General features: G+C 43.6%; 58 protein-coding genes (1 of these 58 running past the window's edge). 26 read left to right on the top strand and 32 right to left on the bottom strand.

The window, feature by feature from the left end; genetic code table 11:
- Window positions 1-811, top strand: the 3' portion of a protein-coding gene (locus DV872_RS09585) for a hypothetical protein (RefSeq protein WP_114629707.1). It extends 353 nt beyond the left edge of the window; 811 of the gene's 1164 nt are visible here — the last part of the coding sequence; the start codon falls outside the window, past its left edge; the stop codon is at window positions 809-811.
- A gap of 327 nt (window positions 812-1138) precedes the next feature.
- On the top strand, window positions 1139-3148 hold the full coding sequence (locus tag DV872_RS09575; protein WP_114629705.1) for a methyl-accepting chemotaxis protein: 2010 nt from the start codon (window positions 1139-1141) through the stop codon (window positions 3146-3148).
- Window positions 3149-3228: 80 nt separating this feature from the next.
- Here DV872_RS09575 and DV872_RS09570 read toward each other — a convergent pair whose 3' ends face one another.
- Window positions 3229-3972 (bottom strand): DNA/RNA non-specific endonuclease, encoded by a 744-nt coding sequence (locus DV872_RS09570; protein WP_114629704.1) that lies wholly within the window; start codon window positions 3970-3972, stop codon window positions 3229-3231.
- A gap of 247 nt (window positions 3973-4219) precedes the next feature.
- Here DV872_RS09570 and DV872_RS09565 point away from each other — a divergent pair, with 247 nt between their 5' ends.
- A complete protein-coding gene (locus DV872_RS09565; protein WP_114629703.1) occupies window positions 4220-4990 on the top strand; it encodes a hypothetical protein in 771 nt (256 codons plus the stop codon).
- Here DV872_RS09565 and DV872_RS09560 read toward each other — a convergent pair.
- On the bottom strand, window positions 4980-5711 hold the full coding sequence (locus tag DV872_RS09560) for a GNAT family N-acetyltransferase (RefSeq protein ID WP_114629702.1): 732 nt from the start codon (window positions 5709-5711) through the stop codon (window positions 4980-4982). The two genes, DV872_RS09565 and DV872_RS09560, sit on opposite strands and share 11 nt — an antisense overlap.
- Window positions 5712-5840: 129 nt before the next feature.
- On the opposite strand from DV872_RS09560, the gene DV872_RS09555 reads away from it, so the two are divergent.
- From DV872_RS09555 to DV872_RS09505, 11 genes are read left to right on the top strand one after another with little or no spacing between them, the layout of a single operon-like run.
- Window positions 5841-6167, top strand: coding sequence for a hypothetical protein (locus DV872_RS09555; protein ID WP_147283139.1), 327 nt, complete (start codon window positions 5841-5843; stop codon window positions 6165-6167).
- Window positions 6168-6178: 11 nt separating this feature from the next.
- The gene (locus DV872_RS09550; protein ID WP_114629700.1) at window positions 6179-7231 is read left to right on the top strand and encodes a V-type ATPase subunit; all 1053 of its coding nucleotides are present in this window, start codon (window positions 6179-6181) and stop codon (window positions 7229-7231) included.
- Complete coding sequence (locus DV872_RS09545) at window positions 7228-9282, top strand: V-type ATP synthase subunit I (protein ID WP_114629699.1); 2055 nt, start codon at window positions 7228-7230, stop codon at window positions 9280-9282. The genes DV872_RS09550 and DV872_RS09545 overlap by 4 nt, the downstream gene beginning before the upstream one ends.
- Entirely contained in the window at window positions 9272-9631 is a 360-nt protein-coding gene (locus DV872_RS09540; protein WP_233516420.1) for an ATP synthase subunit C, read from the top strand. The genes DV872_RS09545 and DV872_RS09540 overlap by 11 nt, the downstream gene beginning before the upstream one ends.
- 9 nt (window positions 9632-9640) lie before the next feature.
- A complete protein-coding gene (locus DV872_RS09535; protein ID WP_114629698.1) occupies window positions 9641-9946 on the top strand; it encodes a V-type ATP synthase subunit F in 306 nt (101 codons plus the stop codon).
- The gene (locus DV872_RS09530; RefSeq protein ID WP_114629697.1) at window positions 9921-10574 is read left to right on the top strand and encodes a V-type ATP synthase subunit E family protein; all 654 of its coding nucleotides are present in this window, start codon (window positions 9921-9923) and stop codon (window positions 10572-10574) included. The genes DV872_RS09535 and DV872_RS09530 overlap by 26 nt, the downstream gene beginning before the upstream one ends.
- Window positions 10571-12349: a V-type ATP synthase subunit A gene (locus DV872_RS09525; protein ID WP_114629696.1), complete on the top strand. Its 1779-nt coding sequence runs from the start codon at window positions 10571-10573 to the stop codon at window positions 12347-12349. The genes DV872_RS09530 and DV872_RS09525 overlap by 4 nt, the downstream gene beginning before the upstream one ends.
- Window positions 12342-13775 (top strand): V-type ATP synthase subunit B, encoded by a 1434-nt coding sequence (locus tag DV872_RS09520; protein ID WP_114629695.1) that lies wholly within the window; start codon window positions 12342-12344, stop codon window positions 13773-13775. Before DV872_RS09525 ends, DV872_RS09520 begins: the two co-directional genes overlap by 8 nt.
- Window positions 13772-14404 carry a V-type ATP synthase subunit D gene (locus DV872_RS09515; RefSeq protein ID WP_114629694.1) on the top strand — a complete coding sequence of 211 codons (633 nt, stop codon included), beginning with the start codon at window positions 13772-13774 and terminating at the stop codon, window positions 14402-14404. The genes DV872_RS09520 and DV872_RS09515 overlap by 4 nt, the downstream gene beginning before the upstream one ends.
- Before the next feature lie 21 nt (window positions 14405-14425).
- Entirely contained in the window at window positions 14426-14914 is a 489-nt protein-coding gene (locus tag DV872_RS09510) for a universal stress protein (RefSeq protein ID WP_114629693.1), read from the top strand.
- A 20-nt stretch (window positions 14915-14934) separates the two neighbouring features.
- On the top strand, window positions 14935-15381 hold the full coding sequence (locus DV872_RS09505) for a PTS sugar transporter subunit IIA (protein WP_114629692.1): 447 nt from the start codon (window positions 14935-14937) through the stop codon (window positions 15379-15381).
- 34 nt (window positions 15382-15415) lie between these two features.
- Here the strand turns inward: DV872_RS09505 and DV872_RS09500 are convergent, their stop codons facing one another.
- The 3 genes from DV872_RS09500 to DV872_RS09490 all read right to left on the bottom strand — a co-directional run bounded on the left by DV872_RS09500 (window position 15416) and on the right by DV872_RS09490 (window position 17557).
- Window positions 15416-15604, bottom strand: coding sequence for a hypothetical protein (locus DV872_RS09500; protein ID WP_114629691.1), 189 nt, complete (start codon window positions 15602-15604; stop codon window positions 15416-15418).
- Between the two features lie 495 nt (window positions 15605-16099).
- Entirely contained in the window at window positions 16100-16753 is a 654-nt protein-coding gene (locus DV872_RS09495) for a site-2 protease family protein (protein ID WP_114629690.1), read from the bottom strand.
- Window positions 16754-17056: 303 nt separating this feature from the next.
- Window positions 17057-17557 carry a hypothetical protein gene (locus DV872_RS09490; protein WP_114629689.1) on the bottom strand — a complete coding sequence of 167 codons (501 nt, stop codon included), beginning with the start codon at window positions 17555-17557 and terminating at the stop codon, window positions 17057-17059.
- Window positions 17558-17922: 365 nt separating this feature from the next.
- On the opposite strand from DV872_RS09490, the gene DV872_RS09485 reads away from it, so the two are divergent.
- Window positions 17923-19467: an SDR family NAD(P)-dependent oxidoreductase gene (locus tag DV872_RS09485; protein ID WP_114629688.1), complete on the top strand. Its 1545-nt coding sequence runs from the start codon at window positions 17923-17925 to the stop codon at window positions 19465-19467.
- 4 nt (window positions 19468-19471) lie between these two features.
- On the opposite strand, the gene DV872_RS09480 is transcribed toward DV872_RS09485, so the two are convergent.
- The 17 genes from DV872_RS09480 to DV872_RS09400 form a co-directional block, all read right to left on the bottom strand.
- Complete coding sequence (locus tag DV872_RS09480; RefSeq protein WP_114629687.1) at window positions 19472-20398, bottom strand: DUF1848 domain-containing protein; 927 nt, start codon at window positions 20396-20398, stop codon at window positions 19472-19474.
- A gap of 202 nt (window positions 20399-20600) precedes the next feature.
- Complete coding sequence (locus DV872_RS09475; RefSeq protein WP_114629686.1) at window positions 20601-21782, bottom strand: Xaa-Pro peptidase family protein; 1182 nt, start codon at window positions 21780-21782, stop codon at window positions 20601-20603.
- A 427-nt stretch (window positions 21783-22209) separates the two neighbouring features.
- Window positions 22210-22470: a hypothetical protein gene (locus DV872_RS09465; protein ID WP_147283138.1), complete on the bottom strand. Its 261-nt coding sequence runs from the start codon at window positions 22468-22470 to the stop codon at window positions 22210-22212.
- A gap of 262 nt (window positions 22471-22732) precedes the next feature.
- Entirely contained in the window at window positions 22733-23680 is a 948-nt protein-coding gene (locus tag DV872_RS09460) for a hypothetical protein (protein ID WP_147283137.1), read from the bottom strand.
- 313 nt (window positions 23681-23993) lie between these two features.
- Window positions 23994-24125 (bottom strand): hypothetical protein, encoded by a 132-nt coding sequence (locus tag DV872_RS27110; protein ID WP_255525881.1) that lies wholly within the window; start codon window positions 24123-24125, stop codon window positions 23994-23996.
- Between the two features lie 29 nt (window positions 24126-24154).
- Complete coding sequence (locus DV872_RS26380; protein WP_147283136.1) at window positions 24155-24352, bottom strand: hypothetical protein; 198 nt, start codon at window positions 24350-24352, stop codon at window positions 24155-24157.
- Window positions 24353-24563: 211 nt separating this feature from the next.
- Entirely contained in the window at window positions 24564-25526 is a 963-nt protein-coding gene (locus DV872_RS09450; RefSeq protein WP_114629681.1) for a carbohydrate ABC transporter permease, read from the bottom strand.
- Window positions 25520-26407, bottom strand: coding sequence for a carbohydrate ABC transporter permease (locus DV872_RS09445; RefSeq protein ID WP_114629680.1), 888 nt, complete (start codon window positions 26405-26407; stop codon window positions 25520-25522). The genes DV872_RS09450 and DV872_RS09445 overlap by 7 nt, the downstream gene beginning before the upstream one ends.
- A 97-nt stretch (window positions 26408-26504) precedes the next feature.
- The gene (locus DV872_RS09440; RefSeq protein ID WP_114629679.1) at window positions 26505-27887 is read right to left on the bottom strand and encodes an ABC transporter substrate-binding protein; all 1383 of its coding nucleotides are present in this window, start codon (window positions 27885-27887) and stop codon (window positions 26505-26507) included.
- A 99-nt stretch (window positions 27888-27986) separates the two neighbouring features.
- Complete coding sequence (locus tag DV872_RS09435; RefSeq protein WP_114629678.1) at window positions 27987-28685, bottom strand: response regulator transcription factor; 699 nt, start codon at window positions 28683-28685, stop codon at window positions 27987-27989.
- A complete protein-coding gene (locus tag DV872_RS09430) occupies window positions 28682-29929 on the bottom strand; it encodes a sensor histidine kinase (RefSeq protein ID WP_114629677.1) in 1248 nt (415 codons plus the stop codon). The genes DV872_RS09435 and DV872_RS09430 overlap by 4 nt, the downstream gene beginning before the upstream one ends.
- Window positions 29930-30111: 182 nt before the next feature.
- Window positions 30112-33207, bottom strand: a complete 3096-nt coding sequence (locus DV872_RS09425; protein ID WP_114629676.1) for a glycoside hydrolase family 38 C-terminal domain-containing protein — start codon at window positions 33205-33207, stop codon at window positions 30112-30114.
- An 83-nt stretch (window positions 33208-33290) separates the two neighbouring features.
- Window positions 33291-34157, bottom strand: a complete 867-nt coding sequence (locus DV872_RS09420) for a carbohydrate ABC transporter permease (RefSeq protein ID WP_114629675.1) — start codon at window positions 34155-34157, stop codon at window positions 33291-33293.
- 83 nt (window positions 34158-34240) lie between these two features.
- Window positions 34241-35116: a carbohydrate ABC transporter permease gene (locus DV872_RS09415; RefSeq protein ID WP_199563457.1), complete on the bottom strand. Its 876-nt coding sequence runs from the start codon at window positions 35114-35116 to the stop codon at window positions 34241-34243.
- A 60-nt stretch (window positions 35117-35176) separates the two neighbouring features.
- The gene (locus DV872_RS09410) at window positions 35177-36484 is read right to left on the bottom strand and encodes an extracellular solute-binding protein (RefSeq protein ID WP_114629674.1); all 1308 of its coding nucleotides are present in this window, start codon (window positions 36482-36484) and stop codon (window positions 35177-35179) included.
- A 108-nt stretch (window positions 36485-36592) separates the two neighbouring features.
- Entirely contained in the window at window positions 36593-37741 is a 1149-nt protein-coding gene (locus tag DV872_RS09405; RefSeq protein WP_114629673.1) for a substrate-binding domain-containing protein, read from the bottom strand.
- Window positions 37742-37878: 137 nt separating this feature from the next.
- On the bottom strand, window positions 37879-39306 hold the full coding sequence (locus DV872_RS09400) for a sensor domain-containing diguanylate cyclase (RefSeq protein ID WP_114629672.1): 1428 nt from the start codon (window positions 39304-39306) through the stop codon (window positions 37879-37881).
- A gap of 253 nt (window positions 39307-39559) precedes the next feature.
- On the opposite strand from DV872_RS09400, the gene DV872_RS09395 reads away from it, so the two are divergent.
- The 5 genes from DV872_RS09395 to DV872_RS09375 all read left to right on the top strand — a co-directional run bounded on the left by DV872_RS09395 (window position 39560) and on the right by DV872_RS09375 (window position 45249).
- Entirely contained in the window at window positions 39560-40525 is a 966-nt protein-coding gene (locus DV872_RS09395; RefSeq protein WP_147283135.1) for a tripartite tricarboxylate transporter substrate binding protein, read from the top strand.
- Window positions 40526-40604: 79 nt separating this feature from the next.
- Window positions 40605-41153 carry a tripartite tricarboxylate transporter TctB family protein gene (locus DV872_RS09390; protein ID WP_114629670.1) on the top strand — a complete coding sequence of 183 codons (549 nt, stop codon included), beginning with the start codon at window positions 40605-40607 and terminating at the stop codon, window positions 41151-41153.
- A 10-nt stretch (window positions 41154-41163) separates the two neighbouring features.
- Window positions 41164-42669, top strand: coding sequence for a tripartite tricarboxylate transporter permease (locus DV872_RS09385; protein ID WP_114629669.1), 1506 nt, complete (start codon window positions 41164-41166; stop codon window positions 42667-42669).
- The gene (locus DV872_RS09380; RefSeq protein WP_114629668.1) at window positions 42656-44017 is read left to right on the top strand and encodes a sulfatase-like hydrolase/transferase; all 1362 of its coding nucleotides are present in this window, start codon (window positions 42656-42658) and stop codon (window positions 44015-44017) included. The genes DV872_RS09385 and DV872_RS09380 overlap by 14 nt, the downstream gene beginning before the upstream one ends.
- A gap of 98 nt (window positions 44018-44115) precedes the next feature.
- Entirely contained in the window at window positions 44116-45249 is a 1134-nt protein-coding gene (locus DV872_RS09375) for a GntR family transcriptional regulator (protein WP_233516419.1), read from the top strand.
- Between the two features lie 33 nt (window positions 45250-45282).
- Here the strand turns inward: DV872_RS09375 and DV872_RS27265 are convergent, their stop codons facing one another.
- Window positions 45283-45501 (bottom strand): zinc-ribbon domain-containing protein, encoded by a 219-nt coding sequence (locus DV872_RS27265; protein WP_114629667.1) that lies wholly within the window; start codon window positions 45499-45501, stop codon window positions 45283-45285.
- A gap of 35 nt (window positions 45502-45536) precedes the next feature.
- Window positions 45537-46067, bottom strand: coding sequence for a hypothetical protein (locus DV872_RS09365; protein WP_114629666.1), 531 nt, complete (start codon window positions 46065-46067; stop codon window positions 45537-45539).
- A 244-nt stretch (window positions 46068-46311) separates the two neighbouring features.
- Here DV872_RS09365 and DV872_RS09360 point away from each other — a divergent pair, with 244 nt between their 5' ends.
- Both DV872_RS09360 and DV872_RS09355 read left to right on the top strand, forming a co-directional pair.
- A complete protein-coding gene (locus DV872_RS09360) occupies window positions 46312-48189 on the top strand; it encodes a methyl-accepting chemotaxis protein (protein ID WP_114629665.1) in 1878 nt (625 codons plus the stop codon).
- Window positions 48190-48241: 52 nt separating this feature from the next.
- Window positions 48242-48700 carry a hypothetical protein gene (locus DV872_RS09355; RefSeq protein ID WP_114629664.1) on the top strand — a complete coding sequence of 153 codons (459 nt, stop codon included), beginning with the start codon at window positions 48242-48244 and terminating at the stop codon, window positions 48698-48700.
- A gap of 2 nt (window positions 48701-48702) precedes the next feature.
- On the opposite strand, the gene DV872_RS09350 is transcribed toward DV872_RS09355, so the two are convergent.
- The 4 genes from DV872_RS09350 to DV872_RS09340 form a co-directional block, all read right to left on the bottom strand.
- Complete coding sequence (locus DV872_RS09350; RefSeq protein WP_114629663.1) at window positions 48703-50733, bottom strand: hypothetical protein; 2031 nt, start codon at window positions 50731-50733, stop codon at window positions 48703-48705.
- Window positions 50730-50951, bottom strand: coding sequence for a hypothetical protein (locus tag DV872_RS09345; RefSeq protein WP_147283134.1), 222 nt, complete (start codon window positions 50949-50951; stop codon window positions 50730-50732). The genes DV872_RS09350 and DV872_RS09345 overlap by 4 nt, the downstream gene beginning before the upstream one ends.
- 81 nt (window positions 50952-51032) lie before the next feature.
- Complete coding sequence (locus DV872_RS26540) at window positions 51033-51203, bottom strand: hypothetical protein (protein WP_158546905.1); 171 nt, start codon at window positions 51201-51203, stop codon at window positions 51033-51035.
- Window positions 51204-51346: 143 nt separating this feature from the next.
- Complete coding sequence (locus DV872_RS09340) at window positions 51347-52351, bottom strand: YeiH family protein (RefSeq protein WP_114629661.1); 1005 nt, start codon at window positions 52349-52351, stop codon at window positions 51347-51349.
- Window positions 52352-52465: 114 nt separating this feature from the next.
- On the opposite strand from DV872_RS09340, the gene DV872_RS09335 reads away from it, so the two are divergent.
- Complete coding sequence (locus tag DV872_RS09335) at window positions 52466-53350, top strand: LysR family transcriptional regulator (protein ID WP_114629660.1); 885 nt, start codon at window positions 52466-52468, stop codon at window positions 53348-53350.
- A gap of 59 nt (window positions 53351-53409) precedes the next feature.
- On the opposite strand, the gene DV872_RS09330 is transcribed toward DV872_RS09335, so the two are convergent.
- The 3 genes from DV872_RS09330 to DV872_RS09325 all read right to left on the bottom strand — a co-directional run bounded on the left by DV872_RS09330 (window position 53410) and on the right by DV872_RS09325 (window position 55378).
- Window positions 53410-54285, bottom strand: coding sequence for a metallophosphoesterase (locus tag DV872_RS09330; protein ID WP_114629659.1), 876 nt, complete (start codon window positions 54283-54285; stop codon window positions 53410-53412).
- Between the two features lie 62 nt (window positions 54286-54347).
- Window positions 54348-54506, bottom strand: a complete 159-nt coding sequence (locus DV872_RS26535) for a hypothetical protein (protein ID WP_158546904.1) — start codon at window positions 54504-54506, stop codon at window positions 54348-54350.
- Window positions 54507-54727: 221 nt separating this feature from the next.
- Window positions 54728-55378, bottom strand: coding sequence for a hypothetical protein (locus DV872_RS09325; RefSeq protein ID WP_114629658.1), 651 nt, complete (start codon window positions 55376-55378; stop codon window positions 54728-54730).
- A gap of 323 nt (window positions 55379-55701) precedes the next feature.
- Here DV872_RS09325 and DV872_RS09320 point away from each other — a divergent pair, with 323 nt between their 5' ends.
- The 3 genes from DV872_RS09320 to DV872_RS09310 all read left to right on the top strand — a co-directional run bounded on the left by DV872_RS09320 (window position 55702) and on the right by DV872_RS09310 (window position 56777).
- Window positions 55702-55950, top strand: a complete 249-nt coding sequence (locus DV872_RS09320) for a 3'-5' exonuclease (protein ID WP_114629657.1) — start codon at window positions 55702-55704, stop codon at window positions 55948-55950.
- Between the two features lie 118 nt (window positions 55951-56068).
- Window positions 56069-56362 carry a type II toxin-antitoxin system HigB family toxin gene (locus DV872_RS09315; RefSeq protein WP_158546903.1) on the top strand — a complete coding sequence of 98 codons (294 nt, stop codon included), beginning with the start codon at window positions 56069-56071 and terminating at the stop codon, window positions 56360-56362.
- A gap of 10 nt (window positions 56363-56372) precedes the next feature.
- Window positions 56373-56777 (top strand): type II toxin-antitoxin system HigA family antitoxin, encoded by a 405-nt coding sequence (locus tag DV872_RS09310; protein ID WP_114629655.1) that lies wholly within the window; start codon window positions 56373-56375, stop codon window positions 56775-56777.
- Between the two features lie 606 nt (window positions 56778-57383).
- Here the strand turns inward: DV872_RS09310 and DV872_RS26960 are convergent.
- Window positions 57384-57671 (bottom strand): hypothetical protein (locus tag DV872_RS26960; RefSeq protein WP_216664378.1); only part of this gene is annotated, 288 nt, incomplete at its 5' end.

Genomic DNA, 57671 nt, shown 5'->3' with positions numbered 1-57671 from the left:
AATTGGAATTGAAGGAGCCCCGGACCTGTCAATTCTGGGAGGATATAATGCAGGGGGAGTCCTCCATGAGGAGTGGACGGCATTTGATTTTGAAAACTACCGGCTGGCCGGGATCAGAGGAGTCGTATTCCAGAGTGATTTGGCTGTATGGAAAGATCTTTATCTTACTGCTGCCTTCAACCCCGCCCTGGGGAGCAGCAATACCGTATGGAAAGGAATAAACGGAGCTCTCTCGGAAAAGGCTGATATACTGACGGCTCTCTCATGGCGCAGCGATTCCTGGTGGACTGAAGTCTACTGGGACAGCTACAGCAACAGCGATGCCTCTCTGCAGGGTTCTGTGCTTTCAGTTTTCGGCCTGAGTTCCTATTGGAGTTCCAAGCCCTCTGACAATATAAAACTGAAGCTCAGTGAAAGAATAGAGTACGGATTAAACGAAAGCAATTCGGGTAAAGATCATTTGCGCTATGCCCTGGCGGCTGGATTTGATTTCAAGCTTCTCCACGGTCTGAACAGCAATCTTTCTTTCAATGGATTCTTTCTGGACAGAAAGGAGATGAATCTGGGATGGGATACGGAGCTGATGATAACAGAATACATTGGTTCAATACTGGCACTCGGGGGAATAAGGCTTGCGAACAGTCCTGATTTTATCTATGAAGCCGGTATCTCCGGACATTTTAATTACCTGAATCTGTACTTCGGCTACTCAGATCACAAGGAAGGAAATGAAGGTTGGTTTTCAGGAGCTTTTGATACGGTTCGAAACTCCGGTGGAGCTGCCTTTATCAGGCTCGATGTAGAGTACTGAGAGACAAATACAGCCTGAAGGTCATAACAGTTCGCCAATCATCTTGAGAATCTCATTCTCAGTAAAAGGTTTGTTCAGAATTCTATCGACTGAATCATTATTCAATTTTTTCTGCAGTTCCTCAGCAGAAAGATATAACGCATATGTTGAAAACCCATTCGGCCAGAACTCCCAATAAAAATGATAACCTATTCCCAAGCTGATTTCCCGGGGATCAGAAATTAAAGCAAATGTAACGGTTACATCAGATATGATACTGCAAAAACAATTATTCATTTAATAAGATAGGAAGATCCAGAATATTGCTCTTTAATCACTGGGGGAAAAATGGCAGAACAAATGAAAGTACGAACAAAATTACTGGGTAGTTTCATATTACTGATTCTTTTTACCATAATTATCGGTTATATGGGTATCCGTGGAATAAAGCAGATCAACTACCAGAATGAAATCAGTGCTCTGGCAAACAGATGTCTTGTAGATGCACAGGATGCACAGACAGCATCATTGCGCTATATCATTGACAAAGATGAATCATATATGGTTACAGCATCTGAGGAATCATCCAATGTTATCAGCCAGGCTCTGGAAGCTGAGAACCTGATGTTGAGTGAAGAGAATAAAAAACTTACTCAAGATCTTATTGCTGCTATGAAATCATATGAAAGCCATAATGTTGATTTTTTAACAAAGCAAAAACAAATCAATGAAGCAGGTGTTCGAAGAGCTGATGCAGCCTTCAAAATCCTTGAATATATTAAACTTATTATCAATTATGAAGAAACAAGACTTTTTGAAAATAATCGCTCAGGTACAATTACTGTTGTGGATGCCAAAAGACTCATTGGTCTTCAAGAAATAAGGAATGCAACAAATAGATTTCGCATCAACGCCTATCGGTATCAACGTTCCATAACCCAGGATGATAAAGACCTCTATTCCAGTGGATGGGATAAAGAGATTGAAATTGTTAGAACTTTACTGACTCAGGCGCAATCAATTTTTAATGATATAACGATGCTTCAATACCTGGACGACAGCCTGAAACTAATTGATGAATACCAGAAGGATGTTTTCTTTTACAGAGATCTTCAAGCAGAACAGATCCTGATTCAAAAAAGCCAAAGAGAAGAAGCAACCCTTGTTATGTCCGATGCAAGAGAAGTTCGAGATGGAGTTAGTGAGGTTATTAAAAAAGTAACAACTCAAGATACTACACTTGCAATAATTCTCTCCATAATCTCTGCAGCAATTGGAATCTTTATTGCTGTCATTTTGACCAGGTCCATAACATTTCAGCTGGGTGGAGAACCTCATGAAATAGTAGACGTCTGTACAAGGATTTCCGAAGGTGATCTGACCATGGATTTCCCCGAAAGAAAACTGACGGGAGTCTATCAGACCATGAAGGATATGACCGATCATCTGACAGTCATTGTCACCGATATTGTATCAGCAGCAGATCAGGTGGCATCCGGAAGTGAACAGGTCTCTCTCTCTTCACAGGAAATATCTTCAGGAACCAATAAACAGGCTTCCAATATGGAAGAAGTATCTGCATCCATCGAAGAGCTTAACTCCAATATTCAGCAGAATATGGATAATGCACAGCAGTCCAACATAATGGCAAAACAGGTATCTGCAGAATCACAGGAAGGCAGTGATGCCGTAGCTGAAACTGTAACAGCCATGAAAAATATTGCCGAAAAGATCTTTGTTATCGAAGATATTGCCCGCAGCACAAACATGCTGGCACTAAATGCCGCCATTGAAGCCGCAAGGGCCGGGGAAGCAGGTAGGGGATTTGCCGTTGTAGCCTCTGAAGTCCGCAAACTTGCCGAATCAAGCGGTACTGCTGCCAAAGAAATTACCGAGATATCTAATAACAGTGTTCACAGAGCAATAGCCGCACAAAAGAAGATTCAGGAAATTGTCCCCTCAATGCAGAAAACAGCAGACCTGGTAGAAGAGATTTCCATGTCCAGTAAAGAACAGAACCAGGGTGCCGGCCAGATAAATGGAGCAATAGTCCAGCTGGATACAGTAATTCAGCAGAATGCATCTGCCAGTGAGGAACTTGCTTCAATGTCGGAAGAACTCCTGTCACAGGCCACCTCAATGAAATCAACCATCGGATTTTTTAAGCTTAAAGGCATGAAATCTGAAACTCATAAGAAACAGAATGTTATTGAATATTTACCTGAAACAAAGCCTGCCGTCGTCTCCGGGACTTCCTCCTATCCCGAGACCCCCAGGCAGAGAATAACTCCAACCGCTACTTTGAGCGCGGGAATCGAAGAGTCAGAAATGGCTGAGGCCGACTTTGAAGAATTTTAATTTTCAAATTATTTTTCGGTCTTGAAATCTTTTGCCCCGGATCAGTGTGATGGTCCGGGGCCTTTTATTTATAACAATTTCTAAAATCCCCACAATGAGAGATTCAAAGTGCTTTCAATTTCAGCTTCGGCATCATCAGGGAGCAGAGGAAAAAAATCCAGTCCCGTCGCCTCTTCAGCCTCATCTATGGTCAGGGCAAACTCTTCAAGATCCCCCTCCCGTCTTCTATTGGGAAGAATAAAGGCAATGCCCTTTAATTCTGGTTCTCTATAATCAAGAATCACCTTGTAGTAATAATCGGGTACAGCGACCCTATTGGGCCCTATCACAGGATAGGAATCTTCGGTAAGAACCGGCCCTGTCACAATATAGACAGCCTTATTCTCCACAGCCCATTTACGAACCTTCCCCTCAAGCTCCTTCCAGATACCCCGGTTCAAACTGGGACTCTGGGGGCTCATATTACTCATATAAAAGGAGTCCGCCATGGACTGGGCCGTCATCTTCATATCCGCCGCAGGAGCCAGATGCCCCCTGTCATAACCCGAGCCCTTGTAATCCTTCAAACTCGCCGAAGCTGTGCTCACTTCCGGATCAGAGCGAAAAGCATCCTTACGGTCTACCTGACCCTCGACCTCTTCCAGGGTCAGCTCATAGGCAACCCAGTCGGCCTGCTCAAAAGCCTCATTATATTGAAGAGTATAAAATTCCCTCTCCACCACAGCATCAGGATTCGTTACAAAAGGAATCTCGAGAGACTGGGACTGGGCAGACAAAAATCCACCAGTGATCAAAAGCAAAAATGTACTGATTTTCCAATTCATAAAAACAAAATACCCCGAATCTGAGTTTTATCAAAGTTCTTCTTAGTGAATTACTCGGCAGCACCCTGATGCCGGAATACCGGCTCCAGGGCCGGGCTCTCCACTCTAGCTCCTGTCCCTGCGGGTATTCTCCGGCTTGTTCCACGCCGCCGGACCCGCCGGGGAGCTGCCGATTCGATCCCTTGCTGAGAAATACAGCTGATTTAAGAACTGTTTTTTTTTAAGAATAAACAGGATAATAGAGAGAATGAGATCAGTTTATTCCCACGGGAAGCGACGACGCAGTAGAAAAACGAAGCTCAGCCTGAACCGGCTTTTAAACCGTCAGCCTAAAACAATAAGAAAACACCCTCATTATGAACTGATGATCAATCACTATCTGGCATCTGAAAAACTGCAGAAACTGAAGATAAACAGACAGTGTTACCGCCTCCTGGATAAAGCGATTATCACAGTGGAAAACCTGCCCAATCTCTACCGAACATACAAAGTACCACAGGACCCGTTCTTCCCTCTCTTTATCACAATAAAAAAGGATTACCTCGCTGAGAGACTGAAGAAAATAGAAGAGCGGGAAAAATACATACTGGTCCAGATGAAAAAACTTCCAAGAGAAAAACGAAAAGTACTGCGCTTCCTGGCCGAATTGGAGGAGAGTATAAGCCCCGGTGGAACACGGCAGATATGGGGAAAAAAAATCTATCCCGGCAGTATGAAAAGATCTCGTGAGATACTTAAGATTTCTGAAAGCGAGTGGACAGAGATACTGGATGGATATTTTGAATCTCTCAGTCTGAAGTATCCCGTATTTTCAAAGAGCCGGGAAAAGGTTTCAGCCTCTCTGTTTCTCCGGATAAGACCCTCTTTGAATCCCCTGGGCTTCCCGTCAAAAGAGACTGTTAATAAATCTTATAGAAAGCTGAGCCGCAGCTATCATCCCGATTCCGGGGGTGATGCATCCCTCTTTATCCGGCTGCAGAACAGCAGAGACTTATTGATAAAAAATATTAAAGAATAAAAGAATCAGGACTGGCGTCCCTATACTGCTTCCAACGCTCGAGGAATTCCGGGCGTCTAAGATTCTCCGCACCGATCCTGGTTTTGTACTCCATATTGGGATGTCCCAGGTTCCAGAATGCAAAGCCCTTCTCCTCCAGAAGACGGGCCAGTAGAAACAATTGAAGTGTACCGCTGCCCCTGGGCCCCTTATCTCTTTCAGAGAATCCGCTGAGACTTGTGTAGATGCTTCCGATCCGATATCCCAGTTCCCCGGCCAGAAGAGATCCATCAAAATCATAAAGCTCCACAGAAATAGCTTTACATGCCAGGGGACACTCCCTTTTATTCAGAGTCCGTAGAATATCCGCATACTTATCAGTCAGCCAGCAGGGATTATGATAAGACATAATCTTTCCCAGAACCTGCTCAAAATCACTATTGATTGACAGTTTAAAGACTCCGGACTCAACCTGGGGAAGAAGTTTTTTCACCTGTCTGGACATATGCAGATTCTTCCAGTCCAACACGGCATAGGACCTCTGCATTTCCGGCAGGAGGACAGAGCGTCCATCCTCCAGAGGATAGGTGATAGAGATCATTCCTTCATAGGCCAGGCGGCTGTAAAAGGAGGGAGACCAGTCATCACTCCAGTATAAATGAGACTCATCATGATTATGGATAAAATCAAGGACTCCCCTTTTACCCAGATCCTTTTCATCAAGTTTAAAAATTTCAGACATAAGAGATATTCAGCTTATACCATAGAATCAGAGGCTTACAACTATTTTCAAAAATAAAATCCTGAAGAGGGAATCAACAAAGTAATTTTGCTTTCTTTTGAAACAGACACGCTGTACAATATAGCTACCATGAGCAATGTAATAGATCTACTTCTTGAAACCGAACAGAAAGCCAAAGACATCGTTGAAGCTGCCCGTGATAAAGTGCGGGATGTACAGCAGGAAGCCGACAAAAAATCAGAAGAAATAGTAAAGAATGCCCGGCAGGAAGCACTTGTTCTTCAAAGAGAATCTGCCGAAAAAACCAGACAGGAACTTGAAGATAAGAAAAAATCTGTGGTTGTGGAACTGGAAGAGAAACAGAACAATCTGCTCAGTGAAAAAACAGAACTTCTGGACCTTGCTGCTGAAGATGTATTCAAACTGCTGATCACTCCCGAATATGAGAAGGTGTAGGTTCTGATCCCATGTCTAAATACTTAAACCGCTACAGCTTCATCAATGCCAAACTCAAGACAAGAATGGACTTCCTTCTGAAAGAAAGTTTTTTACAGAAACTTGAAGACAGACCCAACCTGAATGAAGCTATGCTGATGCTCAAACCGACCCCCTACGGAATGATGGAAACCATATATGAACAGACGGGTGATTTAAAAATGGCGGAGAAGGAACTGAGAAAAAAAGAGATAAGTTTCTACATGGAACTGAAAAAAAATACGGATGAACTCCTTTCTGGATTTCTGGATATCTTATTGATCAGGTTTGATATAGAAATATTAAAAGACTGGATCAGACTCTGGTTTGACAGCAGGATACGCAAGAGAGATATCTCCGCACTGACCCCTTATATGATCCGCATCAAGGTCCTCTCAAATATTGACCCTGAGACCCTTCTTGCCTGCAGAAATGAAGAGGAACTTTATGCCTATCTCTGCACTTTGGATTTATATAAAGCAGTTTTTGAGCGCTATCTGGAACGCCGTGAAGCTCTGAACAGACTCTATGATCTGGAACGGGATCTCGACAGGCTCCGTTTCAGAAAAATTCTTGCATACAGTGAACTTTTTCCTGAACCAGACAAAAGCATCATCCGGAATATGACCAGTATGGAAATTGACTTTGAGAATATGCTTCATCTGGTCAGAATGGCTGAAACCCTTCCCCTGGATAAGATTCTCAATGATATGATTGAAGGTGGAAGATCGTTAGTTTCAGCCAAAGCCACCATGAAGACCTCTGAAGAAAAGATACTTGAAAGGACTCTCTCTTCCTATGGGAGCATGGGTACGCTCCTGCTAAGTGAAGGAAGTAATCCCTCTCAGAAGATGGAGATGATGGAAGCCATATTTACAGAAATTGAAAAAAAAGAATCTGAGAAGCTTCTCCGGGGATCTCCCTTTAATATTGGAATAATGCTGATCTACTTTATCCGCAAAGGAAGAGAGTGCCAGCGCCTGGTAAGTCTGCTTAACGCCATACAGTACAAATCACAAAGCATGGGAAGGGGAGAAAAATCATGATTCTGAGCTCAAAGATGAATCACCTTACAGCTGTGGTGACCCGTGCTCATATGGACAGTGTAACCACTGTACTGCTGCAGATGGGTGTGATGGATTTTATTAAAACAGAAGAAATCCCTTTTTTGCGTGATCAGAGACTTCAGAGTCTTGAAGTCAACGAATCAGCCGCACGCATGGCCGAAAGCCGACTCAGGATTGAAACTTTACTGAGGTCCGCCGACCTCCTTCCTGTGATGGGAGATGAAATTGAGGCGAGTAGTAATGACTCCCTGGATAAAATAGAAAAAATGCTGGATGCCCTTTCAAATGAACAGCAGGGATTCAGGGATAAACAGCAGGAGATACAATCAGAAATCAACAGACTTCTGGATATGAAAAGACAGGTAGACCTCTTTGGAGATGAAAAGGCCCTTATTGAAAGAGCCGAAAAAGGTGTTTCAGGGTACTCCTTTCTCTTTCTGGAGACAGGGAGTGTTGAGAGTAAAATGCTTCAGGGTCTGCAGGATTCCCTCTCTTCCCTGACAACTGTGGTAATTGAAACTGTTTCTCAGAATAAAAGAAGCCACTGCATCATCATGGGGATGAAGAAGGACCAGAGTGAGATACAGAAGCGTCTTGAATCCGCCTCCTGGATCAAAGGCCCCCTGCCTCCCGAAGCTGCCGCCAGTCTGAACAGTGACAAAGCCAATAACAGAGCCTCCGGTGATGTTGATATCAGAGTAGGCGCACTGAAAAAGTCACAGGATGAAATCAAGGAGAAATCCAGGGAATATATAAGAGGTAAAATCGAGTGGCTTCAGTCCACCTGGTCCGACCTGCACATCAGAGAACTTTATCTTAAGATTCAGTCATACTTCTCCTCCTCGGAAAGCTGTATTCTTTTTAACGGCTGGGTACCCGAAGAACACAGAGAAGAACTGGATAAAAGAGTCAAGGAGGCTGCAGAAGGTCACTGTCTTCTGGACTGGCATGATACGGTCTGGGTAGATAAGACAACAGAGGGGCGTCTGACTCCCCCCGTGGAGATGAAGAATCCCAGAGCCTTCAGGCCCTTTGAAATGCTTGTCAAAAATTTCGGGACCCCTGCCTACGGGACAATTGATCCCACTCCTCTGGTTGCAGTCAGCTATCTGGCGATGTTCGGTCTGATGTTCGGAGATGCAGGACACGGACTGATACTTATCCTGGCCGGTCTGGGGATGATTATCAAGGATAGAAAGCAGGGAAAAGAACCTAAGAACCTGTATACCCTCATTATCTACTGCGGCGGAGCTGCGGTTGCTGCGGGAGTACTCTTCGGTTCCTACTTCGGATACTCCTGGTTTCCCCCTCTCTGGTTTAACTATCATGCGGTTGTTGCAGGACATTCCAGCGGCCATGAAGCAATAAACAATATCTATGACATTCTGCTCATCACAATCTGGTTTGGAATTGCCGTTCTGGGTCTGGGAATTGTCCTAAATATCATCAACTGCATCCGGAAAAAAGACTGGGTCAGGCTTATTTTCAATAAGGCCGGAATTCTGGGGGCCTGGATGTATGCCGCCGGTGTCTATACTGCTTTTGTCTTTGTAGAAAACGCTTACAAAACCTTACCCTCTTCCACTGTACTGACATTAGGTCTGGGACTGCCGGCGCTTCTCCTCCTTTTCAAGGAACCTGTAGAACATATTCTGGAGGGTCATCACTTCTCACTCAAGCCCTCATCATTGATGAACCTTTTTATGGAATGGATGGTGGAGCTGCTGGAGATATTCTCGGGCTACCTTGCCAATACACTCTCCTTTATGAGAGTTGCGGGTCTCGGGATTGCACATGTCAGCCTGATGACCGCCTTTTTTCAGATGGCCGATATGGCCCCACCGGCAGGGGGAGTATTAATCCTTCTTCTGGGCAATGCACTGGTAATAGCACTTGAAGGACTGTCTGCAGGAATTCAGTCCCTCAGGTTGAATTATTATGAATTTTTTTCCAAATATTTCAACGGAACGGGACGGGCCTATGAGCCTATATCTTTAAAATCCCGTTTAGGAGGTAGTAGTGAATCTTAAGCAGAAATTATCCCTGCATCTGTCAGCCCGGGTGGTCGTAATAACGGCTATGTTCCTGATTCTCGGCCTTGTAGGACTCCAGAACCTGAGTGCCGAAGAGGCCCAGCCTCAGGAAGCAGCCGCAGCATCATACCAGGTTCAGTCCTTTGGACTCATGGCTGCCGCTCTGGCCTTTGCGGCAGCAGCCATCGGTGCGGGAATTGCCATCAGCCATGTAGGTTCTGCCGCCATGGGTGCCATAGGTGAAAAACCCGAGATTGCAGGGCAGGCCCTGATATTCGTTGCTCTGGCCGAAGGTATCGTTGTCTTCGGGTTTATTACGGCCCTGATGATTCTCGGTAAAATCTGAAGGATTTTTATGAAATATTTCGTTATCGGTGATGAAGATACTGTTCTCGGATTCGGCATGGTCGGAGTAAGAGGACGGCAGGTGACAACCGCAGAGGAAGCTGAACAGGCCCTCAGTGAAGCCATGGAAAATGCCGACATAGGCATAATCCTCATCAACGAAAGACTGGCGGAATTAGTTAGACCCCTGGTTGACAGTTTTGTGTTCACCAGACAGTTTCCCCTTATCCTGGAGATTCCTGACCGTATGGGCCGGGTGGAAGGGAAACCATCTTTAAAAGAACTTGTAAATGAAGCAATCGGAATCAAGCTCTGAACTCCTGAGGAGCATTCTGCAGTCCGCAGAATCCGAAGCCCGAACCATACTGGAAACAGCGGACAGCCGGGCGGAAGAAACAGTAGACAGCGCCCGTGAAAAGGCAGCAAAAATCCTCAATGAAGCCGACAAAAAGGCCCTTGCCCATAGTAAGGAAGTAAAGAAGAACAGCGGCTCCAGTCTCAGTCTTCTGCAGAGCAGACAGGAACTCAAGAACTCATCGAAACTCTATAGTGAAGTACAGAACAGGGTTAAAATAAGGCTGAAAGGCCTTAATGAGTCCGATTCCTACAGAACCCTCCTTAAAGGGTTTGTCCTGGAAGCGGCTCTTGGGCTGATCGAGAGCTCTGAAGAGGGTGATTTTATTATCAACGGCGGCTCATTGGAGAGAAATCTGATGGACGACCGCTTTCTGAAAGAGGTAAAAGAGGAACTGAAGAAACGCTTCGGCATAGATCACGGTTTTGTCTTCTCCTCTGCAGCAGTACTCCCTGAACGGGGTGTAGAAATTACGGACAGCAGTGGACGCTGGGCTTTCCGAAACAGCTTCAGCGCCCGAATGCTCCGCTATGAAGATGAAATCAGAGAACTCATCGATGCCCGGCTTCATGATGAGGAGAACTTATGAGCGAACGTATAGCCGGCAGGGTCAAAAGAGTAAACGGCCCCGTTATAGAAGCCTCAAATATTTCCGATGCCCTGATGATGGAGATGATCTTTGTGGGCGAACAGAGACTAGTAGGTGAAGTAATCAAACTTCACGGAGATAAAGCCGTAATACAGGTATATGAAGATACAACCGGTGTAGCACCGGGAGACAATATTTATGGATCGGGAGAATCCCTGAGCGTAAGCCTGGGCCCCGGACTCATGGGAACAATCTATGATGGAATCCAGCGTCCCCTGGAGTCCCTCTTCGCCCAGTCAGGTGTGTTTATTGAAAAAGGACTGAGCTACTCTTCCCTGGATATAGAAAAGGTCTGGGACTTTACCCCTCTGGTACATGAAGGTGATTTTGTAAGTCAGGGACAGATTATAGGAACTGTGCAGGAGACCCAGAGGATTGAACACCGCATATTGATTCCTCCCGGAATCAATGGGAAGATCCGCAGCATTGCGGCGGCAGGCTCCTATAAAGTCACTCATAAGATCGTGACGATTGAAGGCGATACAGCTGATCAGAAAGCGACAGACCTTACAATGGTGCAGAACTGGCCTATCAGAAAACCCCGCCCCACTGCGGAACGCAAGCCCCTTAACATCCCCCTTATTACCGGACAGAGAGTCATAGACACCCTCTTTCCCCTTGCCAAGGGCGGAACTGTGGCCATCCCCGGAGGATTCGGCACGGGTAAAACCATGACCCAGCATGCCATCGCCAAGTGGTGCGATGCGGATATTATTGTCTACATAGGATGCGGGGAGCGGGGCAACGAGATGACCGATGTTCTCAACGAGTTTCCCGAGCTTATAGATCCCTCAACCGGACGAAGTCTGATGGAGAGAACCATTCTGATTGCCAACACCTCCAATATGCCGGTTTCCGCAAGAGAAGCCAGCATCTATACGGGGATCAGCATCGCAGAATACTACAGAGACCAGGGTTACCATGTGGCTATTATGGCCGACTCCACATCCCGCTGGGCCGAGGCCCTCAGGGAACTCTCAGGAAGAATGGAAGAGATGCCTGCAGAAGAGGGATTCCCCGCCTATCTGCCTACTCGAATCGCCGAATTCTACGAAAGAGCCGGTTATATGGAGACCCTGTCGGGCAGAGAGGGCTCCGTATCCATCATCGGTGCTGTGTCTCCTCCGGGAGGCGACTTTTCTGAGCCCGTTACCCAGCATACAAGACGTTTTGTCCGCTGTTTCTGGGGACTGGACCGGCAGCTGGCCAATGCCCGTCACTATCCCGCAATCGGCTGGCTGGACAGTTACAGTGAATACCTGAATGATATCAGCCCCTGGTGGGAAGAGAGGGTCGGTCCCGCCTGGGCCGAGGATCGCAGAGAGATCCTCGAACTTCTGCATAAAGAGGTACGTCTGCAGCAGATCGTAAAACTGGTTGGCCCCGATGCCCTCCCCGACAGCCAGAGGTTTATCATCGAAGTCTGTACAGTTTTTAAGAATGCCTTTCTGCAGCAGAATGCCTTTGACGACATTGACCGTTATTCCACAGCCGAGAAACAGATGCGCATGCTGGCAATAATTCTCTGCTACTGGAGAAGAGGAAACGAAGCTATCCGCCGGGGTGTAACCATTGTAAAACTCAGAAGAATGAAGGTACTCCAGGAGATCATCAAGATGAAACTGACAATTGCCAATGACAAGGTTGAGAAATTCGACCGTCTGGAAGCAAAACTGGAACGCTCACTGGATCGTCTGGGGGCTATCTATGGATAAGGATCTGAAGAAAAAGCTCTTAAGCGCCAGAGAATATGTAGGAGTGGATCAGATAGAAGGCCCCCTGGTCTTTGTGAAAAACACCCATCCTGTGGGTTACAGAGAACTGGTGGAGATCCGGGACCGTCAGGGAAATATCCGTCTGGGAACCGTATTGGATACCTCTGATGAAGTAACCGTAGTCCAGGTATTTGCAGGAACCTCGGGTCTGAATATGCCCGATACCCGGGTCAGCTTCAAGGGAGAACCCCAGACTCTGGGTGTCAGTAAGAAGATGCTGGGCCGTGTATTTAACGGACTTGGCCAGCCCATAGATGGGGGTGCCGCTCCCCGGGCCGTCAGACAGACAGATGTAAACGGCAGGCCTATTAATCCTGTAGCCAGAGAGTATCCCAGAAATTTCATACAGACTGGAATCTCTGTCATTGATGGGATGAACACACTGATCCGCGGTCAGAAACTCCCCATATTTTCGGGCAACGGACTCCCCCATAATGAGCTGGCAGCCCAGATCACAAGACAGGCCAAGGTTAAGGGTCAGGATACGGACTTTGCGGTGGTCTTTGCCGCCATGGGTGTCAAGCACGATGTGGCACGTTATTTTATCGACTCCTTTGAAAAATCGGGTGTACTGGAAAAAGTTGCCCTCTTCCTCTCCCTGGCTGATGACCCTTCAATTGAAAGAATCATCACACCCCGAAGTGCCCTCACACTGGCAGAACACCTCGCCTTTGACGAAGGGATGCATGTGCTTGTGGTGATGACGGATATGTCAAACTACTGCGAATCACTGAGAGAGATCTCAACACTGCGCGGTGAAATACCCTCAAGAAAAGGATATCCCGGATATCTCTATTCAGACCTGGCAGAACTCTATGAAAGATCTGGAATGCTCAAGGGATTCAAGGGCTCCATCACACAGCTCCCCATCCTGACCATGCCCAATGACGATATATCCCATCCCATTCCCGACCTCTCGGGATATATAACCGAGGGACAGATTGTATTTGAACGGGACATGCATGCCAGAGGACTCTACCCCCCTGTGGCCGGACTTCCCTCCCTCTCCCGTCTGATGAAGGACGGAATTGGAGTTGGAATGACCCGGGAAGACCATCCTCATCTGGCCAGCCAGCTCTTTGCCGCCTACAGCTATGTAAAGGATGTACGGAACCTGGCCTCGGTTATCGGAGAAGAGGAACTCACTCCCCTGGATCACCAGTATATGGACTTTGGAGAACACTTTGAGAAGAAATTCATCAACCAGAGATCCGATGAAGACAGAAGCATAGAAGAGACCCTGGACAGAGGATGGGAAGCCCTGAGCCTTCTGCCTGCAGAAGAGCTGCACAGAGTCACCGAAGAAGAGATAGACGAATATTACGGTACGATTGCCGCCAAAACACCCGAGGCCGGAATCAAATGAGAAAGAACACGGCCCCCACCAAGACAAACCTCATGGCTCTTAAAAACGAACTGAAGTTTGCCAGTCTGGGACATGAGCTGCTGGATCAAAAGAGGAACATCCTTGTGATGGAGCTTCTCAATCTGGTGGATCAGGCAGTGGATTTCCAGGAGAAAGCCGATAAAACACTGACCACGGCCTTCAGCTCTCTTGAGGATGCTGCCCTGGATATGGGTAAACGTCGTCTTTTGACACTATCCAGTGCCATAAGAGTGGAATCAGAAGTGAAGCTGAGCCAGAGAAAGGTGATGGGCGTATCCCTCCCGGTCGTTCAAACCGAATACAGTGGAGAGGCCCCCTGGTACTCCCCCACCGGAAACAGCTATCACGTTGATATGGCGGTAGATGATTTCCGGAAAGCCCTGGAGATGACGGGGAAACTGGCTGAACTCAAGATATCCATCATGCGTCTGGCGAGGGAGGTCAAAAAGACAATCCGCAAGGTTAATGCTCTGGAGAAAATTGCCATCCCCGATCTTGAGGAGACAGTGGCTCATATTCAGAATAGACTGGAAGAAAATGAACGGGACATGCTCATTCTTATGAAGCGTGTTAAAAGTAGACTTGAAAGTAAAAGGATGAACCCTTAACCTAGGGAAAGGACAGAAAAAATGGCAGGACCAATACAAAACATTCTGGTTTATGTAGACGGAAGCGAAGAATCGGTCACGGCGGCGGAATATGCTGTCTGCCTTGCAAAAAAAACGGGTGCAAAATTAAGTGCCGTCTATGTTGTTAATACAAGAGCTCTGAACGACCTGGTCAAATCCCGGATCTTTATTGCCTCGGAAGAACAGGAATACCAGGAAGACCTTGAAAATGATGCCCAGAAATATCTGGACCATGTAAAGGAACTGTCCCATAAAAAAGGTCAGGCAGTGGAACTGTACCAGAAAAACGGAGCCATCCATTCGGAGATAAAACATCTTGTGGAAGACCTGGATGCAGACCTTCTGATTATCGGTGAACTGTCCAAGATTCAGAGCCGTAGAGATGAGTTCTACAACGAAGTGGAAAGGGCCATGCGCTCTGTATCCTGCTCTGTACTGATAGCAAAAGACGAGGACCTTATTTGGTCCCAGTACGAATCTCTCGTATAATATATTTAAAGGAAAATGACATGAGTATACTTGAACTGATATCCGAAGACTGCATAAAGGTTCCTCTTGAAAGCAGGAGGAAAAACGATCTGCTCCATGAAATGATAGACATGCTCAAAGACGCAGGAAAGATAGAAGATGCCGACACTATCTACCAGGCTGTCAGCAGCCGGGAAGATCAGGGCAGTACCGGACTGGGAGAAGGCATCGCCATTCCCCATGCTAAAACAGATGCAGTTTCAGAGATGACCCTGGCCATCGGCATCTCCCCGGACGGGATAGATTTCGAATCTCTGGACGGAGAGGATGCTAAGGTTTTCTTTATGATTCTTGCCCCCTCAAATAAAGCCGGACAACACATTGAAGCCCTCTCCGAAGTGGCAAGACTCACCCGCTCAGCCGCCTTTATGAGGACTCTGATCCACTCGGAAAATGCCGCAGAAGTCCTGGAGCTCTTTCAGGAATAGTCCGGCATTCCCAGTGCAATAAGTTCAGCAGTAATCATTCAGTCTCAGTGATTATCTCTTCATCATTTTTATCAGATTCTGAAGGATCGGGAGGATAAACCAGAGAGGCGCTGAGAGCTCCCGAAAAAAGAGATGCCAAACCCAGGGCAGCTATACCTCTCACAAGTCTCTCATTATCTTCCATGTCTATAGTTTGTTTTTCTGAAACATCTGATTCATTCATCACTTTATTTTCCTTACAAATATAAAATCATTCAGAAAGTAATTATGCAAAGACTGTGCCAATAGTGAATAAACCTTGATTTTAAGACTATTGATCCTAAAGAACTGGGATTTACCCCGATTACTGGTAAAATCGACCTATGGAGCTGAGAAGCGGATTTAATATAGAGACAGTGCATTGTATGCAGCCAAGGATACAGGGCGTAATAAATGTGTTGTATACACAGCTTCCAAATCCCTGTGAAAGATGCTGATAGGAAAATTATTAAACCGGGATAAAACAGTCTCAGTTATCCATCGTTCCTGTCTATATATAATTATTGTCAATAGAACTGCCGCTGAAACCATCATAAAAGAATAAACACCAAGAGTTAATATCAGATTATACAAAGCTTTTTTTTCTCCTTACTTTGTATAGGATACAGACCTTATATGTCATAGTACGGCATGCATATTGAGATATTTGATATTTATTTTATTTGAAGAATCTGAATGACTAAGCCGACATCTCCGGGATAATCAGAGCAAACATAACCCTTAATACTCCGCCCATCATCCTGCTGATAGGGAGAATCTCCACATCCAGAGTTCTGTTGATCAGGAGAATTGCAAGAAGGATATAAACTCCCCAGCGATTGTAAGATGTAACAAACCCAGTCTTTTTATTGAATATTGCCGTTACAACTCTGGAGCCGTCCAATGGAGGAATAGGAATCAAATTGAAGAGAAAAAGGAGAATATTGATAATCAGAACATACTGGATAACTGTCACTACGGCTTGGGTTCTCATAAAATCTAAAGCATCATTGAGATAAACAAACCTGAGAAGGAGTGTAAAGAGGATGGCTATCAGCAGATTTGAAAAAGGTCCTGCCAGTGAGGTCAGTACCAGACCCGGATATTTCTTTTTATAGCTCTCAATATCAATATGCACCGGCTTTGCCCAACCGAAACCTACTGTGAGGAGCATCAGGGTTCCCCAGAGATCAAGATGCTTAAAGGGATTGAGGGTCAGCCTCCCTTCCAGACGGGGAACAGGATCTCCCTGTAGAGAAGAGACCCAACCGTGAAAAAACTCATGAACCGCCAGGCTCATCAACAGGATGGGAACCAGAAAAATCAATTCCGTAATAGACAGACTGAACAGCATTTATGACCTCACTTGATCCTGATTATAGCAGGATTTCTACAGAGTGAAACCAATTCATGCTGCTCTTCAAATAAAAAGAAATAGACTCAATCCTTCAATCAGCAAATCAATCTGCCTTTTTTAGCCAACTGCATGAATGTATTAGAGAACAGACCATCGTCGGTCTCCCGGATAACTCAGACACAAAGATCCTTCCAATGAGTGACTCCATCAATCACCTGGGTAGGCTCCAACCCTTTATCCTCCCATTTTTTCACAACATATTCCACATCCTGAGGACTCAATAAAATGATGGTGATCATATCAAAACGTACATACATTATGAAGCAGACAAAGAAGATGAAGCCTCGCTTCCAGTGGAGTATTCCCTTTTAAAAGGCTCAGACAACCATCCCGGATAATCATCTTTCTGAGAAGTGCAACTCCCCTGGTTCTGGCTTTCTGAATCTTAAAGTTTAAAAGTCTCTCCAGGGAAGAAGCCCTGAATCCATCCAGTGTAAGATTCAATGCATGTTTTAGAAAGATATCCGGAATATCATCGGGTTCATACTCATCATATATACCAGGAAGACCTATACGGGCCGTTGTTTCATGGAGCTTAAGGATAAAGTCTATAAGGGGTCTGAGACTATCCTTCTCCTCTTCTGAGCAGATGCAATTATCCTGAAGTATCTGAGGAAAGGGGGGAATCTCATAAGAACTGTCAGGGTTATCCCGATTTCTTTTGTAGGGGGAGCTCTTTTCCAGCCAGGAATCAAGAGTTTGATCTGCCCGGCGTTCCTTAAAGTTGAAAATTTGAGTCATATTATTTTACTGACCTCCTTGGATGATATAAATACAGCATAGGAGGTGAATATGTCATTCTATGGCACACATGCAGATAAAAAAGATCGCTCCAATAAAAAAGCCCGCTCCAATAAAAACCGCCCCCTTTACCTGTCTGGGCACGGCAAATGAAGGTCCTTAAAACTGATATCATATGTGATATCACAATCCCAGGCATGCTGGACTTCCTAAAAGCGATATCATATGTGATATCACAATCAGCCCCTTTTAAAGAAAAAACTTAACTTAATATGTTGAAATAACCCCTTTTGATGACTGAGCAAAGACTGTATTCCTGATATAATCCTCAAACGATTCCCCCTGCATCAGAATAAGGATTAAAAATGGCTCCAGAGACAGACAGTAACATTACTAAAGAAGATATCGACAAATGCATTGAGGTTCTCTCTTCTCTGGCCCAAAACAATGATCAGTTTGCTCTTCTACCTGATGAGCAGAGAATTGAACTTATGAAGGCTGCGGGAATCGTCTCCAAGCCCGACAGCCTGCAAAGAAAGCATAGAACCAAGCTGATCCGAAAAATGGAAAGGCAGAAGATTGTCAAAGAAGAGAGAAAAGCCAGAGCCTCCACCGGAATACGCCTGGCAAGAGAAGCGGATGTATTTACAGCACCTGCTCAGCTGCAGCTCTGTGAGAATCCGGACGATACCAAAGAAGACCGGAAACTCCACTCTCCCAGAAACTGTTATGTCTGTAAGGCTGAATTTACGGCTCTTCACTCTTTCTATGATTCCATGTGCCCCAGCTGTGCGGAATTTAATTACCAGAAAAGATTTCAGAGTGCTGACTTAAGCGGTCAGGTAGCTCTGATTACAGGTTCCCGACTTAAAATCGGATATCAGGCAACTCTGATGATGCTGAGGGCTGGAGCAACAGTAATAGCCACAACCCGCTTCCCCGCTGATTCAGCTCTGCGCTATGCCAAAGAACCGGGATACAAAGAATGGGGTGATCGCCTCCATATATATGGCTTGGATCTTAGACATACACCCAGTGTCGAGATGTTCTGCAGCCATATTGAGGAAACCTACAGCCGTCTGGATATACTGATCAACAATGCAGCCCAGACTGTACGAAGGCCTCCCGGATTCTATACACACCTGATGGAAAATGAGAAAAAACCAATCCAGGAACTACCTGCAGAGGCTCAGTCCCTTATGATGAATTTTCAGGACTGTATAAAAAAACTTGATTCCTTCCACTGGGCAAAACAGGATACATCCATGCCAGTTTCATGGAATGGAAACAAACCCGCCATGGGTCTGAGAGACTCGGCTCTTCTTTCTCAGATACCCTATACACATGATGAGAATCACAGTGTGGAAGAAGTATTTCCTGAAGGGAAACTTGATGTGGATCTCCAACAGGTTGATCTTCGCAAAACAAACAGCTGGCGCCTTAAACTTGGTGAGATTCAGACAGCAGAGATGCTTGAGATCCAGCTTGTTAATGCGGTAGCCCCTTTTGTTCTGTGTAACAGACTCTCCACTATGATGAAAAGAGACAACACGGGACAAAAGCATATTGTTAATGTAACGGCCATGGAAGGGAAATTTTACAGATTTAAGAAGAAAGCTCGTCATCCCCATACCAATATGGCCAAGGCTGCTCTCAATATGCTTACCCACACTTCGGCTAGAGAGCTGGCTGATGAGGGTATATATATGAACGCTGTAGATACCGGATGGGTTACTGATGAAGATCCTGCTCAGCTTTCTAAACTCAAAGAAGATCTTCATGACTTCCAGCCGCCTCTGGACATTGTAGACGGGGCAGCCAGAATCTGTGACCCTTTCTTTGACGGCATAAATACCGGCAAACACTGGTGTGGTAAGTTTCTGAAAGACTATTTCCCCATAGACTGGTAATCTTTTAAAACAGACTCATCTGACTATCAAGATAACTCTTTTGCACAGCATCTCTGATCTCATCTTCAGGCTTCAGATGCCCGATTAGCAAGGGAGACCCGGGGTCATGATCCTTCCGGTTCTTTACCACTTCCCCCTTACTATAATTTGCATAGCAATACAGGCAGCCATGGGGGCATGAATTGTAGGCACCTATTTCGTTCTCCAGGAGACAATCACAGGACTCTCTCTTAGATTTCCTTTTAGGGATTACATACTCAAGCCCTGTCAGATCCTGCAGATCTTTTTTCATAAAACAGCCGCTGCTGTCTACTCCATAGGCATCAAGTTCCCTGCTTTCCGCGCAGCTTTTCACCTTCATGCCGTAGCTGCCGGCAATCCTCACAAAATGCTTAGCAAGAAAATGCTGATCCTCCCGGGAGACTTCTTTCACATCAGGAAAATTCCGCAGGGTCTTTTTATACAGATCCACGAAGCTGATAACACATACCTCACAGATCCCTTCTAATGAAGAGGCCATATACTCAAAGCTTTTAAGATAAAAATCAAGATCATAGCGCCTGCCGATAAATACAGGATCGTAGCGCCAGACCACAGCCTTCTTCCCCAGCTGAGCACTCAGATTTCCGGCGCTTTCAATGACTTCTGGATAAGGGGGAACCCCCAGTTCAATATCCCTTCCGTAGGGGGTAATACTGATAAACCATTGCTGCTGAAAGTCTTTCAGTTTATTCAGACCAGGCAGCATGGGAGCCGGATTCTTAGTTCCGAAAACTAATATATCCACCAAATCAGGATTCAGCTGATACCTCGTGACCAGGCTCGGAACATAGGGATTTCTGACACAGACAGTCCCCTCTTCCAGGCGATTATAAAACCACTCACTGTAGTAGGCAGGAATATCTGTTCTGTTCCCAATATTGAGAATCATGACTTTGCTCTAAATGAAAAATGCATTAGATTCGTTCCTGAACCACCCGGTTTTTCAGACATCTTATCAATTTCAATTTTATCTCCTGCTTTAAGAGGGCCCACACCACTGGGAATCGTATAATAAAATTATACCCGGAGCTCTTGAAATGAGTAAAGGACTGTAGCCGTCTGAGTAGACCCGGCTCTGTCACCGTTATTGATCAGGCAATATTCAAAGCTTTCTGAATAAGCCTTCCAATGATCCTTTTCATAAATTTTGGCTTCAACAATGTTAAATCTTCAATTTCCGTGGAACCCTTCGTTAATACTTCATAGCCGTCTTTGGTCACCAGCACCGTATCTGAATGCCTGAAACCACCAAGATCGGGAATGTAGATTCCCGGTTCAACACTGATAACCATATTTTCTTCCAGAATATGCTCACTGCCGTCAGCTACCCAGGGTCCTTCATGGTTTCCCTGACCTATACCATGGCCGGTCCGGTGGAGAAGGAATTCTCCATACCCCTGTTTCCGGAGATATCCTAATGCGGCTTTATCTACTTCGGCGCAAGGTACACCGGGTTTTATAATATCAAAGGCTTTCTGCCGGGCAGCACGCATATGATTAAAAACGTCCTTTTCTCTCTCTGTTGGTTTTGTTAAAAAGACGGTTCTCTCATTTTCTGAGGCATAACCGTTTACCCGGAGATAACTCATAAAAGCAAGGGGCCCATTTGTCAGTTTCCCGTCCAGTGGAGGTACACCATGAGGCATATGGCTGAACCGGGAGGGCCAGGTAGCAGACAGGAACTCACAGTTCAACGGATCAAACTCACCGCTTTTGATGACTTCCATCTGGATTTTCCGCCCTAGCCCAAACATCTCTAATACGGAGACGCCGTAGTATGCATTTTTTAACATCATGGCCATCAGTTTATCAGCGTAGCTGGCTGACTGCCGTATCATTTTAATCTCAGCCGGGGTTTTTATATGGCGCTGCCTGTTCACTATATCCAGGGGCTTCAGTTTCTTGACTTTAAGACAGGATTGATTCTCCAGACTTATACCCTGCTCTATCCCCAGGGTCTTAACCCCCTGAAGGATTTCATCCAATTTTTCCGGCCACCCTTCACCCGGGGGAGATGGAAATTCCCAGTAAGACTTCACGTCTCCTATATTGGCCTTATGAATATGATCTTTTTCAAGTTTAGGCACTAAAAAAGTGGGATCCCGCTGAGGCCATATGGTAATCAGAAAAGGGCGTTCCTGTGGTTTATAAGTTGCTCCGGTGTAGTAGTAGATGCTCTCGGGCTGGGAAATCAAAAAGGCATCAAGCCCCAGTTCTTTTATCTCTTCCTGCAGCCTGTTTCTTCGCTCGCTAAATTCTTTTGCTTCAATCATATAGTATTTATACCCTTCTCATAAATTTCAGGAACTTTGAATCCAAATCAGTATACACCTGCTCAGTACTTATCGCGAGTATTTATAAAGGGAGATACTTATTGTTCCACCGCCACTCTTAGACCTGGGATAGTAATAAAATATAATGACTATGAGCGCTGTATAAAATCAAAAAATGAAAATACATCTTCTACTTCCTCTTCATCACCAGGAGGAAAAAATCCAGCTACAGCCTCACATTTTGATGCAATATATTACAGGAAATAAATAGATTAATAGATCTTCATCAATTTTCATAAGAATCTTATGCTCAATACCCGGTTTATACCATCTATTTGAAAATCCAAGTATCGATGGATAATCTGTCATGAAATCCAGTTTTATATTATCCTTTACCCAGCGACAAATTGGTGCCCCGGGTGACATATCATTCTGGAATCCTTTTTTCCAGAATTACCCTGGCTTCATTCATTTCCCTCACCCGCCCGATTCTCAAGGCATCAACTACACTGAGGAGCTCATACAACTCTGGCAGTTCTTTGCAGAATGCGGGCACAGTCTTATACAGCGGCTCTACTTCCATCCCTCTAAGTGAACCCAACTGATGCTTCCAAACAAAATGATCATTCCCGGAAGTAATTATATCTCTTAAAGGTGCTGCGGAATGAGAGGTTGGAACTCCTTTCACTAATGCCCCCGGGACAACTGGAAAAACATAGCGCAAACCAAAAACAAGAAATTTGTCACAGATGTGTCGGATAGAACAGAAGAACACCATGACCTGTAGACATCATTGCTCCTTTTTCCTGGCTCCAGTCATTGTAATGAGGATAAAACTTCCCAGGAGAGGTATCTCTATTTTCTATTTCAGAAGGTTCTTTATTTCATTATAGATACTATCTCAGACCACAACTTTCATATTATTACGAGTATAATTTTTCTTTCAAAATTTACTCTGAATAAATGCCATTTTTATCACGTCCAAAATTACCCTCTGGAGTTTCAACAACTATATAATAATAATCTTGATCTACAGGCATTCCTTCAAGAAATGATTTAGCTGTTTTTTCATCCGGTCCATTATATATTTGATATATTTTTTCCCAGGGGACCATAGTATCATTGACTAAGATTTCAGTCGATTCACGTTCTTCTTTTTGATACGAAACAGTATAAGTGATAGCTTCGCTGTTAATTGTTTCTTTTGAGGATTTTTTGCCTAGTTTTTTTAAGGTTTTTCTTCTTTCCGTCTGTGTTTCAGTTTCTTGAGAGTTATTTAATGTTTTTATTACGAACTCAGCTATCTCTCTGATGGTTCTATCAGAATCCTCTTCAGATATTTGTTTTAATATATCTTGATCCGTAATAAGACCTGTAGCTTCCATACGGATATATCTATTCTGAGCAGATAGAGCAATAGTTGTGATCAGCTCATCACTTGATATTTTATAAATTACTTTTCTGCGGACACTCATTATCTCTTCTGCTTTAATATTTATTAACAGTGAAGCAAGCAATATTTCGTCATTAATTTTTTTTAAAGCTTTTTCACAAATAATACTTTCATCATCAATATTTATGGCTACTTCGCATATTATTTTTTGATCACTTAATTTATCAAAAGCTAAAGTTTTTGTTGGTAAACCAGCTCTCTTATTGATAATGATCATTTTTAAAATATTCTGATCCGTAATTCGTTTTGCTGCAGCCTCTTTAAGGTGTGAATGATAGAAACCCAATGCAATTTCATTAACCATTTGCTGATCTGATATCTTGTCAAATGCTCTTATTGCTACTTCCATTTCAGCTTTTAGTGCTATTTTTAATAAAAGATTATTCTTTTTAATTGTATTCTTAATGCGTTCTGCTTTTTGAAGTTTCTTTTCCCATTTCGTCATATTTTCTTTTTTCCTTTTTATCGTGATATTTCTATAATAAATCATTATAGATCTACTTAATTTCCAGGATAACCTGATACTGGAACTGGCCCTGATGTCCTTAATCAGCAGCCTCCAAAAGTTCATAACTATTCATTTTACCCTATTCACCGTGCTTTGGGGAGAGTTCTTACGCAGCAGTAAATTTTTATGGAATGTTATTTTGACAGTGCCAAATACCTGAATTTGGACTTCAGTACTACTGGGGATATTTCTACAAGCATCAAAAGGGGCGATCCCTATCTCAGGGATCTTACTCCCTGATGAAGCCAGCTTAATGATAAGATGCAGACTGTGAATTCAAACAGACCCGGTGTTTTCGGCAGGGATGGAAATAACCATCTGCAATACGCTGTCTGAGGATTCTGGTCAATTGCTGATAAATCGGTTCTTTGTTCAGATTCATTAAATCCTCCTCCGGCAGTTGAATCCGACTTAACAGCGGCCCTTCTCATGCAGGGTGTCCAGCATTGCCTTATAGTCTTCAGGCTTGACACCTTCATCTGGAATACCGATGAAGTCAAATCCATCGCTCCCAGCATGAATATCAGCGTTACAAATAAGACTCTTGCAGCGGGCAAAAAACCCCAGTACCAGTCTTATCAGCGTCGATGAGTGCCGGGGAGAGGACATACCCACAGAGATATTAGTGAAACTGAAAGCTTAAAATCCCGGAAGGGACACCCGGCTTTCTTATGCATTTCTGTCCCTGTAATGATAATGGTGATGCTCTCTATTTTGCAGAAGTAATCTACAGAGGAGATTGTTTCGAATTCCACAACCGCATGGGACCGATCCAGGTCAGCCTAAGGCCGAATAACGATCTCTACTCGTTCTGACAGAGCTACCCTTTCACTCCTCCTTCAGAAAGTCCCCCCGTCAGATTCTTCTGAATACTCATAAATAAGACGATTACAGGGGTAGCTGTCAGTACGGAGGCTGCCATAATTCTATCCCAGACTGCATTTTTAGAGACGAAAAGTGCCCTCAGCCCCATGGGAAGGGTATAGAGATCCTTGTATCCCTTCAGAAAGACGGAGGCAAACAGGTATTCGTTCCAGGCAATCATAAATGAATAGATATACACCGTGATTATGGCAGACATGGAAAGGGGAATGATAATGCGCCAGATGGTTCCCAGTCGGCTGGAACCCTCTATCATGGCGGCTTCCTCGATGGAAAAAGGTATGGTTCTGAAAAAGTTTCCCAGCATATAGAGGGAAACCGGCAGAGTCTGTACCATATAGATGACAAGAAGAGCCGCAAAGGTCCCGCCACCGGTAGCCAGAAATCCCAGGCTGACACAAACCTTATAAAGGGGTATGAGCAGAAGGATGCCCCCGAACATATACACAAAAAGAACTCCTCTTTGAATGGTTGCCCGCCCTTTATAACGCAGCCTGCTGAAGGAGTAGGCCCCCAGAATGGCAATTAATACAGACAACAGAGCCGCAACTCCCGAAATAACCAGTGAATTCAGAAAGTATCTGGGAAATGGAAAAACATCACCGCTGTTCCTGTATTTTGCAAGAATCGTATCTTTCTGTTTTTTAGTCATATCCGGAGTATTCTCCAGGAGCTCGATGATAGATTCAGGAACATTCTTCAAATCCTGTCCGATATTGAGCAATTCCTTATAGGCATCCGTATTGATCTGAGTTGGAATCAGTGAAGGGTTTCCCCAATCCCACTGATATTTAAGGGAGGTAGAGAGCATCTGAATAAATGGAAAAATACAGAATAGTACGATGAAAAGAATGAGGATATAAAATCCTGTTGTTCTGAGGGGACTGTGTTTCTTTACCATTTAAGGACCTTCTTAACATAAATGAGAATAAAACCGATGAGCAGGAGAAACTGGATTAAGGCAAGAGCAGCACCCTGCCCCATATCCATGGTTCCCACAAAGGCTTTGAAATAGGTGTATATGGACAAGACCTTCACATTGGTTGTGAGAAGGTATATTTCTTCAAACTTGTTAAAATTCCAGATAACCCGCAACAGCACGATAGAACTGGTTACAAAATAAATTTCAGGGAAAGTTATATAACGGAATTTTTCCCATCCCGAGGCTCCATCCACTTCGGCGGCTTCATATAAATTGTTGTCAATTCCCTGCAGCCTTGACAGGATCATCAGATAACTGAAAGGGAAATTTTTCCAGATACTGAACATGATGGCAACCCATACAGCAGATGAGGGAGAACCGATCAGATTAACCCTCTCTCCCAGCAAACCAAGGCGCTCCACAAGCACATCCATGACAATTCCATTGACCGGATCAAAGATAAACTGCCATGCAAAGACAACAGAAATAACGGGTGCCACATAAGGAAAGAGTACAAGACTCCTCACCAGCCCCCTCAGGGGAAAGCTCTGATTCATTGCCAGTGCGACAATCAGGCCGAACACTGTGGTTCCCACGGTGGTAAAAAAAACATAAACCACCGTAGTCCAGACTGATTTCCAGAAAAAGGGATCTGTCAGTACAGATCTATGATTTTCCAGACCTGTGAATGTATTTCCTTCATGGAGATTAACATCAAAAAAACTCAGGTAAATATTAAAAATTATGGGATATAAAATCAAAGCAAGGATGATAAATACGGCGGGAAACACCAGTCCCCAACCCAGTAACTCCTCCCTGTCTTTCTGTCCCAGTCTGCTAACAGGCAATAATCTTGTCATAAGATAACTCCGTGAGGAGAGAAATGCATCAGATCTCTCCTCAAACTGATTTTAAGGGGCGAATCTCCGGGAGTCCGGAGATTCAGTCTTGTCAGATTTACTGCAGTTTGCCCATTTCCTCTTCGGCCCAGGCCATGGCCTTATCCACATCCATTCCTTCCTGAGTAATTTTATACAGCATCTGAGGAATGATCTGTTTGGAATAAATAGAACTGGCCGCAGAGATTCTGTTTCCTTCCACAATACTGAAGGTTTCAATATTATCCAGACCGGCTATGATTTCAGCCATCTTATCCATTCCATAATTATTGAAGATACCCTTGGGATCATTCTGGAAACGGGCATTTACGGCAATTTCCTTAAGAACAGGATTCATACCGCCGGGAGCCATATGAAGCCAGGTGATATAGGCGTTGGGAGTATACAGATAGCGCATAAAACTCTTGGCAGCTGCCGTCTTGGCAGGATCACCCTGATCGGGGAGGGACAGAGAAACAACAACTCCGAATCCGGCATCTTCTGTATTTGTGATAGTAGAAGCCATTCTTGTATTCGCTACCAGATCAGGGTCAAAACTAGTTCCCGCCAGATCTTCAAAGTTGTCACTGGTCAGAGAACCGGCGGCAACCTCGGCAATGGCCAGGTCATCCATGATGTAGGTGGAGTAGAAGAACATGGCAAGTTTGCCCTGAAGATAGTAGTCTCTGGCTCTCCAGGTCTGTGGTCCGGGAGGATTAAATTTTGCAAGTTCAGCATAAAATTCAACAGCCTCTTTCATTTCGGAAGAGTTGAATATCAACTTCCCGTCTTTATCGAAGAGGGAAGCGCCATTTGACATGGCAAATTGTGTAAAACACTGCTCTGCATAGGCTTCTGCCATGGTTCCCACAAGAATACCATACTGGTTGTTGTCGGGCTGGTAGAAATATTCGGCGGCTTTAAGAATATCCCGCCAGGTAGAGGGAGGATTCAGACCGGCGGCTTCAAACCAGTCCGCCCGGTACCAGATTCCCTGAACCCAACCATGAAAGGGTGCGGCGTAGTAGCTGCCGGGGGTGCCTGTTTCATTAAGCTTGAGTGTTCCCGCATAGAATTTGTCTTTTCCAATTGTATTGATCAGGTCAGTCACAGCTTCTGAATCAAGGAGCCCCTGAGATCCGAAGGCTACGGCATTTTCTGCAGCACTTTCCAGAAGGGCCGGCAGATTGCCTGCGGCGGCAGCCGTATTGATCTGGGTGGGCATGTCATTTTCATCCACTGGAATAAGGTTGATTTTGACATTGGGGTTCATTATTTCAAATGTATCAATGAGAACCTGAATGGTAGCCTGTCTGTCCGACTGTGTCTGGGTGCTCCAGAAATCAATTTCCACGGGTCCTTCAGAGATCTGAGTTTCCTCGGCGGCCTCGCTCTGTCCTGCTGCAAAAGCAAAAGATGAAATGAGCAGAAGGGTCATAATCGTGATCAGTAATTTTTTCATAAAACTTCTCCTTTGAGATATTTATTTCATTATAATACCGGTATTTATGGAAGAGCATTCACGACTGAGTACCGGTTTAGTACCAATGGGATACCAGTTTTATTCGTCATCCAGAAGATAACGGCAGTATTCTTTTAATTCGGAATGCCTCGCCGCTTTCATGACGGACATACGGTCATGAACATCAAGTTTATTATAAATCCGGCTGATATGATTTTTCACAGTCTGATCAGCCAGGAAGAGCCTTCCGGCGATATGTGAGTTATCGTATCCCCGGGACATCAGGTAGAGGATCTCTCTCTCCCTGCGGCTGAGTACATCAATGTTATATTCGATCTCTTTGACAGGAGGATCTTCTGTTTCCGGGGGGCGGGGAATTGTTTTTTGACTGGATACAAGCTGGGAGGCAACAGAGGGGGATATCTGGAGGGTACCGTTATTAACAGCCCTGATGGAGTTGATAAGATCATCGGAAGGCATATTCTTGAGCAGATAGCCGACGGCACCACCCTCAAGAGCATCATGGACATAGGCGTCATCATCAAAGGTTGTGAGCATCATGATCCTGATTCCCGGCTGATTCAGATGAATCCTGCAGGCAGCCTGAACACCATCAAGAATGGGCATTCTTACATCCATCAGAATAATGTCGGGAACAAGACGAAGGGCCGCTTCAATGGCTTCCTGTCCGTTATAGGCAATTTCGACAACATCAATATCATCGGCTTTCATGGAGATCACTGTCTGCAGGGTTTCAGCAAACAGGACCTGATCATCAACCAGTAAAACTCTAATCAAACTGAACCTTCTTCCAGATCTTTTATCTCTACCAACGGGATTGCAATAGACAATTCAAATCCACCTGTAATATTATGATAATGTAAACGGCCATTTAATTCACTAAGCCGCTCTTTCATCCCCGACAGCCCGATTCCTTCATCAAATGAAAAAGCACCCAACCCGTTGTCCTGCAGACTGACCCGGAGGACCTTTTCCTGAATCCAGAAGTAAATTCTGATTTCTGTTGCCCGTCCATGCCTGAAGGAATTGGTCAAACCTTCCTGGATAAAGCGGAACACGGCCCGATCCACGGGGGCACCAAAACTATCGGGAGAATTACCATACTCGGTCTGAACCTCAATCCCCGTAGCTTCGGCAAACACTGAGACAAGTTGGAAAAAGGCCCTGATCCCTTTGGGCCGCCCTGATTCTTTTGACCGGAGGAGCCTCATGGCCGCCCTCGTTTCTTCCAGACAAAAACCGGCCTCAACCATTGATTTCCGGATCAGACTGCCCGCTTCTTCTGGATTCTGTTCAATCAACAGACCGGCCGCTTCCAGCATGATTCGAATATTGGTCAGAGAGTAACCCACGGTGTCATGGATTTCACGGGAGACCCGTTTCCTCTCCTTTTTTAATGTTTCCAGCTCCAGACTGTTTGAATATGATTGAAATCCCAGATTTGCCTTTGCCATGCTGCTTAAGGCATCATCCAGCCGGCGTGTCAGACTCTTTTCCTCACCATGATTTTTCCGCTCTCTTGTATATAGAGCCAGCAAAGTGATGAAAAGAACCGCATATATAAATGTACTGACCTGATCATGCAGAAGGGGTCCGGGAAGATCGGTATAGAAGGCGCTTCTGGGTCTCTGAAGAAAAATAGACAGACCCAGAGAGCAGAACATCCCCCATAAATTAGTTGGATACTCAGCATAAAATCCTGACTCAATCAACAGAGAAAGAAGGAGGGTGAATCCCAGCCAGGGATAGGCTCCCAGAGGATAGATCATTAAAAAGAAGAGAATAATCTTGATCAGGAATCCGGTGATTCTCACAGATTTGATATAAAACATAAAAATACTCAAGCCGGCACTTACAGCCAGAAGAATATAGAATTGCCAGGCAAAGCGCTCTGAACTGACGATCTGACTGCCCATCAAAAGGTATTGAACAAAGGCCAGTATCAGAAGAGTTAAAGAAAATAGGAGAATCTTTGGATCTGAAGGAGAAGCACTATCTGTTCTCAGAACACCTGCTTTCATAAACAGTCTTTCTCTATTAAAAAATATGATTCATCCATATCATTCTATAATACGCCAAATTGAAAACAAAGAAAGAAAAATTCTGATAATGCAATTTTTTTGATTCATTACTGCCGAAAACCTGCTTTCATATGAAACAGGTCACTGAAGGCCGGGCAGATGCCCGACCGGCCATACCAGGCTCAGTTTAAATCAAGGGCCAGTGATTTAATTTCAAATGGTTTGAATGACAAATTTATTTCTGCAGTAGAGACTTCACTCACATTCCGTTCGAGGAGATTGACAATTCTCCAGGATTTGAACTCCAGAGAGCTCTTAACAATCGAATCACAATCCATACCGGCATATTCATGCATCCTGATGATCACTGCTTTTCCATCTTCAGACAGTTTTACAGCATCAATCAGAATATTCTCATGATCAATGGAGATCAGAGTGTCTGTATTATCAACACAGCCATCAAAAAGACGAACAGGATTATTCAGAATCAAAGATTCCTTTTCAACAGCAGAAGCATATATGTCTCCATCATGGGGCAGAATTGAATAACAGAATTCATGTTTTCCCCAATCTGCCACCCGGTCCGGAGCCTCTGCAGACTTCAATAAAGACATCCCCAGAGTGGAATCTTTTATGCTGTAGCCATATTTACAATCATTCATCAAAGCCAGACCTCTCCCCCGTTGCGAAAGATCAGCCCACTTCTGCGCCGGAACCTCAAATTTGGCGAAATCCCAGATTGTATTGTTGTGTGTAGTCCTCTCTATATTACCGAATTGAACATCATAGCTGGCTCTGGTTGAACGAATATCTGTCTCAAAAAAGGTTCTGAGAATTGTATTCCTCTCTTTCCAGTCAACAACAGTTTCAAAATCGATACGCCTGCTGTCTGTATACAGTTTCATGTTCTGTGTAATCACTGATGAATTTAATTTCCATATAAATTCGACAATTTTAAGGACAGGACCATCTTCAATCAATCTTGAAGAGATCAAATTATCTATGGATTCACTTTTTTCCTGGTAATAGGGTTCAAGCTCCCAGGCATCAAAATATCTGGGTTTATCCTCAAATGCCTTCAAATCATTGTAAAATTTTCCTTCAGGAACGAGTTCCCGACCCTCTGACTTGTGTATTAAGGAGCTGATTTTACCGGCTTTGTTCCATTTAATCTTATAATACTGATTCTCAATCTCAAACAGATCACTGAGAGATTCTGAATCGTGGCGCTTTTTTAATTCATCCGGAGATTGTGAAAAATGTACATGTTTGAAAGAAAGGGGCTCCAGGTCAACAGAAAGATAATAACCATCGTTATTGAGACTCGTCTGATTTTTTATTTCAACCCCGGATTCATCTGAAAATACTCCAGAGGCATCAACGGCGATAAAAAGGGTCTCTCTGGTAGAGAATGAGTTGGGATTAAAGAGAGAATATCCCTCATCAGAACCTGCCATCTCTCTGACTGTGTCTTCACTGTTCTTTTTTAGTAAACCTGTTATTTCAGCATAGGTTTTCTCTGCTTCCTCATATACTTCATTTATACTTGAACCGGGTAAAATATCATGGAATTGACGTGTCAGAACTTCCTTCCACTGGGTTTCAAAGAACTCCTGAGGATATGTATCAACACCATTCATGATGGCTAATATTTCATTATTCCGGAGTGCATATTCCAGCTTTCTATTAAATCTTTTTGTTCTGGCCTGTGAAGTATAGGTGCCCCTGTGAAACTCGAGATACAGTTCACCATCCCAGGTATTCAAATCTTTATTATCTTTGAGATCCTGGAGTTTATCAAAATATTCTCCCGCATTCCCTGTAATCAACCTGGGATTTCCAGGAATTTTATCCAGCTTATCCACCATTTCAAGCATCTCTCTGGTAACACCGCCTCCCCCATCTCCATATCCATAACTCAGGAGCAGTTCATCTGTGAGACCCTTGTTGCTGTAACTTTCCCATATTCCATTAACAGAATTGGCATTGATCATACCGTTATAGGTATAAAAATCGAGAGATTCCAGTTCTCCTGCATCCCCCATGGTGGGAGTTGTGACGAAATGTGTGATGACTTCGGAACCGTCAATTCCTCTCCATTTAAAGGTATCATTAGGAATACGGTTGTACTGATTCCAGCTGATTTTTGTGGTCATGAAGGAATCAATATCGGCCAGTTTAAGAATCTGAGGCAGTGCGGCAGAATAACCGAACACATCGGGCAGCCAGAGCACATTACTCTCGACTCCAAACTCCTCATTGAAGAATGATTTTCCATACAGCAGCTGCCTGACGAGAGACTCTCCACCTGTAAGAAGACAATCAGCCTCAACCCACATACCGCCATTCGGCTCCCAGACACCCTCTGCAACCTTGTCCTTGATCTTTTCAAATATCTCCGGAGCATCCTGTTTCAGTTTTGAGTAGATTTGGGGCTGGGACTGAAAAAATATATAATTGGGATAGCGTTCCATGAGCTGTAAAACAGTAGCAAAAGATCGTTGAGCCTTTTCACGGGTATGTTCCAGGGTCCACAGCCATGCCACATCAATATGAGTATGCCCTAGACAGCGAACTACATCAGGATTTTCTTCCCTCAGTTCCAGGAGATTTTCTTCCAACATCCTATTGGCCTCATAGATTTGCTGAGTCATTTTTTCCGGATTGTTAAGGGATATCATATTATATGCCTGATTCAACAGGTCCATAAGGCTCTGGTAGAGTGTGCTGTTATGATCCATTTGGTTCAGAGTCTGAAGCAATGCCTTCAGCAGATAATGAAAATCATCAACTTTCTTATCCAGAATCGAAAATTGACATTTCTTGATCTGATGAGTCAGTGAGATATCCATCTCATTACCTCCCCCATCCAATCCAGCCCACAGCATGAATTTCATCTCAAATGAGAGGAGTCCGCCGGGAAGAAGCACTTCCCGATGATTCTTATCCACTCCCTGATATTTTTCTCCATTAAGAATACAGAGAGACTCAAATCCGCTGTTGTTACCCATACCCGTTCTACCAAAATCAAAAAAACCGGCAACAAGTTCATCCCTGAAAGATTCAGGTAGATCTACATTTAAAACGATCCATCCATATTGGTCATACCCACCCCAGCTGAAACCGGTTTTTATGGTCTGAAGTCTGGATTCATCCAGCTCTCTACCCTCACAGAACCGGATATCAAAATCATTAAATTGTTTGCTGTAGCGAACAGAGTCAAGACTGGAGAGCAGTTTGACGCCCTTTTCATATGTATATTTTAGCTTATGATTCATTGTATTAACCTCTACATATTCAATTAAGAATATTCCTTTTGATAATTAGATTTTCAATGCATGTTCAGAAAAATTGATGATAATTATTTGATAGAACCACCCAGGGAAAATCCATTGGACATAAATTTTTGTGACAAGATATATAATCCTGCAATTGGTAATGTATATAACAGAGAAAATGCGGCCAATTGACCGAACTGCACTGAGCCATATGCTCCGAAAAACTGATATATCGCAACTGAGGCAGGCAACTTTTCCACCGAACTTATCAGTATAAAAGGAACAAAAAAGTTACCCCAGCTTCCTGAAAAAGTAAATATAAAAACAACAAGGATACCTGGCAAAATTGCAGGGAAAATAACATGTTTCAGGGTTTGCAGAGTATTGGCGCCATCTATCCAGGCGGCCTCTTCCAGGGTCAAAGGAACATCATCAAGGAAGTTTTTCATCATCCAGATGCTGTAAGGCAACGCAGTGGAAACCAGAAAAAGAGTGGTCGAAATCAGCGAGTTTATGATTTTCAACTCAAAAAACACCATATATACAGGAACCATGATTGCCGTAATTGGTAAACCAGTCAGGAACAACAGGCTATACATGAGTGTGCTCTTACCTTTTATTTTATACCGGGATAAGGGGTATGATGCCAGGATTGACAGTATGACAACCAGAGTGGCCTGAGAAAAGGATATAAAAAAACTGTTTAAAAAGGAACGATAATTTGAACCCTTTGTTAAAACATCTTTGTAATTATCAAGTGTTACATTCTCGGGAAGGCGAACAGCTAAGGGGGCATTCGCATCGAATGAAGCGAATACAAGCCAGAGCATAGGCCATATAAATAAAAAAGCAACAAATAGAAGTGATGCTCTGGTACCATATGTCTGAATGATTTTTTTAATTCTGCTTATTGTGATTTTATTAGTGATACCTGGGGTGAAATCGCCCATTGAACTCTCCTGGAAATATGTTAAGAACAGTAAATATCGTCCTCTTAAACTGAATGTTTAAATGACTTTAATCTGTTGTATATTTAGACTTCATGCTTAAAACTTTTCATGTAAAAAAAGCTCAATAGAATACCAAACAATAAAAGTACGATGGCCATGGCTGTTCCATATCCCAACTGATATGACACAAATGACTTCTGGTACATATATATTGGAACTGTTGTTGTATCATAACCGGGTCCTCCCCCTGTCAGGGCGAAAATCAAACCGAACAATCCGATTGTCTGCAGGGTCACCAGGATGGTATTTGTCACAATGGTCCCCTTGATGATGGGAAGTATTATCCTGAAAAGAAGCTGAAAGCAATTGGCCCCATCGAGCCATGCAGCTTCGACGGCATCATCTGGTACATTTGACAAGGCAGACTGATACATGAGCATCGAGAATGCCGTACCTCTCCAGATATTTGCCAGGATTACAGCAAGCATTCCATAGTCAAACAACCATGCCACGGGTTTAATTCCGAATCCTGCCAGAAAATTATTTAAAGTACCTGCTGTATTAAAGAATGCAAAAAATACGAAGGCAACGACAACTTCGGGAGTTACCCATCCTAAGAGAACAGCTGTACCGACAATACGCTGCAGACCCTTATTCTGCTTCTCCATAACACGTGCGATTGCAAATCCAAGTATCTGCTGACCCAAAACAGCCGAAAACAGCAGAAAAACAACTGTGTTAACCAATGACTCAATAAAACGGGGATCAGAAAACATCTTTGTGTAATTTTTAAATCCAACAAAACTGAAATTCTGTGATTTAACACCGATTAAGGTTTTATCTGTAAATGAATAAATAAGAGCCATAATAGACGGTGCAAAATAAAATAATATAATCAGAATAAGCGCAGGTGATAGAAAACCTATTATTTTTATTTTTTGCCTTATTTTTTTATCCAAACCATATTCTCCAATATTCAATCAGAGGCATCCCTGAAAAGGATGCCTCTGATCAGTAATTTATTTTTCGATCCAGTTGCCTTCGTCGGAAAGGTCTTTTACATTGGTAGCATATGATTCAGCGGCTTCTTCAGCGCTCATCTGCCCTGTGATAACAGACTCGACAGCTGACTGTATTTCAATCGAAATACTGGGATACAGTTCCTTTCCGGGACGGAAGTGTGTGTATTCCGCAAAAGGAGTCATGTCGGCTCTGAATTGACCACCCTCGATATATGCCTTCTCTACAGCCACATCTCTTCTTGTAGTCATATCTCCGGAGGTATTAACATAGATAAGCATATTTTCCTTATTACAGGCAATTTTGATAAAGTCCATTGCCAGATCTTTGTTCTTTGATAAAGAAGAAATACCCAGGGTCCAACCACCACTCATAGATGTGAAACCATCACCTGCGGCTCTTGGCATGGGAGTGACTCCAATAGAGTCTTCATAACCCTTGAAGTCTCCACCTTTCCAGTTACCGTCCAAAAGGATACCGACTTCCTGACCCTGTGGCATTTTTTCATTCAGCACCATCCAGCTCTGTGCATCGAGCATAGTGGCCAGTTCATTGTTATCATAAATACCCATATCATAGAGATTCTGGATAAATTTCAGAGAAGCTGTGATACCGTCAGCCTTGGCAACCCATTTATCACCATCAATAATCCAGTCATCTGTGCCTGAAATCAGCATTTCAAATGTCTGCATTGTCGTTCCTTCACCCTGAGCCTTAGCACCATTCATCCATATGGGATAGGCAATGCCGGCATTATGCAGTTTTTGTACGGCATCAAGAATATCAGACCAGTCTTTGGGTTCAAAGGGTAGAGCTACACCGGCTTTTTTAAAGACTGTACGATTATAATACAGACCCCTTGTATCTGTAGAGAACGAAACAGCATAGGTTTTACCATCAATCTTCATTCCCTCTTTAACATTTCCAGCAAACTGATCGTTGTATTCAGCCCACTCTTCTGTCGGTATGGCTGCAAGATACCCAGGAGCCGCCAGAGCCGGTACCAGAAAGCTGTCCACGTGGACAACATCTATAGAATCATCTGATTGAAGAATTAATGCTGTTTTTGTATTGTAGTCAGCCTCATTACTTAAATTGGCAGAAAGCTCTACAGTAACATCGGGATAAGTGGCTTCAAATTCTGCCTTTGCAGCAGTCATCCATTTGGTCATGGCTTCACTTCCACCGGGTTCTTTGAAGGCAATTTTCACAACCTTCTTAGCGGAAGTTCCCTCGTCACCAGCTCCGTTGGCAAACATCATGCCTGCAGATAGCAGTACCAGCAATGTTATCAAAATTTTTTTCATGCTTTTCTCCTCTTTGATTTAATAGTATGAGGAATACATTACAACCCATTTGACCTATTGTCAAATACATTAGTACATTTAATATTTTTACAATACATTTAGAGAACCTTACGACACAGAGCTGGTAGTTGTTCCATGAACCAGTTCGGCTGGAAGAACTTTTTTTTGTATATCACTCTCACCCTCGATAATCCGGTTGAGCATCTCCATTGCCAGTTCACCCATCCCATATTCATTCTGTCTGAGATGAGTAAAACTGAACTGACCGAAATAATCTATGGGACTATCAAAACAGATAATGGAAATATCTTCTGGAATTCTGAGATTTAGTTCTTTCAAGACATCAGATGCCAATAATGCTAGACGATATTCACTCGCAAAAATGGCCGTTACACCCTTCTCACGGGAGAAAAAATCAATAAGAATTTTCTTATCAGCTTCCATATTTGCCAGTAAATCCGAATCAGGCATGGGTATGGTGCTCTGGAAATCACTTAAAAATAGTGATTCCCGGCAGGGTATATTAAAAGCATCCAGTGCAGATCTGGCTCCCTCCATTCGATCTTCCAGAGCAGAAGTATTGCGTACAGGAGGAGTAAGATAGAGTATATTCCGATGTCCGTTCTCATAAAGATACTGAACAGCCTGATAGGCAGCAGCAATGTTGTCAGTCCCTACAAAAGACGATTTCAAACCTCTTAACTCACGATCCACCAATACAAAAGGAAACCCTTTGATTGATAATTCCATAATTACAGGATTGTAGAACTCACCATGCTGAGGAAGGATTATCAGACCTGTAACCCCCAGGGCCAGAAGGTTCCTAATCGCCTTTTCCTCAAGTTTTTGATCACCCTTGGTTAATTTCATGACAAGAAAGAAACCATGCTTCTCGGCTTCTTTCTCCATTCCTTCTACAATTTTCATTTCAAAACCGGATGAGAAATCCGGCAGGATAAACCCGATGACCCTCTGACCACCGCCGGCCATGGAGAAACTGGGTGTAAAATGACTCTGTAATCCCGCATTCCTACGGGTATCTTCATTAAGCATCACAACAGATCCTTTTCCCCGTTGCCTTGATAAGAAACCTTCATTAACAAGAAGCTCCAGGGCCTTACGGATGGTCACCCGACTGACATTAAACTGTTTTGTCAACTCCATCTCAGTTTCCAGGGTGGCACCATCCTGTAACTCACCACTGTTGATTCTGTTAATTATATGTTTGTATATTTTATAATACTGAGGTTCTTTCATTCATTACCGCCTAATTGTACTTAACAATAATACATTTAATCAAACAATATCAATAGAGTGATAATAATAGTCCCGGGAATACATGCAATATTGCTGACATGATGTAAATGAATAAGGCTAAGTTAGGGTTTATAATACTATTCATTCGATCTGGTAATGCGGTTACGTCCTCTCTCTTTTGATATATACAAGGCAGCATCTGCACGTTTCATGGCGTCTTCAAAGGTATCGTCTCTCTTAATCTCTGTTATGCCCATGGAAATACTGACACCGGTCTGTTCGAAAATGGTATTTTTTAAACGTTCAGAAATCTCCTCGCCCCGGTCCATTCCCATACTCAGGATAAGAATAAACTCATCCCCCCCAAGGCGGACTAAGCAGTCTCCGCTTCGTAAACCGGATCTGGCTATGAGGGCCACCTCAATAAGCACCTCATCTCCTTTGAGATGTCCCAGGCGATCATTTACATCCTTAAAAAGATCGATATCAAAATGAACCAGCACTAAAGGATCATACTGATTCTTAAAGAATTTCCGCTCCTTACTCAGATAATGATCCAGAAAGGTTCTGTTGAAACAGCCGGTGAGTGAATCATGACAAGCTTTCCAATGAAGAGTCTTATGGGAACGATAGATATAGATTAGATAGATAATGATAAGGAAGAGAGAAAAAATGGCTCCGGACAGTATGGTAAAAATAAACTTTCTCCTGAACTCTCCGTAATATTCACTTATGTCCAGTTCGATTAAAAGGTGGTTCTTTATTTCCGGGAGGTAGCTGACACTGACAAGAAAAGATTGATCATCGGCTTTATACCAGTGTAGAAAACTGTTTTCCTCAAAAGTCATTGATAGATCCTGTTTGTCCAATTCATATAGACTCCAGATATCTTCTCCTCTTCGTTCTTCAGGCAGCCTGATGGTACCGTCTCCATCCAGAAAGGAAATTTTTATTTTCTCGTTGAAATCTTTGACTCTGCTGTATATGGATTCATATGATAATCCCAATCCAATCAGCCCGACGATCTCTCCCTCATGGTTTCTGATCTTTCGATCACCGAAGAAAGAGTATAATCCTTCATACTCCTCCTCAACTGGATAATACAGGGTAAAACGATAATCTACAGGATATTCCAGCATCTCCAAAACCCATTGATCTCTATCACTGGTATAATCAAGGGACAACACCCGACCGAAACTGTCAAAATAACTCTGAGACTTCAGATCGACCAGGCCGATATTTTTGGTATTTAAACTCTCACTCCAATCCATGAGGCGGGACAGGATAAGGGCGGGATCATTTACTGATTCCCCCCAATTCAGTTCATCCACGATTTCTTTGACCAGCAGATCACTGATGAGGCTGTATTGGTAGTTCTTCTCTTCCAGAGTTGCTGTTACTATGCTGACAGTCATAGGAAGAGTACTGTCCAGTATCCCTTTTTTGAAAGTCTGCTTTTGAAAATAAAAGTGAAATATGTTAATAGTAAGAAATCCGAATGAGAGTAGAATTAAAGACAGAAGAAGGGTATTAAAAACCATCCTCGTTTCTTTTTTTTTGAACATGATATGGGCCTTTTGAAATGTATTAATATGATTTTATCATAGTAACCCCTTTTCACAGCCCCGCAAGGCATTTTCCTCGGTATATTAATTATTATTGAGATCTAATGAGGTACCGGGGAAGAGAGCAAACATACAGCTTCATTTATTTCAATGCAAACCCATACAACTTATTCATCATCACATGATAATTTGTATTGCTAATAAGAAAATCGATGCTAGGATAATTTAAAACCAAAACAGATTGGAGGAAATCTTGAAAAAAGTTGTATTGTTGTTATTGATTGGAATGTTATCCATTGGAACCCTCAGTGCTGCCGGACAGGCTGAAGAAGTGAGTATTGATTCATGGCCGGAGGGCGCTGTTACTGTTATCTGCCCCTGGGCAGTGGGCGGTGTAGCCGATATGGTCAACAGAAAAGCGGCCACATTCGGTGCTGAATACCTTGGTGTTCCCATTCTGGCAACCAATGAACTGGGTGCCGGTGGCAATGTAGCTCTCACAAACTATCTTAAAAACGCAGCTAATGCCGAAACTCTTATATTCGCTGGTGAAGGTGCTTTTTCTATTGCCCCCAATGTGGATGGCTCCGATGCCCTGCGCTTCACATATGATGATTATGTACCCGTAATCAATCTTTATTCTGCCATCTTTGTAATGACCGCCGATGCAAAACTGAATATTACAGATCTGGAATCTCTCAAGGCCTACGCCAAGGGTAAAAAAGTGAAGGTAGCCGTAAACGGTGTTGCCGGTTCCGAAGCCTTCCTGGCAAAAGCCCTTTTCAAAGAACTCGGTCTTGAACTGGATCTGATCAGCTACAACGGTGCCAACCTGGCCCTTGATGCAGCGTCTAAAGGAGAAACCGCATTTGCAATATCTCATCAGTCCCAGGCGAAGGGCAGCGTTGAGGGAGGAATACTGAATCCCGTTGTCGTCTTTGACAAGGATGGGGTGAACAATGATGTATTCAAAAATGTTAAGGGTGTGGGAGACTACGGTTACACAGCCTACTTCAGAAACCGCTGTTTTGTCATGGCCAGAAAAGGAACTGATCCAAAGGTTGTTGATAAGATCCGGACAGCCTATCTTGCCATAATGGAAGAGCCCGAAATAAGAGAGTTCTACAAATCTCTGATGATCGAAATAGATCCCATGGAGCTGGCTGACTTTGACAAGCATGTTGAAGATGTCATCGCCATCGTCAAAAGCAATCAGTAAGTTTTACTAAGTTATCTCTAACGGCACAGGGTTGTAAAAGCTGCTCCCTTGTGCCCTATTATTTTAAAAAAGGATCACTATGGATTCCAAGCCCATTCATCCCATTTCAAAATTGTCTGCGATTCTTGATAATCTGGATGGTTTCATTGACAGGACAGGCCTTGCCCTGGAACAGAGGAAGTTTAAACTATACCCCTCCATGGCCGGTTCCGCCCTTTTTCTGGCACTCTCCGGTCTCATTTTATTAATAATGCCCGGTCAGATTAAAATACAGCCCGATCAAGCCATCACAGCCAGAACCTTCCCTTCAATTCTGGCCTATATGATGATGGGAGGAGCAATTCTCAATCTGATAAAGGACCTGATCAAACTGGGCCGGAAAGAGACAGTTCCCTTCAGCGAAGTATGTCTGTTCACCGAAATAAAAGCATTAATTCTGCTTTTATTTCTTATCATCTATGCCCTGCTGATGCCGCTCATCGGATTCATAACCAGTTCTGTCATCTACGGCATCCTGATGCTGTTCTACTTTCGAATCAGAAACTGGAAATACTACCTGCTGCTAACTGTGCTGGCAGTTATCATCGGATTCCTGTTTAAAAATATCTTACACGTTCGGCTGCCCTAGAGGATATATTATGAATTTGTTTATAGAAGGCTTTCAACAGCTGTTTCAACTGTCAAACTTTATAGCAATGAATATCGGACTGCTCCTGGGGATGATCTTCGGAGCCATACCCGGTCTGACTGTTATATTATGCATTGTTCTCTTTCTTCCCTTCACCTACTCCATGGGTGCCATACAGTCCTTTATGTTTCTACTGGGAATGTATTGCGCGGGAAGCTTTGGAGGATCGATTTCTGCTATTCTGATCAGAACTCCCGGAACCCCGCATGCCACGGCGACCATGCTGGACGGCTACCCCCTGTCCCAAAGAGGCCAGACTCATAAGGCCCTGAATATCGCCCTCCAGGCATCTACCTTCGGAGGCATAGTCAGTGCTGTGATTCTCCTGTTTCTGGCACCTCAGGTCAGTGTTTTTGCTCAAAAGATGGGTACTCCCGAATATTTTCTTGTGTGTGCCTTCGGACTGACCATCATTGCCGGTGTATCGGGTAAAACCCTGATAAATGGAATTATGGCAGGTGCCCTGGGACTGTTTATTGCGACCATCGGTCTGGACCCCATGACAAGCAATACACGATTTATATTCAATAATATAAATTTGTATTCCGGATTCGATCTGGTAATCTGTCTGATCGGACTCTTCGCTCTGAGTGAAATACTGGGGAAAAGTAAAAAAGAGAAAAAAGTTGAAACCCCTCAGCTCCATAAAGAAGAAAAGAAACTCAATAAAATAACCAGGGCCGATTATAAAAAGATGGCTAAGCCTGCCATTATTTCATCTCTTATCGGTGTCATCATAGGCATCATACCGGGAACTGGTGCATCCATGGCCTCCTTTGTCAGTTATGACAGAGCTAAGAGGATGAGTAAGACTCCCGGGGAATTCGGCAAGGGTTCCATTGAGGGAATTGCCGCAACCGAAACGGCGAACAATGCGGTCACAGGGGCAACATTGATTCCCCTCCTGACTCTGGGGATTCCCGGAGACGGCGCTGTGGCCATTATGCTGGGTGCCCTGATGATCAATGGACTGACACCCGGACCAAAGCTCTTTGTCAATCATGGTGTGACTATGTATGCCATCATGCTGGGGCTTATATTTGTTAACATATTCATGTTTCTCCAGGGAAAATTCCTGACACCGATCTTTGCAAAAATAATCAGGATACCCATCGCCATTCTGACCCCGATTATTGTGATATTCTGTTTTGCCGGGGCCTACTCTGTCAAAACATCCATGTTTGATATCTATGTCGCTCTCAGTTTCGCCGTCCTGGCCTATATCCTGAATAAACTGGAGATTCCCACCATTCCGGTTCTACTGGGACTGGTTCTGGGACCCATCACGGAAGAGAATTTCAGACGATCCCTCAAACTTTCCGACGGGAGCTGGAATATCTTTGTCAGCTCTCCCATAAGCATTGCATTGATCCTGATCATTGCGCTATCCCTTTTTGTTATCCTGAAGGGCAAACTGAATGAAAAAACACCAGGAGATCATGTTGAAGAAGCCTAATATTATTTTTTACTTTTCCGACCAGCAGAGAGCCGATACCTGCGGCTGCTACGGACAGGAACTCGATATAACACCCCAGCTGGATGCATTGGCCCATGAGGGGGTCCGTTTCGAACTTTCTTTTACACCCCAGCCTGTATGCGGTCCCTGCCGGGCCCTGCTGCAGACAGGGCAGTACCCCACAACAAACGGCTGCTTCAGAAATAGCATTGCCCTCCCCCTGGAAAGCCAAACCCTGGGAACACATTTTACCGATGCCGGGTACGAAACAGGGTATGTAGGCAAATGGCATCTGGCTTCGGACGGCGAAATGGAGAAGCCCCCAGTCATCGATTATACGGATGCTCCTATCCCGCCGGAACGAAGGGGCGGATACAGGGGATACTGGAGAGCCTCAGATGTTCTTGAGTTTACCTCAGACGGATACGGCGGTTATATCTTTGACGAAGACATGAACAAGATTGAGTTTTCGGGTTACAGGGCCGACTGCATCACTGATTTTGCCCTGGATTTTCTGAAACAGAGATCAAAGGATAAACCCTTTTTTCTGACGGTATCCCATATTGAACCTCATCATCAGAATGATGCCCATCACTACCAGGGCCCCATAGGCTCAAAAGAGAAATTCAGGGAGTTCCCGGTTCCCGGAGATCTCGAAGGTAAGGAAGGTGATTACAGGGAGGAGTATCCCGATTATCTGGGGGCCTGTGAGAGTGTGGACAGAAATCTGGGACGCATAATCCAGAGCCTGAAGGATGAAGGCATTTACGAAGAGACAATCATTGTTTTCACCTCCGATCACGGCTCCCACTTCCGCACCAGAAACCAGGATGACCATCTCAACGGTTATGATGATTACAAGCGGAGCGGCCATGATGCGTGTCTTCGGGTTCCCCTTGTAATACGAGGCGGGGCCTACAAGGGCGGCATGGTCGTGAAAGACCTGGTCAGTACGGCCAGCCTCCCTAAATCCCTGTTGGCCATGGCCGGAATTCCTGAAAGAACTCCCATGATCGGGGAAGATCTTCTATCTGTGGTCGAAGGCAATCCCGAGCGGAGCAACGATGTCTTTGCCCAGATATCCGAAAGCCGGGTGGGCCGTGTCCTCAGAACAGAGGATTATAGCTATGGAGTCTATGCCCCGGGTAAGCATGGAGGCATTCATCCCGGCAGCCGGGAATACGAGGACGACTATCTGTATGATCTGAAAAAAGATCCTTATCAGCGAGATAATGTGATGGATGATCCGGCGTATCAGGATGTGAAGATGACGTTAAGGACCAGACTGGTGGAACGAATCTGTGAAGCCGAGTATGACGGAGTGAACTCCATGGTCAGAATCAACTGAATCCGAAAGGATTCAGGCGGCAATGAGGGGGTCAGCCATTAAAATAAGAATCGATTTGACCCCGCTGAACATCTCTGTTAATTTGGAATAAAAGGTTGGTGCTTCTGGAAGAACTGAAAAATGAAATTGTAAACCAGAAAAAATACCGCAGGGTTTATGACTACATAAAAATATTTATAGATCAAAATAAATTTACTCTCAACAACAAGCTCCCTTCAGAAAATTTCCTCTGCAGCAAATTTTCAGTCAGCAGAGAGACCGTTCGTCTGGCCATGAAGATCTTACGGGATGAAGGGAGGATCTACTCGGTTAAAGGGAGCGGAACTTTTTTTGACAGAAACTATGCCCTGAAGGAGAACGGCCCCGAGGACAGATCTAAAATTCAGATAGGATTTATTACCCAGGGATATGATTACAATACGAGTTCGAACCTTGTCCGGGGCATCAAGCATTCATTGAATAAGGATTCCATAGAACTGAAGATATTCATTACCGACAACAAACTGTCCAATGAACGCAGCTGTCTTAAATCCTGCTCTACAGGTTTTGACGGATTGATAGTAGACGGCGTCAAGGCCAGTATCATGAATCCCAATCTTGACTGCTACTCCCTGATAGACAAGAAGAATACAAGGCTTATCTTTTTTAACAACTACTATATGGGCTCACCCTACCCCAGGGTGACGATTGACGATGCCCAATGTGCTGATGAACTGGTCCGCAGACTCACGGAAAACGGACACAGACACATTGCCGGTATCTTTATGTATGATAACTACCAGGGACAGGAAAAATACAACGGTTTTATGCGCAATATCATCAAATACGACGCTGTCTTCAAGGATGAGTATGTCAAATGGTGTGTCTCTGACGAAAGTTTTAATAAAAAGAGCTTCCCCGGGACCCTATGGAAATTCATAAAGAGTCTCCCCCGGGTCACGGCCATTGTCTGCTGCAATTACATGGTTCTGAATATGATAATGGAAATATTCGCAGAAAAGGGAATCTCCGTACCAGGTGATTATTCTGTTGTAGGTTTTGACTATTCCGGCTCTGACTGGAAGGAACGGAAAATCACTGCATCCATTCACCCCGGATTTGAAATGGGAGTGAAAGTCGGACAGAATATACTGAAAATGGTTGATGATCCCGACTTCAGAAATCATGACTATTCCTATGTATTTCCTCCCCATATCAATGAGGGAGAATCGATTCGAAATCTTAAGGAGTAGCTTTATTCCGGACCTGTCACCGCCGCCGGGAGATCATCCTTTCCTGATAAATTCTTTATTCATAGACTCCCGTGATTTCAGATGCTTGCATGTGTCGCAGAAAAAGCTGACAGACCCGCAGCTGGACATTTGAGTCACAGTATTCATACAGACTTCACATTTAAACAAGATCTCCCAAGAAATACCGCATTCACTGCAGCTGTATAGAGTACCGGCACCCTTGAGTGTTCCATTACAATCAGGACAAACCATAAAAACCTCTCTTATATACCTGAATTTTACTTAATTTATTCCAATAGATATATTTCATCTGCCCGGAGGAAGGTAACATGTTTTCCAGGCCTTCCTCTCAGGATTTCTTTCAATTCTATCATTCTCTGCCTGTTGGCAATTGAACCTTCTATTATCAGTTTGGAATTACCGTTCAGATAGGTTCTGGTGGACATGGTGAACTCAAATTCTCTGTCAGAAAGGATCTGTATCAATTCTGTTCTATCTTTATCGCTTTCCAGTGAAATACGGACATAATACTGCCTTTGACCAATAAGTTGTTTATCCAGCTTCTTTTTGATAAATCCACTTAACTGGCCCCCCAACATTGATCCCAGACCGTAAATTATCACATAGTAGGGATTCTGCTGCATCAAAGATAGAATTATCTTTATGACAGTGATGCCATACATGGCTTCAAAAAAATTGATTCCAAGAGAATAGAACCTGTTCCCTCTGCTGAATGCATCAATCTTGGCAAGGAAAAGGGTATCCTGACCAATTCTTAAGAGAAGGATCATTCCAGCAATTTGAAGTACATCTGACATATTATTCTCCCAGGTAACAGAATGAGCCAAATATAGTCATTTGGATATAATGTGTATAGCGTTTTACTCTATTATAAACCAATCTGTATTAATATATGTATAGCCTGCCTATGGGCGGACGGGCTCTCCGCTTGAGCTACTTCTTGGAAGATAGATTAAAAAAATATGACAAATTTCCTCTGACATAAGTTATACTTCCAGCGCAATGATTTTAAAATTAAAATAAATTAAATTAGGATAGAACATGAATATAAAAACCCAATTCAGATTAGGCATAATTACAGTACCGGCAGTGGCAAACAGCCTGCTGTTACTCCTGATGTATAATCAGTTTTTAAAAACCGGCACAGGTCAAGTCCTGATCATCATCATTGTTCAGGCAATTCTGACACCACTTGTTTTAAATATAGTTTTAAATAGCAAAGTCAGACTCTTTGATAATGCTTCCATACCATCTATTAATGAGAAAGAGTCCTATGAAAACTTTCTATCTACAATAAGTTCTTCACCCTTAAAAATCCTTTTAATATTTCTTCTGTCGAGCTTATTAAATATCGGGATTATCTCAATCTATCTGATGAATTTTACAGATGTGAACGGAATTTATGTTGCTGTCTTCTCAGGCCTGGTTCAGGCCTGTTTTATGCTGAGCGCCGGACTCTCTTATATACTCCTGGATAACCTGATCGTGCACTTTCTTTCAGAAGCAAACCTATTCATCTGCTCAGACACTATGCTTCTTAAAAGACAAAAGAGTAAACATATTATTATCCCATCGTTTATGACTCTCATGTCACTCCTGTTTGCATCCTCATTAACCTTCCTGATATTTCTGAGTCATGGAAATGCTCAGATGGAGAGCATTGATTTATTGAAAAGTATTATTATAAAGTCCGCACCCTATACTATCGTCTTTATTGCTGTGGCCATATCTCTTGTCCTTATCTGGGCTAAAAACTCATCTCTCCTCTATAAAATTGTGAATGACAGACTTGCCGAAATGGTCTCTGACGAAAAAGATCTGACTAAGAGGATAAATATATCATCAGTAGATGAGCTTGCCACAATGAGTCATCGAATAAACAAATTCAGTGACTTAATCTGTGATCATTTAAAAAAAACCGGCCAAATGTTCGGCAGCATGAAATCCTATCAGAACAGTCTGTTTGAAAACATTACAAAATCCTCGGAGAGTGTTCATGAAATCGGTGAAGGCATAAACAATCTGACAGCGACCATTGAGAATGAATACGAGAGTGTAAAGGCTGCCCTTCATACAGGACAGTCTCTTGGAGAGAACCTCGATAAGATTGTAAACAAGGTTGAGATGCAGTCAGAAAGTGTCACAGAATCATCTGCTGCGGTAGAAGAGATGATAGCCTCCATCCGGGAGGTATCACAGCGGACATCGAAAGTTAAAATCAAGACAAAAGAGATTACAGGAGTCTTTAGTGAGGGTCAGGAGAAAATTGATCTCACAGTATCGTCTGTCTCCAATGTGGTTGAATTCTCAAAGAGTCTTATTGAGATCAACTCCCTTATATCGGGCATTGCAGCCCAGACCAACCTGCTGGCCATGAATGCAGCCATTGAAGCGGCTCATGCAGGAAATGCAGGAAAAGGATTTTCGGTTGTTGCTGACGAAATCCGGAAACTGGCTGAAAATACAGCCATCCATACCAAAACAAGCAGTGTGAACCTTAGAAAAATATTAAGCGAGATAGATATCTCCCGGAAAGTAGCCGAAGAGACTGGTAAGATATTCTCTGAGATGAAAGATGGAATTGAAATTATTGATAATGAGACCGTTTCCATCACTGAATCCATGGTAGAACATGATGTAGCAAACAAGCAGGTACTCGATCAGCTGATGAACACTAAAGAGATGACAGAAAACCTGAATACCCTGACTGCCACCATCTCAGAACAGGGAAAAAGCATGCAGGATGCTCTCACATTGCTTGAAAACAACTCAAGCCACTCCTTTGAAAACTGTAAAGAGATCAGCAGGAAGAATGCAACAGTCAGTGAGAATGTAGGTGAATTGATATCAATCACACAGAAAACTGATGACATAAGTAATAAGACGATGGATCTTGTAAAGTCATTCAAGGTTGAATAGACGGGGCCTCCTGGCGGACAGGCGGTTCTTCCTTAAAAAAGGATACCAAACAATGAAAAAGATGTTAAATAATGATGCCCTGACATTAGTTCTCATAGCTGTTATCAGTTTTGTAATATTCAGTAAATTTGATGTTTTAGAGAAAGCTATAGAGTTTGCTAGACGATATGAGGCCTATGAAATTGATGAAATTATTTCAACCAGTCTTGTTCTTATGTTTGCTTTATTATGTATTGTAATTAAAAATAAAAAAAAGGTTCTCCGACTCAATACAGAATTAGAAAAAAAACCAAAAAAGCTGGAAGATGCTATTGGTGAAATTAAACAGTTAAAAGGTATCCTTCCTTTATGTTCATACTGTAAAAGAATACGGGATGATTCAGGTTCCTGGGAACAGGTAGATACCTATCTTCAGAATCATTCTGGAGCAGATATAAGTCACAGCTTATGTCCTGATTGCTTAAAAGAGCATTACCCGCAAATTGCAGATAAAATGAATAAGAAACATTAAACTTATCTCTCGAGGGTAAATGACAGTTCCTCAGGAAAACGCTGCCGTATATCCAACATAGATCCCAGGGTTAAAACCACAACCCAGGCATCACAGAAACGAAAATCACCCTTAGATCCCAGCCAGTGATGGGCGTAATCCCAATTTGTTTGGTTGATCTGTTCCGGTTGCCAGCCCAGGAAATCTTTTGAGCGTCCCAATCTATTTGTTTCTGTGGCGATCAGCTGAGAACAGGCATCCATGAGCAGATGGGCATATGCTTTCCAGCTCTCTTCACCCCTGGCCTTCCACAGCCTTAAGAAATCATAGGCCGAGTAGAATCCTATAAAATCCAGATGATGATGCCCCACAGAGACGGATGTAAGCCCCAGGGTTTGAATCCCCTGTTGAGCCGCCTTGCTGCCGGGTCTGAAAGGGACGTTATAGGTCCATGTCCAACTCAGAATATAGGACGCCGCAATTTCAGCCTTGTCCAGATACTCAGGATTACCCATATGCTCATACAAATCCATAAAACTTCGTAAAAGGATCATGGCAGCCTCTTTATCCACACAGTCCGCGTCGAGGGTATCTCCATAAAAATCATTATTTTCGATCATCCGGCCATAGTAATCTGCGGCCTTTATTAAGGACGCGGTGATCTCTTCGCTCTTCCCGAATAATTTTTCGTATTCAATAAGAAAAGGTATGATGTGGGCGCCGTTACTGGTTTCCCCATCCAGGAGCTCTCCCTCACGGCTCCACCAGCGGCCGTAGCTCCCCCCATCCTCTCCCTGGAGTTGGTGATCTAGAAAAAAACGGACTGTTTTCCTGATCATAGTGTGTATTTCCGGAATCTCCCGCCCCTGTGACTTGAGCAGCGAATCCAGCCGCAGAAAGTAGAGCATAGCCTCTCCGGTACTGCGGGTATTAAAACCCGTACTGAGCTTCTTTTCAGGATCGGGCCCGCAGTAGCTCTCCCAGCAATGTTTCTTCAGGTTGTAGGAATCGTAATAACCGCCATTGTCCTGTGCCCCTTTTACAAAGAAGCGGGCAATCTGCTCTGCCTGATCAAGAAGTTTTTCCTGACCCGTTTCCTGTGCCAAACGGGCCAGAATGGTGGCGGCTTCTATGTTTCTGCCCAGAAAAGAGGCAATGAGCCTTCCGTACCAAAGTTGAAAAAACCCATTCCCCTTCCCCATTTTCAATCCGTAGACTCCCCGTTTGGGGTCTTTGTGAATAAGAAACTGAATATGATTCAGTTTCAATCCGGCAATGCGGCTCCAGCTGAGGGGGAACTTCTTCTCTCTGTGAGGAGGATTACCATCCAGGGCCTTCTCAGACAGATATCGATAGATAAAGGCCGGGTTTTCCAGGTCCTCCCGGCAATTCAGGTAAAACCGTCGGGAATAATTGAAGGGCAGGTCCTGTTTTTTCAGGGAATAGACGCTTTCACTCCGGCCTGCCAGCCCCCCCAGGAACAGCCCTTTTTCCCGGTATGTTCCCGGCTCTTCACAGTAGGGAACCTGGATATCAAAAAAAGTATGTCCCTCTGATTGAAAAGTTTTAATACTGGAAAGGTCCTTTTCTTTATCAGCAGGATCGCTGTGAAGTGAAATAAAGGTCTTATCATTGTGCAGAATGGAGCAGGATGGTATGGGCATCCGATCTTCTCGAAAAGACCAGCCTATGTTCAGACCACCCTTAGGGTAATGCCCCTGCCCCCTACGGTTTTCATCATACATGACAGCCGGGACCACCCAGTTGTTCAAACTATCATCGCCAACTTCAAAGAGGCAGTGGAGCTTCCATTTTCCCGGCTTGTTTATCTGCCATTTGCGATCTATTACAATTTGTCCATCTTTTTCAGAAAGAGTATCAGATATTGTGGCTGAACCCAAATCCACCAATACTGTGGTATCCGTAACTTGGATAGAGGATGCAAACAGGCTGTGTTTGTCCCGGGTGATCCTGTAGATCAATTTGCCTAGAGTACGATTGTTCTGAACAAGGGTAAGGGATGAATCGTGCTGATTCTCTGTTAAGTAAATCAAATTGATGTCTCCTTCCGCTTTTCTATTTCTACCTTCATCTCATCAAATTGTTTCCTGGACAATGGAATAGATGTTTTTGGGGCCGCCGTTCCTTCGGACCGGACAGGCTCTTCACTCCAATGCCCTTTTGCCAAGCCCTGATCGGGCTTGCTCCGCGCCGCCCTGGCCTTAGCGGGCATTTCCGCTGCGATCCTTCTGCTGAGAATCCGTACGCGCATCTTATACCAACTGATACACGACCATGTGGAATTGAATAATAAGGATCTATTGACCCTGGATTTAGAGGCAGGGAATTCAGGTTACTTTATTTTCTTATTGGATATTTGTCTTTCGATTTTTTCCATTACACACAAAACAGTCCGTTCCGCAGGAGAGAATTCCAATTCTGAAAGACTCTTTCTCTTAAGAATAATTTGATAGATAATGCCCCATTGTTGAATTTCAGCCTGTTTTTCGGTTTCAGATAACATTAACAACTCCTAGAAAGGGATTCAATTACATCTGTGAGTTCAATATTATGTTATCTTCAATATACCACGGTTCAGGAATTCATAAAATTTATTTTTTTGATCCTCTACAGAGCATTGGTGGCTGCTCTCATTTCATTTGCGAATCAGATGAGGCCGAGAGCCATCTGAACGAGAAGAGAGACAATCACAACCACCAGAGAAACAATCCCGCCTAGAATCAGTGAAGGTCTTCCGGCCTTTAACAAACTCCTGATATCAGTGTTTAATCCGATGGCCCCCAGGGACATGGTTATAATAAAAGCACTGGTACTTTTAAGTATTCTCTGGAAATCAGAAGAGAATACTAAGAGACTATTTAATCCTGTCATCAAAACGAATAAGAGTATAAACCAGGGGATCATCTTAGCAATGGAGATGGAGGCAACAGACTCGCTGGTTTTTCTTTTTCTGATTGCCATAATGCCCTGCAGCATCAAAGCAATGGGAATAAGCATCGTAGTACGGGCCATTTTTACAATCACAGCGATATCTCCTGCTTCCCGGCTGTAAGCATAGGATGCCGCGACCACAGAACTTGTGTCATTGACTGCCGTACCCGACCAGATACCATATCCCAGGTTGCTCATTTCCAATGCCTGTCCCATGAGAGGAAACAGTAGAACCATGATAATATCAAAAAGAAAAGTACCGCTGACTGCATAAGCCACATCCTCATCATCAGCTTCAAGCACCGGAGCCAGAGCTGCAATAGCACTCCCCCCGCAGATCCCTGTTCCCAGTGCAATTAGATTCCGCCGTGTAAAACTGAGATTAAAGATGTATTTACCAACCAGCCAGGCTGAAAAAAAAGAAGCCCCCAGGGTGAAAATCATGACCTGAAGGGAAGCCGTTCCAGCTGATAACAGCTGATTAAAGCTCAAGGTTCCCCCCAGAAAGATAATTGCTGTTTTAAGCAGCTTTTTTGAGGTAAATGTTAAACCGGGTTTTATTTTATCCGGTAGGGAAAAGAACGATCGAATTATCATACCAATAAACATGGCAATGACTGCAGAACCCAGGAAGTGAATGGTATGACCTAAGAATGTGGATATTAAGGCTATTCCTACAGAAACGCCAATCCCGAATAGTAAAGTTATATATGATTTCAAATCTATACTCCTGGAAAATTAATCTTATAGAGAGTCTATAAAAAACATAGAATTATGTAAAATTATGATTTATCATCAAGCCATAAGATTTACTAATGTCTCAAGGAGCTCATCATGATATTAAGTATTCAGTTTGAAACTTTTTTGAGAGTGGCTGAAACTCTGAATTTTACAAAGGGAGGAAATCAATTAGGGCTAACACAGTCGGCTGTATCTCAACAGATACGCTACCTGGAGGATCATTGGGGGACCCCTTTATTCCTGCGTAAAGGTCGGGGAGTAGAATTAACAGAGGCCGGGGCATTCATGTATTCCAAAGGAAAACAGATAGAGCAATTATCCCAGAGGATGACTCAGAAATTGGGAGGCTACAAACAGGGGCGGCGCTCATTTCGAATAGGCGCAACCCTGACTGTGGGTGAATATATAATTCCTCCGGTCATTGCAGCCCTTAAGCAAAAGGAAGCTCAGTATGATTTATTTTTAGACATAGGAAATACGGCTGCCATTATAGACCAGCTGGCCAAAGGTGTTCTGGATTGTGCCGTGGTGGAAGGCTTATTTGATAAAACAGCGTTTAAATATATTACCCTTCAGCAGGACGAAATGGTGTTTGTCTATTCACCCCTGGAAGAGATGCCCGAGACAATAGGCCGGGGGGATCTGAAGAAGATGATTCTGCGGGAAGAAGGATCGGGAACATATGAATATTTCAGGGATTACCTGAAAAAGAATTCCATTATTCTTGAAGAAGATTCAATAATGATGAGAGTGGGAAGTCTGACTGCCATCAAATCCATGGTTATCTCTGGAATGGGTTATACCATAATCAGCAGGGAGGCCGTGAAAGAGGAGCTCTCAGATGGCCGTTTAGCGACCCGGCCACTCCTATGGGGTCCCCTCATCAGAGACCTGACACTGGTCTATACCGATTCATCACCCTATTTTTTTGTAGAAGAATTACAGACTGTTGCTGCCGGGATGAACAATTCAATTTAATCAATTAAGTTCCTGGCAGTTGGTGCTCAAAATTTACTGACCAGGACTTGCTGATACCTTCACACCCAGAACAGATGTTCCTTCATCAGTACTTCTTCCCCCTCCCAGCGATAGGCGGCTAGAAATCCATCTTTGGCAACACTGTAATCCAGACAGAGGGCCTTATCAGTTAACAGTCCCGGCTCTCCTTTAAACCAATAATGACCAAAAAACACAGGACCAAAATCATCGGAGCTTCGAAAGTCTGTGGCCCCAGGGTCCCACCAATTGATCCGGGTTCTATAGCGCAGGGTCCCATCTTTATCAGTGAAACTGACCCCTTCGGGTAAGGGAGCTTCCATTCCTTTTAAGAGAGCATCCACCGCCTTGTACAGACTGGGCTCCGGGGTATCCAGGGATGCCTTTTCTGGTTTACGGGTCGCCTGAATCAGTTGATTATCTGGAAGCTGCTTTTCGGGAGTCAGAAAGGGGCTCAGGTAGTTGATATAAGAGGGATGCCAGCAGGCATGGACTGCTCTCAGCCCCGGCAAGTCCAGGTAGAGGGGCAGAGTCTTAAACCAGGAAATAATCTCCTGATGAAGGGACGCATTTCCTCCCAGCTGAGCCAGAAACTCTTTATGCTGATTCTTGTTCTTTTCAATATCATGGGATCTTAAATACTCACCGGGATTCTCAGGATCGGGTGTATGCCAGGCGATGGCGTTAAACTCATGGTTTCCCATAACTGACAAAGCATTCCCGGAGTCCATCATGGAACGAACCAAAGTGATTGTTTCCAATTGCCGGGGTCCCCTATCAATAAAATCTCCTAAAAAGATGACCTGTCTGTCCGGGTGTGACCAGCTTCCCCCTTTCCGGGAATAACCCAGTTTCTTAAGAAGAGCCACCAGTGCATCCAGATATCCGTGAATATCACCGATGATATCGTAATTCATAACCCACTCCTTATCTGATTCAAATTATATACCTTATCCCCGTAACAGAGCATTTTCAGTATTTAATGCTGTTTTGATTTATTAAAATTATTGGGGCCGCCGGCCCATGGCCGGACAGGCTCTCCACTCCAATGCCCCTTTGCTAAGTCCTGATCGGGCTTGCTCCGCGCCGCCCTGGCCTTAGCGGGCATTTCTGCTGCGATCCTTCGGCTGAGAAACATTGAACCGTCCTGACATCCTGCTTTTTATAGCATATCACTTCGGACATTATCTCAACACATTAAAGATCTGCTTTGAATTGTAATAAGAAGAAAAATCATACTCCTCAAACACAGGGATTTTCTTATCCCCATTAATCATCTTTTCCAGATCCTTTTTAGGAGTATAATTAATAATATTAGTGAGCAATGAATCAGGGCAGGTTTCCAAACCACAAACTTCATCATTTAGAAAAGTATCCCAATAAAAAAGTGGTTTTCTGTTTAGTAATAGTCACCGTATCCGTTAGTACTGAAAAAAGGGGAACTTTACTCTTCCGTGTAAACCATTTATCAAGAGCCTGAATAGCTTGAATCCTGCAGAAATAGGGTACATTTTTAAGAGTATTACTAATGACAATTGTTGGTTGGAATCTCTTATTACAATTAGAGCAGCGAATGGTTCGATTCTCAGTCAGCCACTTCCTTTTCATCCGGAATATCCCGTCCTTCTTATGTAGCTTTGCAAATTCCGGAGTAGGAATATCATTCTGATAACTGTCAGAAATCTCCTGAGTATAATGATACTTCTTACAATGAGGGCAGAAATGGACAGGTATAAACTCAATTGATCCCAGTTTAAAAATTGCCTCCGGTTCCATAAGAGAAACATTATTTTGAATCTCCTGAATATTGGATTTGTAGACCGTGACATGAGCAGCCTGGAATCTATCCAGGGATTTAAAAAATAGATCCTTATTTTCAACTCCAAAAGAAGCGGAGACTCTCTCACCCAGCTTCTGAAACGTTCTGATAAATTTTCCTCGTTTCTTATCGCCTGTTGATATTGCTGTTAATAATTGATCTATTTCTTCTTGTGATAACACTTCTGTCATAATCAGTCCTCCCTGGAAATATTACTATATTTAAAGAGAAGGACATAAAATGAGGACATAATAAAATAATAAGCTGTGCCAACGACACTGTAATTCAGACAGAGCGCCTTATCACTTAATAGTCCTGGATATGGTCTATTAAAGGGAATAGAACTTACAAGCAGCCTAGAGCTTTATTGACTTGAGGGAGCACTATATTAGAGTACGACCCGGAAAACATCTTCATTCTGATCCCCTCCCATAGGTTTGAAAACAAGATAGGCCAGGCCGTAAACAGAGCTGGTCTTGACTCAATCTCTGTCACCGACTACAGCTTTGACTTCATGGGCACAGGGAAGGTCAGGATATCCACCCTCCACTCCAGCAAGGGGTTGGACATGCCGGTAGTCCTTCTCTTCCTCCCCCACCTCATCCTGCCCCAACAGAACCTGGACGCGGAAGCCTCTCATCAGCTCAAGAAGAACCTGCTGTATGTCAGCATGACACGGACCATGGACCTGTTGAATGTGTTTAGGAAGGATGAGATTGATGAACCGATCCTGCAGGAGATAAAGAAGGCCTTTGAGGCTTGAGATTCCTTTGGCCCGCAAGGGCTATCCCATTAAATATCATTCAATGTCGATATATGCGACAAATTCATTGGCTTTTTTGTCGATATATGCGACAATAGATTATAAAGGGGAAAGCTTCGTGATATTGATCAACGAACGGAAGATGCTAAAGGAAACTAAGAAATATAACAAAGCTGGTAAAGAACTGGAAGCATTCAAGGTAGTTCTGAAAAACTGTAAAGCAACTTGTTTCAGAGAGTTTAAGGAGCAGTTCCCTTCCGCAGATCGAGTCGGTGATAAAGAAGTGGAAGTTTGTATTGACATCAACCGCAATGTTTATCGCCTGATTATCAAGAACTATTACGGTGAGCAGAGGACAGTTTTTAAAGAGTTCCTGACTCATGATGCTTATATGAGAAAATATCGGAGCTAAGGAGATAGAAATGATAGCAGTACAAGAGAAAGTACAGTTCAGTAAAGAGATTGCAAAGTTTGAAATAAAAAATGAGGAACAAGCTATCCAGACTGAAGAACTACTGGAAGAGGTTCTGGAAGCTGTCGCTGAAGGAAATGAAGATCTCCGAGCTTTCATGGGTTTCCTTGAGTATGAGCTGGAAAAATATAAAACGACTCTGATTGAAAAAAAAGCTACAGGTGCAGAGGTCTTGATTTTTTTGATGAAACAGCACGGACATGTGCAGAAAGATCTAAGTTATCTAATCTCAAGATCAACTATAAGTGAGCTTCTGAATGGGAAGAGAGAATTCACAACAGAGCATATGAAGAAATTGGGTGAGTTCTATAGAGTATCTCCCGCGGTGTTCATGTGCAACAGCCAAGGTAATTAAACGCGATCTAAGGTAGTGATCAATAACAGACAAAAGGCTAAAATTGAGCTGGATCGCATTTCGGAGAAATGAGATGATCAGTATCCTTCTATCAGTAATTATTATGGATCTTTCAGACTAACATTCCCTGCAGATGATTCCAGGCTTCAAGGGGGCTGTTCCCTTTCGCAAGGCTCAAACACCCGTCCCGGATAATCAATTTTTTCAATAAATCAGCCCCCGAGGCATTACATTTTTGATCTGAAAGGGAAACAAGAGGGTGAAAAGAATACCCAGCTCTCCATTGCAGCTTCAATGATAAACAAAGGCTTTGATCTTAGCATAATTAGTGAGATTACAGGCTTGGACAAAAAACAGATTGAAGCGATAAAATCTGAGAGACATTAAACAGTCCTGAGTTTCCTGCTTCTTATAGCATATCACTTCGGACATTATCTCAACACATTAAAGATCTGCTTTGAATTGTAATAAGAAGAAAAATCATACTCCTCAAACACAGGGATTTTCTTATCCCCATTAATCATCTTTTCCAGATCCTTTTTAGGAGTATAATTAATAATATTAGTGAGCAATGAATCGGGGCAGGTTTCCAAACCACAAACTTCATCATTTAGAAAAGTATCCCAATAAAAAAGTGGTTTTCTGTTTAGTAATAGTCACCGTATCCGTTAGTACTGAAAAAAGGGGAACTTTACTCTTCCGTGTAAACCATTTATCAAGAGCCTGAATAGCTTGAATCCTGCAGAAATAGGGTACATTCTTAAGAGTATTACTAATGACAATTGTTGGTTGGAATCTCTTATTACAATTAGAGCAGCGAATGGTTCGATTCTCAGTCAGCCACTTCCTTTTCATCCGGAATATCCCGTCCTTCTTATGTAGCTTTGCAAATTC

The sequence above is a fragment of the Oceanispirochaeta sp. M1 genome, from assembly GCF_003346715.1.
Lineage (GTDB): Bacteria > Spirochaetota > Spirochaetia > DSM-2461 > DSM-2461 > Oceanispirochaeta.
This window is presented reverse-complemented; position numbering and strand designations above follow the sequence as displayed.

Bases quoted from the DNA above. Each gene is read 5' to 3' on its own strand.
- DV872_RS09565 (WP_114629703.1), top strand. From the start codon at position 4,220: ATGAGATCAGTTTATTCCCACGGGAAGCGACGACGCAGTAGAAAAACG.
- DV872_RS09510 (WP_114629693.1), top strand. From the start codon at position 14,426: ATGGCAGGACCAATACAAAACATTCTGGTTTATGTAGACGGAAGCGAA.
- DV872_RS09475 (WP_114629686.1), bottom strand. From the start codon at position 21,782: ATGATTGAAGCAAAAGAATTTAGCGAGCGAAGAAACAGGCTGCAGGAA.
- DV872_RS09500 (WP_114629691.1), bottom strand. From the start codon at position 15,604: ATGAATGAATCAGATGTTTCAGAAAAACAAACTATAGACATGGAAGAT.
- DV872_RS09325 (WP_114629658.1), bottom strand. From the start codon at position 55,378: ATGACAGAAGTGTTATCACAAGAAGAAATAGATCAATTATTAACAGCA.
- DV872_RS09400 (WP_114629672.1), bottom strand. From the start codon at position 39,306: ATGTTCAAAAAAAAAGAAACGAGGATGGTTTTTAATACCCTTCTTCTG.
- DV872_RS09440 (WP_114629679.1), bottom strand. From the start codon at position 27,887: ATGAAAAAATTACTGATCACGATTATGACCCTTCTGCTCATTTCATCT.
- DV872_RS09360 (WP_114629665.1), top strand. From the start codon at position 46,312: ATGAATATAAAAACCCAATTCAGATTAGGCATAATTACAGTACCGGCA.
- DV872_RS09495 (WP_114629690.1), bottom strand. From the start codon at position 16,753: ATGCTGTTCAGTCTGTCTATTACGGAATTGATTTTTCTGGTTCCCATC.
- DV872_RS09545 (WP_114629699.1), top strand. From the start codon at position 7,228: ATGATTCTGAGCTCAAAGATGAATCACCTTACAGCTGTGGTGACCCGT.
- DV872_RS09505 (WP_114629692.1), top strand. From the start codon at position 14,935: ATGAGTATACTTGAACTGATATCCGAAGACTGCATAAAGGTTCCTCTT.
- DV872_RS09490 (WP_114629689.1), bottom strand. From the start codon at position 17,557: ATGACTCAAATTTTCAACTTTAAGGAACGCCGGGCAGATCAAACTCTT.
- DV872_RS09515 (WP_114629694.1), top strand. From the start codon at position 13,772: ATGAGAAAGAACACGGCCCCCACCAAGACAAACCTCATGGCTCTTAAA.
- DV872_RS27110 (WP_255525881.1), bottom strand. From the start codon at position 24,125: ATGAATCTGAACAAAGAACCGATTTATCAGCAATTGACCAGAATCCTC.
- DV872_RS26380 (WP_147283136.1), bottom strand. From the start codon at position 24,352: ATGTCCTCTCCCCGGCACTCATCGACGCTGATAAGACTGGTACTGGGG.
- DV872_RS09310 (WP_114629655.1), top strand. From the start codon at position 56,373: ATGATAGCAGTACAAGAGAAAGTACAGTTCAGTAAAGAGATTGCAAAG.
- DV872_RS09460 (WP_147283137.1), bottom strand. From the start codon at position 23,680: ATGACGAAATGGGAAAAGAAACTTCAAAAAGCAGAACGCATTAAGAAT.
- DV872_RS09575 (WP_114629705.1), top strand. From the start codon at position 1,139: ATGGCAGAACAAATGAAAGTACGAACAAAATTACTGGGTAGTTTCATA.
- DV872_RS26535 (WP_158546904.1), bottom strand. From the start codon at position 54,506: ATGTTTCTCAGCCGAAGGATCGCAGCAGAAATGCCCGCTAAGGCCAGG.
- DV872_RS09555 (WP_147283139.1), top strand. From the start codon at position 5,841: ATGAGCAATGTAATAGATCTACTTCTTGAAACCGAACAGAAAGCCAAA.
- DV872_RS09570 (WP_114629704.1), bottom strand. From the start codon at position 3,972: ATGAATTGGAAAATCAGTACATTTTTGCTTTTGATCACTGGTGGATTT.
- DV872_RS09405 (WP_114629673.1), bottom strand. From the start codon at position 37,741: ATGAAAGAACCTCAGTATTATAAAATATACAAACATATAATTAACAGA.
- DV872_RS09365 (WP_114629666.1), bottom strand. From the start codon at position 46,067: ATGTCAGATGTACTTCAAATTGCTGGAATGATCCTTCTCTTAAGAATT.
- DV872_RS09330 (WP_114629659.1), bottom strand. From the start codon at position 54,285: ATGAATTACGATATCATCGGTGATATTCACGGATATCTGGATGCACTG.
- DV872_RS09345 (WP_147283134.1), bottom strand. From the start codon at position 50,951: ATGCGCGTACGGATTCTCAGCAGAAGGATCGCAGCGGAAATGCCCGCT.
- DV872_RS09530 (WP_114629697.1), top strand. From the start codon at position 9,921: ATGAAGCAATCGGAATCAAGCTCTGAACTCCTGAGGAGCATTCTGCAG.
- DV872_RS09355 (WP_114629664.1), top strand. From the start codon at position 48,242: ATGAAAAAGATGTTAAATAATGATGCCCTGACATTAGTTCTCATAGCT.
- DV872_RS09520 (WP_114629695.1), top strand. From the start codon at position 12,342: ATGGATAAGGATCTGAAGAAAAAGCTCTTAAGCGCCAGAGAATATGTA.
- DV872_RS09485 (WP_114629688.1), top strand. From the start codon at position 17,923: ATGGCTCCAGAGACAGACAGTAACATTACTAAAGAAGATATCGACAAA.
- DV872_RS09480 (WP_114629687.1), bottom strand. From the start codon at position 20,398: ATGATTCTCAATATTGGGAACAGAACAGATATTCCTGCCTACTACAGT.
- DV872_RS09430 (WP_114629677.1), bottom strand. From the start codon at position 29,929: ATGAAAGCAGGTGTTCTGAGAACAGATAGTGCTTCTCCTTCAGATCCA.
- DV872_RS26540 (WP_158546905.1), bottom strand. From the start codon at position 51,203: ATGTTATCTGAAACCGAAAAACAGGCTGAAATTCAACAATGGGGCATT.
- DV872_RS09335 (WP_114629660.1), top strand. From the start codon at position 52,466: ATGATATTAAGTATTCAGTTTGAAACTTTTTTGAGAGTGGCTGAAACT.
- DV872_RS09390 (WP_114629670.1), top strand. From the start codon at position 40,605: ATGGATTCCAAGCCCATTCATCCCATTTCAAAATTGTCTGCGATTCTT.
- DV872_RS09560 (WP_114629702.1), bottom strand. From the start codon at position 5,711: ATGTCTGAAATTTTTAAACTTGATGAAAAGGATCTGGGTAAAAGGGGA.
- DV872_RS09385 (WP_114629669.1), top strand. From the start codon at position 41,164: ATGAATTTGTTTATAGAAGGCTTTCAACAGCTGTTTCAACTGTCAAAC.
- DV872_RS09420 (WP_114629675.1), bottom strand. From the start codon at position 34,157: ATGGGCGATTTCACCCCAGGTATCACTAATAAAATCACAATAAGCAGA.
- DV872_RS27265 (WP_114629667.1), bottom strand. From the start codon at position 45,501: ATGGTTTGTCCTGATTGTAATGGAACACTCAAGGGTGCCGGTACTCTA.
- DV872_RS09535 (WP_114629698.1), top strand. From the start codon at position 9,641: ATGAAATATTTCGTTATCGGTGATGAAGATACTGTTCTCGGATTCGGC.
- DV872_RS09410 (WP_114629674.1), bottom strand. From the start codon at position 36,484: ATGAAAAAAATTTTGATAACATTGCTGGTACTGCTATCTGCAGGCATG.
- DV872_RS09320 (WP_114629657.1), top strand. From the start codon at position 55,702: ATGGGCACAGGGAAGGTCAGGATATCCACCCTCCACTCCAGCAAGGGG.
- DV872_RS09425 (WP_114629676.1), bottom strand. From the start codon at position 33,207: ATGAATCATAAGCTAAAATATACATATGAAAAGGGCGTCAAACTGCTC.
- DV872_RS09445 (WP_114629680.1), bottom strand. From the start codon at position 26,407: ATGACAAGATTATTGCCTGTTAGCAGACTGGGACAGAAAGACAGGGAG.
- DV872_RS09450 (WP_114629681.1), bottom strand. From the start codon at position 25,526: ATGGTAAAGAAACACAGTCCCCTCAGAACAACAGGATTTTATATCCTC.
- DV872_RS09550 (WP_114629700.1), top strand. From the start codon at position 6,179: ATGTCTAAATACTTAAACCGCTACAGCTTCATCAATGCCAAACTCAAG.
- DV872_RS09525 (WP_114629696.1), top strand. From the start codon at position 10,571: ATGAGCGAACGTATAGCCGGCAGGGTCAAAAGAGTAAACGGCCCCGTT.